Consider the following 57,671-nt stretch of genomic DNA (forward strand, 5'->3'; position numbering starts at 1 on the left):
TAGTATCTCCTCGTAATCCGAGCGGAAATGATGCTGCGGAGTCGGTTAGGTACTCCCCGTTCGGGCTGAGGAGGCCGAAGGCCGTCTCGAAGCCTTGCTGAGTTAAGGAAAGACTTCAAGACCTGAATACTCAAACTGTCATTCCTGTCTTCGCAGGATGACGTACGGTGGTAAATAAAAAAGTGTAGTCTAGCTAGCCTATTAGCTGTATTCGTTATTTCGAGATATATATGATGAAACCAAGAACTTTTCAAGAGATTATTCTGACTTTGCAACAATTTTGGGCATCCCAAGGTTGTGTCATACTGCAGCCACTCGACATAGAAGTGGGGGCGGGGACGTTTCATCCTGCTACTTTTTTACGTGCGATAGGTCCAGAGCCTTGGTCAGCAGCTTATGTTCAGCCTTCAAGGCGGCCGACCGATGGGCGTTACGGTGAAAATCCAAATCGCGTACAGCATTATTATCAGTTTCAAGTGGTATTAAAACCGTCACCGTTGGATATTCAAGAAAAATATCTTGATTCTCTGCGTGCCTTGGGTGTAGATCCTTTGGCAGATGATATCCGTTTTGTCGAGGATAATTGGGAATCACCCACATTAGGCGCTTGGGGTTTAGGATGGGAAGTTTGGCAAAATGGTATGGAAGTTTCGCAATTCACTTATTTTCAGCAAGTCGGAGGCTTGGTTTGCAAACCGGTTACCGGTGAATTGACTTATGGACTTGAGCGAATTGCTATGTATGTTCTAGGCGTAGACAATTTATTCGATTTACCTTGGGCTAAAACGGCTCATGGTCTAGTGACCTATGGTGATGTTTTTCACCAAAATGAAGTAGAAATGTCAACTTATAATTTTGAACATGCGAATGTGGATGTTTTGTTCCAGCAGTTTGATTATTATGAAAGTGAAGCACAGAAATTAGTTGCTTTGAATCTTCCGTTGCCGGCTTATGAAATGGTGATGAAAGCTTCCCATGCATTTAACTTGTTGGATGCGAGACGAGCTATTTCTGTTACTGAACGACAACGTTTTATTTTGAGAGTGCGCCATTTATCCAGAGCGGTAGCGCAAGCTTACTACGATGCGCGCGAAGCGCTAGGTTTTCCAATGCAGAAGGTGTGTGATGGCGAATGATTTTTTGTTTGAATTAGGTTGCGAAGAGCTTCCTTCAGCGGCTGTTTGGCCCTTGGCAGATAGCTTAGCAGCTAATTTAGCTGCGGCCCTCGAAAAAGCACAAATTACTTATGGGGAAGTACGTCGCTTTGCCACACCAAGACGGATGGCTATTTTTATTGCTGATCTTCAAGATGAACAGCCAAGTCAAATTGTTTCACGTCGCGGTCCTGCACTTGTTGCAGCTTATAATGCTGAGGGTCAAGCCACGCCTGCTTTGCTCGGGTTTGCCAAATCTTGTGGTGTTGCTGTCAGTGATTTAACCATCAATAAAACCGATAAAGGTGAATGGTTAGTTCATGAGTCTAAAACTCAAGGCGCAAAGACTAAGGATTTATTGCCAGCCATGATTAACCAAGCCTTAGCGAATTTACCGATTGCTAAACCCATGCGCTGGGGGAATGGCGATGCTGAATTTGCACGTCCAGTCCACTGGGCGGTTTTATTATTTGCTAATCAAGTGATCTCTTGTGAGATTTTAGGGGTCAAGACGGGTGCTGATAGTTTTGGACATCGATTTCACCATCCTCAAGCAATAAAAATTGATCAAGCAAAAAATTATGAAACACTTTTGCGCGACGCCTTTGTTATTGCTGATTTTAGCCAGCGACGCGATGCAATCCTTACTCAAGTTAAGCAGCTTGCTGCAGCCCATGGGGCAGAAGCGGTGATGCCTGATGATTTGGTGGATGAAGTAACTTCCATTGTTGAATGGCCACAAGCATTGATTGCTAGTTTTGAAAAAGAATTTCTAGATGTTCCGCCTGAGGCGCTAATCGCTTCCATGCAAGCCCATCAAAAATGTTTTGCTTTGCGTAATGCTGCAGGGCAATTATTACCGCATTTTATTACGGTAGCGAATATAGCGAGTTCAAATCCGCCGCAAGTGATTGCAGGTAATGAGAAAGTCATGCGTGCTCGTTTAAGTGATGCTGCTTTTTTCTTCCGCCAAGATAAAAAACAGCCTTTAAGCCATCATATTCCCGCCACAGAAAAAGTCGTGTTCCAAGCCCAATTGGGTAGTTTGCAAGACAAAGCAAAACGAGTTAAAGCGCTAATGGAATTTTTAGCGCCCTCTTTGCAGTTGGATAAGCAACAAGCCGGTCGAGCTGCTGAGCTTAGTAAATGTGATTTAATGACGGGAATGGTTGGCGAGTTCCCCGAATTACAAGGATTAATGGGCTACTATTATGCGAAGCATGATGGTGAAGCGGATAGCGTAGCCTTGGCTTTGAGCGAGCAATACATGCCGCGGTTTGCTGGTGACCAATTGCCGAGCTCGAAACTCGGACTTGCCTTATCGCTTGCTGAGCGGATTGATACCTTGGTCGGTATTTTTGCTATTGGTCAAAAACCTTCTGGTGTTAAAGATCCCTTTAAGCTACGACGCCATGCTTTAGCAGTGGTGCGCATGTTAATTGATACGCCTACGCGCCTTGAATTAACGGGGTTAATCGCTAAAGCTTTTGCTGTTTATGGCAATACCCTTGTGGCTGCCAAGCCGCTAGTGGATGAATTAAAACCGTTTGTTTTAGAGCGCTTGCAATCGCATTATCAGGGTTTAGGTCTATCTACAGATCTTATCTTGGCTGCCCGCGCACGACAGGATGATTGGTTATATGATTTAGATAAACGAATTCATGCCCTGGCCAACTTTGTACAAATGTCAGAAGCTGCCGTATTATCCGCAGCTTGCAAGCGGGTAAATAACCTATTGCAACAAGCAGATACTGAAATAAAAATAATAGGTATCGATGAAAGTTTGCTGGAAGAAGGCGCTGAAAAAGCACTTTTTGCTCATCTAAAAGCCGTAGAAGAATGGGTTAAGCCGCTTTATGACAGTGAGGACTATGGTAAAATCCTCACTCAGCTAGCGAGTTTACGAGAGCCTGTGGATGCGTTTTTTGAACATGTAATGGTTATGGTCGATAATCAAGCCGTTAAACGGAATCGCCTAAATTTATTAACTCGTTTACAAAACTTATTGCAGGGTGTTGCTGATATTTCCTTATTGCAATTAAACCTATGAACAAAGTAGTGCTCTTAGATCGAGACGGTGTCATTAATAAGGACTCATTACATTATATTAAGTCCCCGGAAGAATTTATTCCTATCCCTGGCAGCATTGAAGCCATTGCCCGATTGACTGCAGCAGGTTACCGCATCGGAATTGCAACCAATCAGTCTGGTGTTACCAGAGGTTATTATGATGAAGCGAAACTTGCAGCGATTCATCGCAAAATGCTTAGTCTAGTCCATGAAGCAGGAGGCGAGATTGAAGCGATTGAATATTGTATCCATATGCCCGATGAGGGCTGCTCTTGCCGTAAACCGCAACCAGGAATGCTTTTTGCGCTAGAAGAACGATTAAATTGTTCTTTAACGGGTGTTCCTTTTATTGGAGATAGGGTATCGGATATCCAAGCTGCAGAGGCAGCAGGTGCAACCCCGATGATGATTCTTTCTCCTATGACCGATCGAGTAGGCTTACAGGCTTATCGCCATGTACCTGTTTTTGATTCACTTGCAGGTTGTGTTGATTACCTATTGACTCAAAAATGATAGAACAATTAGCGATAGGTTATGAGACGGAAGAACTCCTTGAGCAAGCAAAGCAGTTGCAGCAGCAATTGCAGCTCGAGATTGATAATCAGGCTCCACAACAATTACTGTTGACCAGCGATAGACTAGTCTTAAAAATAGGCGAGTTCTCCGCTTTATATGCTGATTTTTCTAGCAAAACCTGGCAAAAACGCCGAGATGCTGGCAAAAAACAAGGGCTTGTTCGTGCTTGTAAACCTGGACCTGGTGTGCGAATCATCGACACCACCGCAGGTTGGGGGCGAGATGCGGCTGTTCTGGCTAGTTTTGGCGCGGAAGTCCTCATGTTAGAACGGCAACCGCTAATGGCGGTTTTGCTTAAAGATGCTTTAGAGCACCAGGATGAGCATTCAAAAAAAATTTTAAATCTGAAGCTTTGCTCGATTGATGCAGCCAGTTATTTAGAAACCTTAGACCAGGTAGATTACCCTGATGTGATTTATATCGACCCCATGCATCCTCAAAGGCAAAAAGCAGCCTTAGTCAAGAAAGATCTGCAAGTTTTGCAACAACTCATTGGCCCCGATCTTGATACGCTTCCTTTGTTAGAGCTTGCGATGACTAAGGTGTTGAAGAGAGTCGTCGTAAAATGGCCGCAACAGTTATCACCTCTTTTGCCCCCCACATCGACTGTTCCTGGAAAAACAGTAAGGTTTGATATTTACAATAGATGCTAGATTAACGCCAGTTATGGAAAAAAAGATTAGCAATCCAGTCGTTACCTATTACCGTTCCCCCTGAGGAGCCGCAAAAGCGGCGTCTCGAAGGGTGTTAGAGCACAAATCCTTCGAGACGGGCTAAAGCCCTTCTCAGGACGAATGGTTCATGAACTTAGAGGTGCTCTTACCGTTCCCCCTGAGGAGCCGCAAAAGCGGCGTCTCGAAGGGTGTTAGAGCACAAATCCTTCGAGACGGGCTAAAGCCCTCCTCAGGACGATCAGTTCATGAACTTAGAGGTATTCTTACCCATAACTGTGTTTTATTCCATTTTGGGAAATGGGAATTCCAAAGATTCTCTGTTTTTTATTTATCCAAAATAGTAAAATTTTTTTCTTTTTTTAATGAATCAGAATTATGAAAGACAACTATCCAGAGAAAGTAGCTGTTGAAGAAGAAATTCAACAAGCTAGTGTCGAATTATCTGAAGAAGTTTGGATAGCTATTTTAGCAAAGCTTGACCCCGAATCACTGCAAGACAGCGTGCAATGGGTAAGTAAAATGTTTCATCGTCTTGCGAATGATAGTTACATTTGGAAACGCTTATTTCTAATGTTTTTTCCCGACGAGGTACCCGAGCCTTTCCCTGATGATTTCAATTGGCAAAGTGAGTTTCATTATCTTTATAAGAAAGAATATGGCGCTTTAAAACCGGAAGTACGCAAGTTAATTTTTTCAATTATCACAGGCGCCACAGAAGAAGCTTGCAAATCAGTGGTTTCTCTTGAAGACTTACAGGCGGAGCATTTTATCTTAATTAGAATGGCAACACGATTTGATCGGCAAGTTGTTTTAAGACATTTCCATTCTTCACTTAGACAACAACTTGAACTGCAAGAAGAGGGGCAATTACCACTAGGCTGGGCAGTATTGTTTAATCAAAAAGAAGTTGTTCATGCTATCTTGGGGGAGCAACCCCAGCTAATTAATGACTACAAGTTGGAAGAGAAAACAATCACTCAGCTTGCTGCAGAGGTAGGTCATTTAGATTTATTAGAAGAATTTCTCAATCAACCAGGCAATAAACTAAATACAGAAAAGATTTGGGAACTCTACCATTGTATTGCTCGGTCTAAGCAGCTAGCACTATTCGAACGGTTTAGGGATTTTATCGAAAATAATGCACGATTTGCACAGATGACTAAACCAGATACTAGTTACCTCGCAGGCTTATATGGTGCTATTACCATTTTCAAAGCAGCAATTATACCTTTACATCAAGAAAAGGTTGATTGGGAGCGGGAGTTAAATCAACTTCCTCCTGAGCTTTATTTTTCAACTGGGAATACAGTAGATTTCGCTGCGGTGCAGCAGAGAATACAGGAACTAGCTCAGAAATTCGTAGACTTAGATCCTCGTTTATTTCAGGAGTTTTTAGGCATATCACTTGGCTTAGTTTATAAGCGACGAGAAGCTATTTTAAAACTAGCAAAGATAACCAATGACGATAAACTGAAACATTTGATTATTCCATCGGCTACCGAAATGCTGCGAGATGGCTTTAAGATGTCAATAGAATCAGCCTTGAGTGCTGCATCACGCCATGGCCATATCAATATTATAAGATATGCTTTGGATAATAAATTATTTAATATTAATGAGTTATTATTGGGTAGCAAAGAAGATTGTCTTTTATTACACGCAGCTATGTTTAACCAACAGAAACTAGTTCGGTTTTTATTAGATCGTAACGCTAATCTTGAGCTAACACTTGCTGCACTCATCAAATTAAGAGAAAACCCATTAGAACATGATGCAGACATCAAGTCAGGAGAAAGCTCATTAAAACCCAAGGATTTTTCTGAACTAATAGACTTATTTTTAGTGGTTCTTGAAGAAAGAAAAGAACCACTCACCTGTTTTAGATTAATAGACGTCGTTGTTAAGCACAATAAAATTGATCTACTCAAGCACTTGTTTTCTGTAGATCCGGGAGTTATCAATCTCGTCGATAAATCAAATCGTACAGCGCTTTATTCAGCTATTTTAGCCCAAAGTGAGGAGTGTATAAGCTTTTTATTAGCGAATGGTGCTGAAGCCAATGCAGAGATTTTATATGCTGCTATTAGGGTCAACGATATCCCATTAGTGCAAGATTTATTAGCGCGTGCAGGGGAGGATGTATCAGCTCTGGTTAATGCAGTTTATCTTAGAGTACTTACCAAGTCCTGTTTGCCGCGCTTTCAATTGGTTAGATACATGGACCAACTCGATCCAATTATAGATTCATTAAAAAATCCAGAGATGCAAAAACTTTTACTTCCCTATATCGATAAAGAAAAAGCGATCTGTGATATTTTGGCAGAACGGAGCGAACAGGATTTCGAGCAAAGGAGTACTTTAATTAGGCTTAGAAATATAATCGATTTGAATGATAGGCTGCTGGACTTTCCTCCAATTGATAAGAAAAAGCTATTAGCTTTCGTTGAAACAGAGCCAAAGCAAAATACAAATACAATTAGAACCGAGCTACAATACGAAATTAATTCAGGGAAAACCGCGTCTAATAGCGATGATTTAGCAATAGTGGAGCTCCAAGTGAAAGCAATGGGCTACAGAAAAGGTGTGAATGCCGGCAGACGAAAAAGCGCGAATGAAGATTCTTTACCTGCCACTATGAAGTTACCTAGTGAACTAAACAAATTAAAGGTTTATTCGCGATTAGTTGCTGCCTACCGAGATCAGCCAGTAAAAATAAAGAAATTAAGAAGTCAACTGCAAGCTCTTTATTTTGAAGCTTACTTAGAAGGGAAAAGAAATTCATTTGAAGCAAGATCGTCGTCCAAACGAAAGTCTGAACCTAAGCCGCAAGTAGAAAAAAAGGCTAAAAAAAGCAAGCAAACTGCAATTGAACAGAAGCCGGGAGACGAGCAACCCTTAGGTAAGCGAAAAAGAAATTCTGCAGACGAAAAAGAGACTCAAGAAAGGAAAGCCCCTGCATTAGAAAGCGCTCAACCATCCCGTTTGGGAATGTTTGCAAACAAAAAACCAGTTACTGGTAATGACGTGAGTAGAAACAGACCTGCGGTGAGTGCTAGTACAACAAGCGTCAGTAGCTCTGATTCAGAAGAGGGGCAAACAGTCTACTCACCTAGCTTTTTTCTGCGGCCTGAGGACGATTCTCAACGCTCTGCAGAGGTTACTGAAGCTCGAGATCGCTTGCCGCAAGGAGACACTCAAAGTAAAGAGTCTTCTTACCAGCAATAACTTTTTAAAATGAATGAGAATTATGAAAAATAACAATAAATTAAAGGAAAAAGTAACTGTTGAAGAAGAGGTTCAACAAGCAAGCATTGGATTATCTGAAGAAGTTTGGTTAGCTATTTTATCAGAGCTTGATCCCGAGTCACTGATATCTAGCGTGCAATTGGTGAGTAGGCTTTTTCATCGCCTGACGAATGATACTTATATTTGGAAAAACTTATACTATAAATTTTTCCCCGATGAATTACTTGAGCATCCCCCTGTGGGTTTCGATTGGCAAAGCGAGTTTCTCTACCTCTATAAAAAAGAATATGGTGCTTTAAAACCGGAGCTAAGGAAATTAATTTTTCTAATTATCACGGGGGCTACTAAAGAGGCTTGTAAAGCAGTTGTTTCTATCGAAGATTTACAAGCGGCTAATTTTAGCTTAATTAGGACGGCAGTCCAATTTAAGCGGCAAGAGGTTTTAGCTCATTTCCATTCCTTGCTTAGGCAACAACTTGAGCTGAAAGAGGAAGAGGGCTTACCTCTCGCCTGGGCCGTATTGTTTAATCAACAACAGGATGTGCATGCTATTTTAGCGGCGCAACCCGATTTAATTAATTGTAATGCGCTGCAATATTTAACACAGCAGGCTAATGAGAAAGAGAAAGAAGTAGAGGAAGTGAAAACAATCACGATGCTTGCCGCAGAAGCGGGTCATTTGGACTTATTGCAAGCGCTTTTTTCTTATCCAGGAAATGATCTGACTAGGGAAAAACTTCTCGCTCTATGCGATTCTATTGTTCGATTTAAGCAGTTGCCGGTGCTCCTGTGGTTTAAAGATTTTATCGATAGGGATGCACGATTTGTACAGATGGCTAAACCTTATACCAGTTATCTTGCCACTTTGCATGGTGCTAATGCCATCTTCAAAGCATTGATTGATCCTTTATACCAAGACTTGATTTATTGGCAAGAGGAATTAAAAAGGCTCAATTCTCATCCTGTACCTGGTGAGGCTGTCGATCATGATGCGGCGCTGCGGATACTACAACCCTATCTTTCACAATCGGAGCCCGCTCTGCAACAGCAGTTTTATGAGGGGATGCCTACTACATGGTTACAAAAAAACTCCTTAAAAGAAATAAAGCTATTAGGCGATGATGAACTGAAAAAACTGTTTGCTCCATGGGCTTCCGAACTACCACGGAGTGAATTTAATTCACTCATTGAATCAGCACTGCCTGCTGCATGCCAGCATGGTCGTATTATTATCATCAGTTATGTTTTAAATAATGAGTTACATGGGATTAATGAACCAATAAAGGCTGGTAGCGCAGAAACTTTTTTATATTATGCTGCTGCAGCTAAACAACAAAAGCTAGTGCAATTTTTATTAGCCAAGGGTGCAGAGGTCAATGCAGCGCAATTAAAGGCTGCTATTAGTAAAAATGATATTAGGTTAGTACAAGATTTATTAGAGCTTGCAGGCGCTGATGCCCCAAGTCTAGTTAATACTGTCTATCGTGAACTAATGGTGCTCTGCTTATCTCGTTTTTGTATGAGCCTTTTATTGACTAGTCGCTCTGAGTCAATAATTGAGTCATTACAAGATCCACGAATGCAAAAGCTTTTAGTTCCTTACATCGACAAAGAAAAAACGATTTGTACTATTATCGAACAAAGACCAGACCAAGAGAACAGGCTTACTGCAGTCAGGAATTTAATTGATTTTAATGATTGTATGCTACGATTTCCTCGAGTTGATAAAGAAGCCCTTGTGGAGGAACTAAAAACAAGAGAAGAAATACTGGCAGTTGAGTTGCAAATTGAAATTGATTTAGAAAAAGAAAGTCCTAATGAGCGTCTCCCCATTGATGATTTGAAAAGACAAGTTTGGACAATGGGTTTCAGCGCTGGAGTAATTTCTCAAAGAGAAAAAAACGATGGCGGTATCATTCTTAGCTTACCCAAGGAACTCGCAGAGTTAAACGCTTATTCGCGATTAGTGGCTACATTCCAGGATTTAACTCGAATCGATGAATTAAATGCATTCAAAGAGCAATTGCTGGATGTTTATTGTCAAGCTTATTTGGAAGGGAGAGAACAAAAAGCAGATATTCAAGCCGCTGAAGCGCCTCTAGGTAAACGAAAAAGAAATTCTGCAGATGAACAAGAGACTAAAGAGCGAAAAGCACCTGCATTTTCATCGCAAACGGATGAACCATCTCGGGCTCGCATAGGGTTTTTTGCCACCAGAAACAGAAATCTAACAGCCGATATTGAGAATACTAGAACGGAGCACTCGCCTAGCTTCTTTGTGACGCGCCCGTCTGTGGTTATCGATTCTCAACTTTCTAGTGAAGAAACTAATGAAAATCCACAGGCAATGGATCTTGAAGAGCAAAAGTCTTTGCAGGAAGGAAATAATCACAAAATGTAATTTTGTCTATTCTTCGGCAGAAACCCGTCAGCCTGCATTTGCCACATTTTGGCATGATGGCCTTTAATTCAATCAACTCTTCGTGCTTGTGCATCAGTCACTTTTGATTATATTCACAACTGGGAGACCGTGTACCATCATTGCAGTTTGGTAGCCTGTGGATGTATTGCAGCCAACAACAGTGCCATGTTTTGCACAAGAACCTGCTTTAGCATAAGTTTCATTTAACAAGAAAGTCAGCAAGAAAAGAATAAGAATGATTTGACCGATGATATTAATTTTTAAATAAGAATTGAATGGTTTCATTTGCAGAATTCCCTCTCCAAAATGTTAACGTAATAAATATATCATTTTTAGTTAGTCTAGCAATAGCCTAAACTCTCATTTAGTTAGCACAGGGCGGTTTGAAGCAATTAGTTTTTTGCACAATGACTGGTTTTTGCACTGCCAGTTTGCGATTCCACCAGCCCCCACCTAAGGCTTGAAATAAGGCTACCGTATCAACAAATCGATTCGTTTGGTTTTGGACTAGCGTAATAAGGGCTTGTTGATAATTTTGTTCTGCGTTTAGTACTTCAAGGTAACCTACTTCTCCTTCTTTCCATTGTTTCTGAGCAATATAAAGGCTTTTGCGGGTTGCTTCGACTGCTTTTTCGGCTGCTTTTAAATTGAGCGCATCAAATTGAATCGCTTTTAAGGTATTGGCAACCTCTTGAAATGCAGCTAAGACAACAGAGCGATATTGCGCATCAGCTTGTTCAAAAGCGGCAACAGCGGCCCGCTGTCTGTGCTTAAGCAGGCCGGCTGCAAAGATGGTTTGAGCCACGTTTCCAGTGAAAGCATAAAAAAGAGTGTTGGTATTAAATAACATACCCGGGTTTAAGGCTGCTGAACCACTTATCGCCGTTAATAAAATATTAGGAAAACGTTGGGCAATCGCAACGCCAATGAGAGCGCTGGCTGAATGGATTTGGGCTTCGGCTGCGCGAATATCAGGACGTTGCTCTACTAAAGTAGAGGGCAGGCTAAGAGGCAGTTCGCGGGGTAAATGAAGTTTGTTGAGATCAAATTTAATCATCACTTCACTGGGATAGTGTCCGCAAAGTACTGCAATCAAATGATGCTGTTGGGCCAATTGATTTTGTAAAGGGGGTAGGCTAGTTTCTAATTGAGCTAAAGCCGCTTCTTGGGCAGCAACGCCTTGTAAGCCAATTTCCCCGGTATTATGTTGAATGCGCAATAAGCGAAGTTGTTTTTTTCCAATGGTAATACTGCGCAGAATCGCTTGAATTTGTGCATGTAACGACGCTTCTTGGATGGCTGCCATCACAATATTAGAAGTGATGGTTAAGGCTAGCGCTTCTCGCTGAAAAACCGCCGTTGCGACTTGAGCTTCCAGGGATTCTACCTGTCGGCGATTTAAACCAAATACATCCGGTGAGTAAGAAAGAGTCAATTGTGGCGTAATTAGGGTATAAAAAAGTGAATTAGTGGAGACGACTGGTGTTAAGGTGTGCGCTGTTTCTTGGCGGGTTACGTTAAAATTCCCATCCAACCGGGGCCAATAGAAAGCACGTTGTGCTAAAGCCGTTTCTTGAGCGATTTTTAATCCCGCATCAGCGGCTTTGATATCAGGGTTAACGCGCAGTGCTTCCTGAATCAGTTGATTAAGCGTCTCAGAATGGAAAATTGCCCACCATTCCGCAGGGATATCTTTGCCAGTAACAAACGACTGACTTTTTCCCGCCTTAGTTAGTGTTGATGCCGTTTGTGCCGGTATTGGTTCACTCGTATAGCGAGTGACAGTAGGTGGAGGAGGCCGCAGAAAATCAGGCCCGCATCCACTGAGTAAGCTTGCTGTGATAGTTAGTAAGAAAAATATCGATGTGGCTAAACCGGGCTTATTCTTTTTTACTTGCTTAGTGTTAATCATCGTTTTTCCTTAGCTGCTTTTTTTGCTTTGCGCGCAAGGAATCGTTCTTCGCTTAAATAATATAAGGCGGGTAATAAAACTAAGGTCAATGCGGTTGCGGTAATTAAACCACCGACAATAACAGTCGCTAAAGGACGTTGTACATCACTTCCTAGACCGTGAGCCGAAGCGGCTGGAATCATACCCACTGCTGCTACGGTCGCGGTCATTAACACTGGCCGCATACGCTCTTTAGCACCATGGATGACAGCTTCTTTTAAACTACCGATTTCAGGCTGCCGTTGCCAGCGATTAAGATTGGAAATCATTATAATGGCATTTAAAACAGCCACACCAAACAAGGCAATAAAGCCGACTGCACTGGACACATTGAAAGTCATCCCGCGCATAAGAAGAGCAATTAATCCACCAAGCATGGCAAGAGGGACTGCCAAAAGGATTAACCCAGGATGGCGTAAATTTCCAAACTGAGAGAATAAGAGGACAAACATTAAACCAAGTAGCATGGGAATAATAATCGCCAGACGAGCCTGAGCCCTTTGCTGGTTTTCTAATTGCCCGCCCCAAGCTATTTCATAACGGTTATGATCGTATTGTAAGTCCTGGTTAAGCCGTTTTCTTCCTTCCTCAACAAAAGATCCTAAATCGCGTCCACGAAGATTTAAACGAACGGTTAGCTGACGTCTACTCATTTCACGGGTAATGGTCGTTTGTCCTTCAACAAATTTAATTTTGGCTAATTGTGCCAAGGCTACTTGAGCACCATTCGCTGTAGTTAAAAGAAGGTTGCCAATCGCTTGAGGGTTGTTGCGAGTAGAGGGGGGAAATCTTGCAGTGACATCGTAGCTGCGGTCCGCAATATAAATACGCGTTATAGGATTACCACCTATCCCGGTTTGAATGACATCCATGATATCAGAAACATTGATACCTAGACGGGCAATGGCTTGACGATCGACATCAATGCGTAGTTCAGTCATTGGCGGCTCTTGATCGATGATCACGTCTTTGGCCCCGGGTATCGATTTTAAAATTTGCACGGCGTTATTGGCTATCTTGCGTACCCCAATAAGATTATTACCAAAAATTTTTACCACTAAGTCACTATGTGCTCCAGCGACTTTATCCAATACGCCATCAATCATTGGTTGCGAGAACGCGACATGGACCCCTGCTAATTCGACATAGCGTTCAGAAAGATGTTTGATAAGCTCCTGCTTGGTCCAACCTGACTTCCAGGTATTATAGGGATGTAGTGTAATGGCACATTCGATGTGGGAGGGCGTAAATGAATCAGTTCCTTCATCATTGCGACCTACTTGCGAAACGACATGATTCACTTCTGGAAATTCTAAAGTCGCTTTGCGTATTTGATTGGCCATCTCCGTCGCTTTGTCGAGTGAAATTCCAGCAGGTAGAGTAACTCCTAACCATATTGACCCTTCATCCAGATAAGGCAAGAAATCGCGACCGATCGACATCCCTAAAATGGTGACTAGTATAAAAGTGATTGCGAAAAGACTGACAACTAATTTGGTACGACCAATGAGGCGACGTAATAAGGATTCATAACGCGGCATTAACCAAGTGAGAATTCTATTTTTGTATATTTTGACGGGATTATGATAGGACCAATAAGCTAAGCCAGGCACAAGGGTTAGGGCCACTAACAAAGCACCGATTAAGGCAAAACCAACAGCGAAAGCCATGGGTGAAAATAATTTGTACTCGATTTGTTGAAAGGCGAAGAGAACGGAATAAGCAGTGATGATGACAAGAATGCCAAAGAAAATAGGTTGTGTGACTTGCAGGCTGGATTTTAATACATCTTCTTCGGTTAAAACGGCTTCCTCATTTGCTTCTCGGCGGCGCAAAATATTTTCCAAGACCACAATGGCACCATCGACAATAATACCAAAATCAATTGCGCCTAATGAAAGTAGATTGGCGGGGATATTGAAGTTATACATCAGAATAAAAGCAATTAATAATGAGATAGGAATGGTAATCGCAACAATTGCTGCAGCACGAATGCTGCCAAGAAAAAATAGAAGTACCAGCGTAACCAGCGTCATTCCATCAAATAAGGTTTTACCCACCGTATGGACGGTCGCATGAACCAGGTCGCTGCGATTAAGGTAGGGGACAACTTTCACATCTTTGGGTAAGATTTTTTCATTGAGCTCATCTATTGCATCTTGGACGCCTTGCATCACTATCGAGGGGTTTTCCTTTTTAAGTAACTGCACAATGCCTTCAATCACATCAGGGTTATTGTCTTTTCCGACAATTCCTCGGCGCTGTTTATTACCCAAAGTAATTGTGCCGAGATCTTTGAGAAAAATAGGTACGCCATTATTTTGCGCAATTTGGATATTGGCGAAATCTTTAAGGCTGCGAATTAAACCAACTCCTCTTACGACAATGCCTTGCTCACCACGAACCATGATACTTCCGCCGGCATTGGCATTGTTGTTATTGATGGTTTGAATGATTTGCCCGAGTGAAAGGTTATATTTTGATAATTTGAGAGGGTCAAATTCCAGCAAGAATTGCGTGGTAACTCCACCAAAATTGGTGACATCTGTCACTCCTGGCACTTGTTTGAGCTTGGGAATGACTTTCCAGAATTGGAGTTCTGATAATTCACGTAGGGTTCGCGTTTTAGAATCCAAGGTGTAGCGATAGATTTCACCAATCGGCGATGTGAGCGGATCTAGGCCAGGCTGTGCATTATAAGGTAGTGTGACATTATTAATACGCTCCAATAAACGTTGTCGCGACCAATAATCTTCTGAGCCATCCCGAAATACAACAGTAATTAAAGACAGACCAAAGGTACTTCGCGATCGCATTACACTAACCGCGGGTGTTCCCATAATTTCTCGTTCCAAAGGAATGGTAATTTGCTGTTCAACTTCTTCCGCGGCTAGCCCATTAACTTGGGTGATGACCTGTGAAGTGGTTGGTGCAATATCGGGATAGGCTTCGAGTGGAATTTGTTTCCAGCAGTAATAGCCATAAAAGCTAATAAAAATAAAAACAAGAATGACAATGCCGCGACGATGGAAACATTGGGTAACGAAACTTTCAATCATTAAGTATGATTCCCCCTTTAACAACCACACGTTCGCTAGTTTTCAGTCCTGAAAGTACTTCAACTTTCTCGTTAAACTGTGGGCCAAGTTCGAGTAAACGGGGTTCAAATTGCCAAGGGGCCACTTCTACAAAAACAATGCTATCAAATCCTCGTTGGATAATGGTTGTTAAGGGAAGAACGATGCGCTTATGGGGCTGGCTCAGAAAATTCGCTTTACCAAACATATTAGGTTTCAGTAATCCCTGCTTATTGTCAAAGAGCATACGTACACTGACTGTGCGCGTGTCGGGATTGAGCAAAGCACCAAGATATTGGATCTTGGAGCGAAAATGTTGCGGATAAGCATCCAAAATGACATTAACATCTTGTCCTACATAAAGATGTCGCAGATCTTTTTCTTGCGCACTGGCTTTGACATAAACTGTCGATAAATCAGCCACGGTCATGATCGGTGCTGTGATATCGTTCCAAAAACCTCCTATCGCTGCATTGAGATCAACGACACGGCCAGCGAGGGGTGAGCGGACAATTAACTTATTTTCTTTGATATCCATATTTTCTACGTTGAGCGCTTTTAAGCGAGCATTAGCTCGTTCAAGCTCGGAGATTGCTTGGATATTATCACTTTGCGCCTGTTGTAGATCGCGTCGCGCGTTGATATTGGAGGCGCTAAGCCTTTGTTGACGTTTTAAATTGGCTTGGGTAAAAGTTAAGCTGGCTTGTGCTCGAGCAACATCACTGAGGGCTTGTGCGAGATCTGGAGAATCAAGTGTAAATAAAATATCCCCTGCTTTGACGGGGTCACCTAGGCGTTTATTGAGAGTCGTAATTCGTCCTGTGAGAGGCGGCAATACTTTAACCAAAGTTGCTGGATCTGCTTCTACAATAGCTGGAAGAGTAAAAGGAGAAATAACTAATTGCTCTACTACCGGTTTAACAACAATAAATTGTCGTAGGGGCGAGTGCTCAGGAATAACTAAGCGTCCACCGACATGGAGTAAAGGAGGTGTTTGTTCAACTGGCTTATTTTTTTTACTGTAAAGAGTAAGGACTAACCAGAAAACAAGCATTGCAATGATTAGAGCTAACAGGCCCCAAAAAATGCGCTTGAAAATTAAGGATTTGGGTATCAAGTAGATCTACTCCTTAGATCCTGGTTAAGAACTAATTTTATCTGGATTATTTAAGATAAATCAAACTCATCCGCGTAATTTTTTTTTACAAGCTTAGCGCTTTGCAGATTAACGACAATAGGAAATATGCTGAACTTAGGTCAGTCGATGAAGCTTCATCCGAATTTTATATAAGGATTGTTGTCGAGCAAGCTCGCAGATTCACCCTGGGAGATCCAACGAGAGTCGTAATTGTATTGGTGAGAATGAGTGATAAACCATATCCAACACCGTGAAGAGGCAAAATTTTATATTTTTCGCAAATGAGTGGTAATTGAATTCTCGGTGGCTTGCAACCGAGAATTCAATTTGTATAAGAAGGGCGCAGATTAGACTAAAACAAAATTGTCCTCTTCTTCAGGTCTGTCCTCGTTATTGTCATTTGTCAGACTAGCGTTATTAGCCTGAGGCGCAGAAGCCACAGGCGTTTTTGAGACGTTCCAAAAACGGGCAAAGCCCCAAGTTGAACTTGTTGAAATAGTTGGTTCAGGGGTTTCTTCCGGTTGTTTCGCTTCTTTTTCTTCTTCTTCTTGTCCTGTCAAATACCTATAAGTAGGTCGAAGAAATAAGTCACCAAACTGATACGGTTTTTGTTCTTTCACAACAGGAGTCGAAGCACTAGGGCTAACCTCACTCTGCTCTTCTCCTTGAGTTAAATAATTAAAGAAATCCCTGAGAAACCAATCGCCAAACTGATAAGATTCTTCTGAAGGTTGTTTTAACTTTAGAACAGGAAGTGCAGAATTAACTGTATCAATAGAGACTTTAATCAATGCTAGAAGGTCTTCAACGCGCTTAATTTCTTCGGGAGTTAATTTACCTGGATGTTTGGGAGGCAAAATCTTGTTGTGCTTAAGAATTGCCCCTGCAAGCATCTCATAACGAGGCCCTCGTTGAATGATTTGAATAAGTATACTAGCTAAATCCTGTTGTTGAGCCCCGTTTTTCGGGTCGGCAAGATAGCTTTCAACCTCTTTGAAAGCTTCAGAATTCACGAGTACTTCTTGGAGGTATTTTTGATAAAATTCTGAATAAATAGGGTAAATAGTAAAAAATAATTTGATTAACTGAATTCTTTGTTCACGTAATCTTGGTAATTCGCTTGGTTTAAGATCAGTACGAATTGATTCTGTGAGATGTTGATAAATTTTTTGAGAAATTTCTTGTAGCTGAGGAATTAAATCACTTAATTGGGCTAAGATTTTATTGCTTTCGGTTGTTTTGCCCCGTGAAGAAAAATAGTTAGCAAGAACATCTAAGGAATGGCAATAGGTTTTTTCAGTATCAACAAGCTCTTGGATAGGTAGATGTTGAGATAAATCGCGATGAGGCGGCTCTTCTGAAGCGGATTGTTCAACAACTGAAGGCTCATTTATACTTTGAGAGGGGGATACTGAACTGTCTAATTCTTTTTCTTTTTCTTTTTCTTTTTCGACCATTTCTTTTATTTGCTTGTCTGATAACATCAATACTCCAAAAATCAAATAGTAAATAATTTGACCATTCTACTAGCAAAAAATTAAGGAAAGCTTAAGGGGTGTCAAATAATGGGTATTGCGAATTGCCTCAAATTATCTGTTGCCGAAGGAAAGGCCAATTAAGACCATAAATTGCATCGTTGCCTCAAATTAAGTGTTCCTTCGGCAACAGGCCTCATTGAGGCATCAGGATTGAAGGGTAATTGTTAAGCCTTGGCCCACGGCTGTCAACCTAAGGTGATTTTTCCATATGTTATATGGCTCCATTCGGGCTCTAAGGTGTCTCCACGAAATCAGCATCTAAAGAATTCGTGTTCATTTTATTCCCTTCAGCCTGAGGAGCACGCAGGGCGTGCGTCTCGAAGGCCTGTGCCCTGAGGCTCTCGAAGGCTTATCCTAAGGCTCTCGAAGGCCTGTCCTGAGGTTCTTGAAGGCCTGAAAGTTCTCGAAGGAGGGGGGCTTTCGCGGCACTTCGAGACAGCGCTGCGCGCTTCCTCAGTGCGAACGGGATAAGCAAAAGAACAATGAACTAAACAGTCTATTTAGGGTCGTGGGGATACCTCAGAGTCCGAACGGATAAGCTTAGCTTGACGATTATGGGCCAAGGCCCATAATACATTCAAAGACTAAGCAGAAACAGCCGGATCTAATCCCAATTCTTTAGCACAATCGTCGACAAAGGCTTCTCCATGTGTGTGTGTAAGGAAAAATAATGGATTTCTTTTGCCCGTCAACGCAGAGTAAGGCAAGGTAATGAGAAGGCCTAAAAGGATTGCACTTCTATTAAAGAAATGTGTCCAGGCTCCGTCACGATGAGTTTTAAAATGTTCATTCGCAATTAAAAGCTCATCACCGAAAGCTTGCGCTCGCTCACTAGCGAGGGGGCGTTCATCTTTATTTCTCAAGATCAATCTTAAATTGATCACTGCCTTTAATTTAATAATTATTTTATCATAAGCTTGTTTAGCTGAAGCTGATTCAGGTTCTTGAACCTCAGCAAGGGTACCGTCTTCATTTAATCTCAATTCCGGTTGATATTTCTGGGCTTGCTGAAGCAAACGATTCAAATAAGTATCAGTAAGGGGTAATAATTTTGTATGAATCAAGACGGTTTTTTCATCTTCTTCCGAGCTTTGTAATCTTACTATCAAGTCTCTGTCTTTTAGAGCATCCGCATTTTGTTTTTGAAGCCTTTTTATTTCTTCAGCTTGATTCTCTATGGTTTCTTTTAGAGAGCTTAATTTTTCCTCATTTTCACCAATTAAATTCACTAAGTTACGTTGTAGCTGCTTGTTTAGTTCAAGGGCGTCAGCTATCTGTCTGTTTAAACCAAGAAGCTCTTCCTTATGCGTTTCTACTTGTTTTTGAATTTGAGCATCTTTCTCTTCGATAGTAGATTGCTGTTCTTTTCCTTTTTCTAGTAGTCCTTTATTCTGCTCTCTTAGCTCTTCAAGGAGCCTTGCTTGCTCCTCAACATGCCTTTTCAAAGCTTCGAGCTCAGGTGAAGGGGCACCAAGCTTGATCGCTTCTTGCTTGATTAAACTAAAAAAGGTTTCACTGATACAGTCTGGTTTTTCGAGCAAATCAATCTTTCTTTCCTTTAATAAAATCCCTCCAGCGTTAATTAAAGCATCAATGCGGAAACTAAGTTGATTTAGATTAATGTCGATTATTTCGTTGGAAAGTAAACTTTGCTGTGCACGATAATCTTTCCTCAAAGTAATCGCTAAATGATATAAACGCTCAAGATTGATTAAATAAGTATTAGTTGAAGTTTGGTGCGTATCAAAACAAGGTTGTAGAAGCTCTGATTGTTTACTGGAAATATGAGCGGTTATTACCTCAAGCGTTTCCTTAGGAATACTGTCCTTAAAAGGAGCAAGGGCTTCTTCCAGAATATGATAAATATCGTCGATATTCTGAATGCGAGAGGAGTTTATCTTTGATAGGTATCCCTTTATTTCAGTAAGCTCCTTAGGGACTTCACTATCGGGTAGACCAGCCACAAACTTTTGAAAGACTTGGTAAAAATGCTCAGGAGGATTTAATAAATGATCTATTTGAGCTTTTAAATCATCCACCTGTTGGATAATGGATGCATAATGCGTCTCAACAGTGCGTTTAAATCCTTTCTGAATAAAGTCGTCAAATTGATAAATAAGCGATGTATATTCTTCTGAAAAGTCTTTCTGTTCTGCTATTGCTTTTTTTGCTTCTTGTATAATGCGAAATGGTTTTTCGATGATATTGCGTAAAGCCAGATCTTCTTCTTTACTAAGATTATTACGCAAATATCGTTGGCTAAGCGTTTCTATCAAGATACCCAAGCCGTCAAAGAAAATTTTGCGGCCTTCTTCTTTTTCGAGGAGGTTCAGTAAACCAATACAGTCGAAGTTTAAGCTAGAAGCGGAACGGCGAGCGGATTCTTTCTCTTTCTCTTTCATAGAGCCATCGAACATCTTTCCAATGGTTTCGTCCAATGCTTCCGTAATATCAGCTATCATTCCAGCTAAGGAGTCCTCAGCTCTTTTTCCGAAACGTATATAACCGCGCAAATACAAGAGGGCATGTTCTTGATTGATAAAATCTTGATGCAGAGCAGGTACAGCCGCTTCCATGGGCATATGATTATGTCCATGTAAATGAACAAATCGTTGTTTTTCTTTAGCATACTGAGCACCAAGTCGAGCATAGGAGCCGTCTTGGAACCAGGTAAAGGCTTGAATGTTTTTTATCACAGCATTGTAATGCTTTAATAACTCTGCGTTGCGCCCTGATTCATCTTGTCTAAGAAAATCATTTAAAACTCCATCCAGTTCTTTATGCTCAAGCTTCACTGCCTGTTCTGTACCAAATCGATTGCCAGTGCAACGATTCAAGAAAGCAAATAACTTACATAAAACGAGATCTTGGACTGTGGTTGTATCGCGATCTTCTATCGATTCTGGAACGGCTACACCTTGCTGATTATAGCGGTTACCGCTGGCGGTACCATGATGTCCTGGTATTGTCAGCGGTTGCATACCCTTGGGAATAATTGGGCTGAAGCAGCAAGTTCTTTCATGTTGCTTGAGTAGTAATTCGTAATCGTTACATTGGGGTTGTTCATAAAATCTTGGACTAGACCAACGTAGGAATTTCAAATAGTACTTACTACCTCCAGGGACGGGATCAATGAGGAAAGGGTTAAGTGCCAAATTATCTAATCTTGCTAATAATGCCTGACGTTGCTCAGGTGTTTCATTCGCCTCTTTAAACGGTGAGTTGCTACCTGTGATTGCTTTGGCGATACCCGTATTATCTTCTGTTGTAGGAGCTTGACAGAGAATTTGATACAAAGATAAACCCGGCTCTTCTTTTAGTTTCTTTTTAATTCGTGCTAGTTCATTGATTATCATGAGCGCTTCAACCGCACCGCGGCTATGTGCTGGCATTTGCAGGGTTTTCTTACCATTGGCTGCTGCCCGTAATGCCAAGAACACGCCTTGTGCGACACGCTCACCGACTTCACTTCCTAAAGTAGTCGGGCCATTGAGCACATCGACAGAAGGGGAACTATAAGAAAGCGGCTCACCCTTTGCCCCGATTTCTGCCTCGCTCTCTTCATCTAATAATTGAACAATAGCTTGCGCTGAATAGGAAAGTGTTTCTCCTCGTTCATAAGATTTTTGTTCAGCTTCGGAAAGATCAGCCAAGCCTAAGGTCGGCCGCGATGTGAAAACGGTATCCGTTCCTAATAAAAATAGGAAATGGTCTTTTTCTTTAGAGGGTTGCTCATCCAATAATGAAAAAATTTTATTTAAATCAATGGGCTTAGCCATTAGCACTCCAGGATAAATCGCTATAAAGTCTTCCCTGAGGCTTAGGTGTCTTCGATGACTGGGTAAAATGGTTTAAATATGTACGATTATAAGTCGCTAAGCGTTGAGTATCAACATTTTTTTACACAAGTTAATTTATTTTTGTCCATGAAGTTCGTAGGTTGGGCTTTGCCCCCTATGTCATTCCGAGCGTAATGAGGGATCTCCAAACGGCAGCACGATGCCTAAATCCGAAACCCCTCGCTGCAACTCTGGGTGACCTACGCGGGAGAGATAACAAACATCAGGAATGACAATCAATCATGAAATGCCTGAGCATGAAGGCTCCCCTCATTGTATTAAGGAGCTCCTAAGCCTCCCCCAGGTGCAGATGCCGCCGCGGCCGCTGCTGCCTCAGCTTCCCTGGCTTTTTCTTTAAGCTCTTTAAGCTCGGCTTTTAATTGCGTACCATTGGTACCTTTTAGGTCCCTTTCTCTGGTTTCAGCCATTTTGGCGTATTTAGATTTAGCAAAATTAAGACGTGTAGCGTCGTTTGGGTTGTTAAACAGCTTGTCATCAACAGTGTATTTCTTTGTTTTTTCGTCATAATTGCTTTTATATCTGTCCTCGTTATTTACTCTAATATTGATTTTGTCGGGAGGAAAACCGGCTAGCATTGCTGCTTCGACCGCTTTTTTAGCAATTTCTTCAGCGCGTTTAGGGTCAGCCTCATTAATCTCGTAAGTAATAATATCTGAACCCCGAGATTTAAGTTCTTCAGCAATTGAGGTTAGCTTTTCATAAACACTGTGGTCACTGTTATACCAGCGATTAAATTGCACGCTAAGCGCTCCAGTCTCGCTACCCTGAAGTGTGGAGCCCGAAATAGTCACATGGGTTTGTAGCTTACTCGGGTCGATATGTTTTAATCTATCTGAGCCTTTTATACCGGAGTGCATAGAAAGGTTAGGGTTATTCTTTTCCGCCTCTGCTGCTAGTTTATCAATTTCCGCCCTCATCTGGCTATTTGATGAATATCGATGCCCAAGAAAAGTGAGCCGCCAATATTCTTGTTCTGCTTTTTTGAATAATTGGTTTGCGTTATCCTCAAGCGATTTTTTAAATTCACTCAATTTTTCGTCTTGTGTTTTTTTGAGCGCGTCCATCATTTGATTTTTAAGGGTCTCAAGCCCTGAATCGTCGCAACCCAAAGAATTTTTCATCTGCGTTTTAAAATCATCTTTGTCAAAAAGCTTCGATAAATTATCACGTACAAGTGTTTGCTGTGTCTGTATTGGATTAACGGCTGTGTTTTTAGCTTCGAGCAAATAGGAGCCCGCATCGCCGAGGGAATATTTACCTGCAAGCAGAAGATCATTTAAATTAGATAAATCAGTATTAAAATCTTTTTTGGCGTTTTTGTAATCGTCAGATCTTTCTAATGCAGCACTAATTGCTTGTATTGCAGCAGTGGCATCTGGGGTCCCAGCCGCTTTCAGTTTTTCACTCAGTTTAGTCCCATCCGGTGCTTTAACCTCGGAAAAACCATCGACAGAACTGATTTGACCGCTATCATAATCATTGAAACTGTTGGTGCTATTTAAACCACCATTGTCTTTGAGACTGCGAATAAAATGCTGGTAAACCTTCTTTTTTTCTTGGGTTCCAGCGGCACTAAGATTTGTTTCTACTTTAAGAGCCATAGTTCACCATCTAAATATAATTGCATGCATAAAAAAAGTATAACAATAAATCCTTAACTCAAAATTAAGGAATGCAATCACCAAGCTGGGATTGCTGAATCACCAAATAGTTTATTTGCTTTATTTTTTACTTCTGGTGAATTCATTGCTTTAACAAATTCCTCGAGTTGTGGTTTTTTACTGCTGTTACGGCGAATCACAATCAGGTTTGCATAAGGAGAATCTTTTCCTTCTACAAAGATTGCATTCCGAGTAGGGCTAAGTCCCGCAGGAATTGCAAAGGTCGTATTGATCACGGCTGCATCGACATCAGCAAGGATACGAGGGAGTTGTGCTGCATCTAATTCTTTAATCACTAAATGTTTAGGATTGTTAGAAATATCTGCAATAGAGACGCTGTTTTCGTCTTTTAAATCAATTAAGCCTGCTTTTTGCAGCAGCAATAGGGCGCGAGCTTCATTACTTGGATCATTTGGTATGGCAATCGTTGCGTGTTCGGGTAATTGGGCTAAGCTTTTGATTTTGGTTGAATAAATACCTGTGGGATAGACAAAAGTTTTACCGATTGCTTCTAAATCATAGCCATGCGCTTTCATAGCAGCTTGTAAATAAGGTAAATGCTGATAAACATTGGCGTCTAAACTGCCATCTTCTAGTGCTTCATTGGGTAAATTGTAGTCATTAAACTCAATAATCTTGATGTTCAATCCATATTGCTTTTGCGCAACCTCTTTGGCGACTTCAACTATATCAGTCTCAGGACCGGCAATGGTTCCTATCGTCAAGGTATTAGGTGAAGGCTTATTACAAGCCACTAAACTAATGAGTAAAATAAGTACAGAAAAAATACGCATAAAGCTCTCCGAAAATAGTGTTCTAGCGCAATTGGCAAAGTTAATTGCGCGAATAATGGCGTGCTAAGCGATCGCCTCCCATTTGCAACAGTTGAACAATGACAATCAAAATGAAAACAGTCGCCAGCATGATCACCACATTAAAACGTTGGTAGCCATAGCGAATAGCTAAATCACCCAAACCACCACCACCAACAGTACCTGCCATGGCTGAATAATTGACTAAGGTAATTGCCGTCACTGTGATCGCTTGAATTAACGCAGGAAATGCTTCGGGCAGCAAAATATAGCGAATCATTTGCCAAGTATTGGCCCCCATGGAAAAACCTGCCTCAATCAACCCGGAGGGGAGCGTTTGATAGACATTATCCACCAGGCGTGCAAAAAACGGTGTGGCACCTAAAGTCAAAGGAACCATCGCCGCATGTATGCCAATGGAAGTGCCTACTATAAGTCGAGTGAAAGGAATTAAAGCAACCAGCAAAATAATAAAAGGAATCGAGCGGCTAATGTTAATTAGTCCCGAAATAAAACGACTTACCCAAGCATGAGGCTTGATTTTAGTACTTGTAAACAGCAAGGTACCTAACGGGAGCCCTAGGATAATAGCGAATAGGGTACTAGCTGCAACCATGTAGATCGTTTCGCCACTTGCTCTCAGTAAATCATAAAACATCGTCAGTGACATATCCTAAAATCTCCACAGTTAAATTGGCCATTGAGCAGCGTTCGATAAATTGTTTTAATAAAGTCTCATTGGCAGTTAATTCCACCACTAAAACGCCACAGGTAATCGTATCAAAACGGTCAATATTGGCGAGTAAAATATTAATATCTAAATGTAATTCACGGCTAGTTTTACTAATAAAAGGGACAGTCGCTGTTTCTCCTTGGAAAAATAAACGCAATAAAGGCTTATTATTAGGAAAATTGGATAAATTCCCACTGAGGCAGGAGGGGAGTTGTGGGCTAAGTTGGTTATACAACATTGCTTTAGCCACACTTTCTCCTTTAGAAAACACATTGGATAAAGCCGCCGTTTCGACAATTTCGCCATTTTCCATCACCGCCAAGCGGTGGCAGATACGTTTCACTACTTCCATTTCGTGTGTTATCAATACAATGGTTATCCCATAGAGTTGATTAATTTTTTTAAGTAATTCAAGGATGGACTGGGTTGTTTCAGGATCTAAAGCAGAGGTTGCTTCGTCACAAAGTAAAATTTTAGGAGAGCAACTTAAGGCGCGAGCAATGGCTACACGCTGCTTCTGACCACCACTCAGCTGGTCAGGGTACGCGTCTACTTTGTTTGAAAGTTCAACTAAAGGTAATAATTCAGCGATTTTAGTTTTAATACTGTCTTCATTAATCCCTTGTATCCTCATTGGTAGGGCGATATTGTCATAGACCGTTTTGGAATTGAGTAAATTAAAATGTTGGAAAATCATGGCCATTTTATGGCGGGCTTTACGTAAATTAGCCGGACTTAATTCGGTAATCGTTTCATTATCAACGATCACCTCACCCTGATCAGGCTGTTCTAAGAGATTAATACTGCGCAATAAAGTGGATTTACCTGCACCACTCTTGCCAATGATGCCAAATATCTCGCCTTCTTGTACAAATAAATTAACGTCACGCAAGGCAATCGTGTCGTTATAGGATTTTGTTAACCCATTTAATTCAATCATCACATCAACCTAAGGTTTACAGATGCGGGATGCTAAGGAAGTAGGAAGGAGGGTTGCCCACCGCTTTAGCCGTTTTTTCATGTGGATGGGTTCAAGCCAAACCAATGAGCGCCCGCAAGCTGAGTTTCAAATCGGCGCAAACGAGCATGATACTATAAATAATGAGAATCATCTAGGGTATGTTGACAGTTCATTGTTAGTGTCAATCTGTGGCGGTTTGGTTTGTGGTGGTTTTGCCAGCGTTATTTTATACCGTCCGGGCTGAGGTATCCCCTCGAAATTTATATAGATTGCTTAGTTCATTGCTCTTTTTGTTTATACCGTTCGCACTGAGGAAGCGCGCAGCGCTGTCTCGAAGTGCCGCAAAAGAGCCTTCGAGAGCCTCAGGACAGGCCTTCGCGAACCTCAGGGCAGGTCTTCGAGTACCTCAAGCCTTCGAGGCGCACGCCCTGCGTGCTCTTCAGGCTGAACGGAATAAAATCAATACAAATTCTTTAGATACTCATTTCATGGGGATACCTCAGCCCAAACTGTTATCTAATAAAATAGGCAGTAAAGGAATGAATTGTTAACCCATCTTAGTAACTCGAATCAGATTTTCGGTTTTTTGAGCTTATGTAATTTTCCTTTTTTCAAGAAGCAATAACTGAGTCCGAGAACAAGCCCATAGAGTAGGTAGCTGATCAATAAAGGAATGTTCGCTTGAATCCCTGCATAATTCCATTGAGAGAATAAAGGGGCGCCAGCGGTTAAGCTAGGCAATAAGGTCATGGGGCCAGCAATCCACAATAAGATACCAAAGAGAAGTCCTAAAAAACTTGCCGCCCACCAAGAATGAATTAACCACCCTAAAATGAGGGCAAAAATGACACCGGCTATGATGCTGACAATAAAATGGATCATGAGCCCACCCATTTTGGTTGGCAGGTGTATTAGTGTATCCATCAGAATTAAAAAAAAGGCGCACACAACTCCTGCGACAACTCCAGCGACGATACCATTACTGATGCATTTAGCTTCACACATACCACACTCCTTAATGCTTTAATGCTGACTCTTTTAGTTGTGTCAGTGGTATTTCATTGCAAATTAATTAGCAACAAATCCCTGTATTTATTAGATATCTCTGATTTTCTTTAGTATAGACAAAATTAAGAACGATTTCTGTTATCCCTACCTCTGTGCCGTGACTTGTTCGGCGTTGCTACAGATTTTAGTCCGGGCTCAATCCTAATTAGCATAGCTTATATTCTCTTAATACTCTGGTAATACAATTTCTATATAATAATGGATACCTCATTAATTTTTGAGCCCACTATGTCGAAGGAAAAAGCACAAGCGCTATACATGCAGATTTTAGCTGAGCAAGCAAAAGCTCAAGCGCTGGCTAACATGAATAAGCTAGCTTTTGATCCGCAAGGACGCATCCTAGTCGATGTTGAATGGCCATTTGAAAAAATTCAAGAAGAATTTCGCACCCAGTTCGAGGAAGAAATTAATGATCAAACGGAGCTGGAAGAGGTTCTTGGTCAAAAAATTAGCCTTGTCACTACTGTGAGCTTGGACATTAGTGTTGATGAGGCTTTAAAACAGAAGTTTTATGAAACAGTAGAACTAGCATTGAAAAAGGCAGGCAGCCCAAAGGATAAGGCTGAAAAACTTGCTACTCAATTTAAGTCGCTGCCTAAAGGTAGCATTATTGCCCTGCAACAAGAGCTGCATTTCCATCTAGCTCTCGTTTCTCGCGTCTATCAGAAAGCGCAGAAAGCGGATAAATTGAATAATAAAGAACAGGAAATGCAAGCAGCTCATCAAGCAGCGATGCTCAGGATTAACAAGTTGGTGATGGGTTCTTTAGCCCAAGGGTTGTTAGAGTCTTCATCTAAACGTGGCGGCAAGATTAATACCGCTCAATTAAATAAAGCGCTCGATAAAGCAAGAAAAGCTATTTTGCCTGAAGCGCATCTTATTTTGCTCGAAGAAATTGCAAGGCATACAGGCCAAATTATTAGTAAGGCTGATCTTGAAACAGCATCGATTAAAAAAATTGCCGAACAAACAACTGCAACACCCAATGATATTCTCCATACTACTAAAAAAGGTTTAGTTGTTTTAATCGAAGGGTCTGAGAATACTGCCCATAAACGCGTCATAGGAAAACAATTCGCCCATCGACGAATTATTTCTCATGAGATGAACTCGAATAATGTGGTGGTAGCTAATCAAAATCCTCGCCTGCAAATTCGTACGCCATCACCTGTAGTTAAGGAAGATTTGCAGAATGAAGAGGAATATATTCAAGATGCTAGTGAAAAATTAGGACAAATTATCAAAGACTATTCGCTAAAAGGGCAATTAACTGCTGATGATACTAAGCCCAAGGCTTATGTTTATAATAGCTATACGGCAATTAATGACCGATTAGATGATCTCACTTCTAAAAATCGACAAACTAAGAGTGCAATTCACATTTTGCAAGGAGCACATCGTTATAATGCTCTTCAATTAGAAAAAAATGCTGAGGATGCTGTTTTTTGCTTGGTGCAAAACATCTCCGTGAATGGCTTTGGGGATACTTTAGGTTACGACAGGGGTAATGCTTTAGTCCAAGAATCGACGTTGATGGCTGAATTAGCTATGTTACATACGATTTCAGATATCATTAGCGATGAAAGTTTAAAGGTCATTAGGAAAAAGGATAAGCCCGGATTAGAAAGCTTTGAGACTAATGAACAGAAAGGAAAAATAAAGAAGGTTTTTGAGCTTTATAAAGAGTTCCTCAGCCGCCCTGATCGTGAACCTTTCTTTGCTGATTCGCCGGAAGGAAGAAAGGCTATTCTATTAATCAAGGAACTTAAAGCTGATTGGCGAAATGAAATCAATTTTTCTTCTATAGACAATATTGCGGAAAATGCTAAGCTCGGCTTAAAAAATATCATGGCTAATAATCTTCATTGGCGCCATGAGAATGCCAAAATTGTACAAGTTTTATCCGTTTTTTCTGAAAAAGTCTCTTTGGGTGGATGCAAGAGTGGTAATGAACGTGCCCAAGCCATCAATGGCCGTGTCGCGCTTTTGGATGATTTACTGAATAAAGATGAAAAAGATATGCCGGAAATGGACGTTCTTTATTATTTAGCTACAACGGCACAAAGTGGCAGTCCAATTGCGGTAAATAATATCGCTGCCCTAAAAAAATCAGTGGATGCACTTTACAATGAAAGGGGCCTGCAATCAGCCATGTCGCTGGTAAGCCTCGTTGATCAAGGCGGACCTGCAAAGGTAGAAGCAAAACCTGAAGGTCTCTATGTCTCAAGAAATTTTGCAGAAGAAAAGATTGATACTATCGATAATCTTTCCCAAAAAAATTCAAGCCGTTTTCAGGCTCACAAAAAATTAACAGGCATGATGTTTGATGCAATAGATGGCAATCTTCAAAACTGGTGGGCTCGTATGAAGTCAACTCGCTTAGGGGTTGTAGGGGCAGTAGTAGGTATCGTTACCGTTTTTCCTGCAGCTATCACGGCTTACAACACTTACAAGGATAATAAAGATAAGGTTGCTGCGGTTAACTGTTCAAGAGAAGAGGCAGTAAAGCAATATACACCTAGCATTCCAATGGTTTCACGAGGTTTAGCCGGGTTGGGGTGTAGTGGAAATGCCGCGAATTTTGATGATGACAGGTGCGGGGAAAATACTAAGGGTAAAGCAAAGGATAATGAGATGGGTAATAAAAAGGGTCTTGGATCTACTCTAACTCTTGTTGTAGAACCTGATGAAGATTCTGAAGGGCCTGAATACCATTAGATTCAAGCCAGAATCAATATTAAGAGCGCTTACAACTACTCGCCTAATTCCTCGCGGTTTTTAAAATGCTCAAGAGCCTCGGGGTTGGCGAGGGAGTCAAGATTATTAACCTTGTTCCCATGAACAATTTCTCTGACAGCAACTTCCACAATCTTGCCACTGATTGTTCTTGGAATATCGCCAACTTGTAAGATTTTTGCTGGGACGTGACGAGGAGAAGCATTGTGGCGTATAGTATGGCGAATGGTCTCTTTTAAAGATTCATCCAGTTTCCTTCCTTCTCTCAATTTAACGAACAGCACCACACGGACATCATCTTGCCACGCCTGACCAATGACAATGCTCTCTAAAATTTCCGGGATTTTTTCCACTTGGCGATAGATTTCAGCGGTGCCGATGCGCACACCACCGGGATTTAATACGGCATCCGAACGCCCATAGATAATAAGTCCATTGTGTTTGGTTATTTCAGCAAAATCGCCATGTGCCCATATTTTGTCAAAACGTTCAAAATAAGCATGTTTATACTTTGTTTTATCAGGATCATTCCAGAAACTCACTGGCATGGAAGGGAAGGGCTTCGTACAAACCAGTTCACCCCGCTCTTCACGGATAGCATGCCTTTGCTCATCAAAAATTTCTACGGCCATGCCTAAGCCAAGACATTGAAGTTCGCCCCGGTAGACTGGAAGAATTGGATTACCTAAAGCAAAACAGGAGACAATGTCTGTTCCCCCCGAAATAGAGCTAAGCTGGACATCCGGTTTGACGTTTTGATAAACGAAATCATAATTCCTTGGCAATAAAGGCGAGCCCGTAGAAAGAATTGCTCGCAGTGTTTTCAATGAAAATTGTTTTCTGGGTATAATTCCTTCTTTTTCCACGGAAGAAATGAATTTAGCGCTCGTGCCAAAAACAGTGATTTTCTCGTCATCTATTAATTGAAAAAGACGATCGGCTTTTGGGTAGGTAGGGGCTCCTTCGTACAGCGTGAGTGTAGCGCCCAAAGCTAAAACAGACACCATCCAATTCCACATCATCCAGCCGCAAGTAGTGTAGAAACAGAGGTTATCTTTGTCGGTTAGATCGCTGTGTAAACCCAGTTCTTTCAAATGCTGCAATAAAGTGCCCCCCGCCCCATGGACAATGCATTTGGGTTTGCCGGTAGTTCCTGATGAGAAAAGGATATAGACAGGATGGGCAAAGGGTAGGGGGGTAAATTGGCATTCTTTATTGGGCTCAAGAAAATCATCCCAAACTACAGCATGTTTCAGTGGACTAAGATCGGGGTTAGTAAAAATAATAGGGCAGATCACAATTTTGGTTAGCGAAGGAATTGCTTTGCTCAATTCTATTATTTTGTCGCTGCCATCGTGTTTTTTACCCATGTACTGATGACCATCACAAATGAATAGTACCTTGGGTTCAATTTGACCTAAGCGATCCAGTGCGGCATGTGGGCCAAAATCAGGCGAACAAGAGGACCAAATCGCCCCAATTGAAGTGGTGGCTAACATGGCAATAATGGTAGAAGGAACATTGGGCATCAGCGCAGCCACGCGATCACCCGTGACTACTCCCGCTTTTCTTAAACCTTCGGCACAGCTGGCAACCAATTCATACAGCTTTTTATAGCTGATAACTTCACGATCCCCATTTTCATTTACAGAAATCAGTGCCGGATGGTCATCGCGGCGAGATAATAATTTTTCGGCAAAATTAAAGGTGGCGCCACTAAACCAGCGTGCATCCATCATATGTTCATAGTGATTGAGTATTTCTTTGGCGGGGCTGTTATAGCTAAGACCAAAAAAATCAATGAGGGTTTGCCAAAAAAGAGCGGGGTCGCTAATCGACCAATGATGTAATTCTTGATAATTTTTGAATTGTAGTGGGGGGTATTTTTGTTCTGCAAAACGCATGAATTGCCACATTTTTGTTTTTTCTGGCTGTTTGGGTTCCCATACTACTGATTTCATTGGTTACGATCCTTGAACAGATTGAAAGTAAACTAATTTAATAGTTAATCCTGTGCTTTTATAACAGTCAAGAATCATTCTATTTTGATGTTGTGTCAATCTATTTTCTAAATTATCTGTGCAGGATTTTTGTTAACTCTATGATTTTTTGTATCCTTGTGTTTTGTTGCCGCCACGGCCTGGGATGACATAGAACAGGGTTGGCAATAGAACAGGGATGACAATAAAATTCCGTCTGGGCTGAGGAGGCCGTAGGCCGTCTCGAAGCCTTGGGAATGTGAGGCTTCGAGACGGCCTACGGCCTCCTCAGCCCGAACGGATGATACCGAACGGATGATACCGAACGGATGATACCGAACGGATGATACCGAACGGATGTTATCAAACTGATGTTATTAGATTTTAATTTTACTACAAGGCTGCTGCTGCGTAATACAATGAATTCCGCCACCACCGGCAAACACATCCAAAGCATCAATCTGAGTAATCTGATAGTCGGGGAAAAGCTGGCAAAAGAGCTCGTAAGCTGCTTTATCATATTTTGTATGGCCAAAGGCTGGCATGACAATGCCTTGATTGGCTAAATAAAAATTAATATAAGACAGGGTTAAGCGTTCATAGTCCATATAGGTAGCTGGAGGTTGTTCGACAGTAAAGACCTCAAACGGTCTACCTTTAGCATCAGTCGCCGTTTTTAAGGTTTCTAAATTCTCATGGAGAATAGGATAATTTTCATCCTCTTTGTCATGGGTAATCAAGCATAGGACTTTTCCAGGTGCGATAAAACAGGCGATTTCGTCAATATGGCCATCGGTTTCATCACCGATTAATCCTTTGTTTAACCAGATAATTTTTTCAGCACCTAAATAATCACGGAGATAAGTTTCAATTTCAGGCTGAGCTAATTGCGGATTACGATTAGCATTTAACAGGCATTCTTTACTAGTGAGCACAGTGCCTTCACCATCGACATGAAAGGAACCTCCTTCCATGACCAATGGTGCTTTAAAATGCCGAGCATGGGTTTCGCGGATAATTGCACTGGCAATTTGATTGTCCAAAGCACAATCGGGGTAATTTCCTCCCCAGGCGTTATGAATCCAGTCAACGCCAGCTAGTTCGTTTTGTGCATTCAATAGGAAGGTCGCGCCGGTGTCACGTGTCCAGGAATCATTAATAGGCAGCGGGAGTAAGCGAATTTTTTCGTCACAAACTGCTCTTGCCGACTCTTCGTCTCCTGGGTTGACAATCATGGTGACGGGTTCATATTGAGCAATAGCCTTGGCTACTCGGGCGTAGGCTTTACGTGCACGTTCAATACCAATGAGTGCCCAAGTTTCTTGATGGCAAGGCCAGGCCATCCAACAACCGGCATGCGGATGCCATTCGGGGGGCATGGAAAATCCTTCTTGTTTAGGTGTTAACATAATTATCCTTTCGTTTTGCTGTCGAGGTAAGTTTGCTGAGTAAAAATGCTCCGTAATTCGTTTAAATAGGTCTGAATTTTTTCGTTGGGTAAATCGGCACTAATTAACTGTTTCTCGTAAGATAAAAGCAATTTTTTAGTGTCATAATGCGCATAATTCAGGACATTCGTCACCGTATCGCCGCTAGCTAGATCATTAATTTCAAACTTGCCATCCCCTAATAATTTCACATCCAACGAATTAGTATCGCCAAAAAGGTTATGCAAATTACCCAAGATTTCCTGATAAGCACCGACTAGAAAAAAGGCAAGGTGATAGGGTTTGCTCTCATCATAAGGGGGCAGCATCAAAGTGGTATTGATACAAGATTTTCCGGGATATCTTTTTATGGTGCCGTCTGAGTCGCAGGTTAAGTCTTGCAGAATGCTGTGCATACTGGGTTTTTGAACTAATTGCGAAATAGGGGCAACCGGGAAAATCTGGCCAATGGCCCAAGCATCGGGCAGGGACTGGAAAAAAGAGAGATTGCAAAATATTTTAGCAGCCATGCGTTCGTTAATGAGCTCCATTAATTCCTTATCGCTGTGGTTATTCTCGTCCAACAGTTGCTGAACCTCAAAACAAATTGTGGTAAATAATTGCTCGACTTTTGCTTTTTCCTGCAAGCTGATAACACTATGTTTAAAGAGGGAATAGGCTTCTTCTAAGGCATGGCTAGCGTAGTTGTAAATCTCAGAAGGTAAATTTTGTGAGATCGTTTGATAGGTATTCCAAATGTCATGAATCACATGCGAATCAGTTTCTTCGGGACGAGGAAGCCTATCCGTTTTTTTAATTAATTCAACGTCAGTGATATTGGTGACTAAAACGGCATGATGCGCAGTCAGGGCGCGACCTGATTCTGAAATAAGATTAGGTTCAGGCATATTCGCTTCGACACAAAGAGGGCGAAGTGCTAAAAGAATATTGGTTGCGTATTCTTTAACGGTGTAATTCATCGAGCAATCTGAAGTGGAGTGTGTGCCTTCATAATCGACTCCGAGCCCCCCGCCGACATCAATAGTTGTAATGGGCGCCTCTAGGCGTCGTAGTTCGACATAATAACGAGCGACCTCCAACATGCAATGGCGAATATCGTGAATATTGGCAATTTGCGAACCCAAATGGCAGTGCATTAATTGAAAGCAATCTAAGGAGTTATTGGCCTTTAGTTGATTGATGACATCAAGCACTTGTTCTGCATTCAAACCAAATTTTGATTTATTGCCCCCTGTATTTTCCCATTTACCAGCCCCTTTCGTCATCAAGCGGATACGTAGTCCAATCTTGGGTTTTATCCCTAAGCGTGCCGATTCTTTGAGAATAATTTCAAGCTCGGAACGTTTTTCGATAACAATAAAAACCTCATGTCCCATTTGTTGCGCAATCAGTGCAGTGCGAATATAGCAACTGTCTTTATATCCATTACAGACGATAGTGGATGGATTTTGACCTAGCAAGCCAATAACAGCCATTAATTCGGGTTTAGATCCCGCTTCTAACCCAATCGGATGGTCCGGCGCTTTTAAAATTTCTCTGACTACGCAATATTCTTGGTTAACTTTAATCGGATAAACCAGTTTGTAGGTTCCTTGGTAGTCATTTTCCTTAATCGCTTCTGCAAAAGCTTGTGTTAATTTGATTACTCTGTCATGGAGAATGTCGGTAAAGCGAATTAGCAGAGGTAATTGCAAGCCAGCACGACTGGCTGCGTTAACAATGGCTTGTAATTCTACGCCTTTATCATCGGGTTTTTTACTAACAGCAATATTTCCCTGTGGATTGATGTTGAAATAGCCTTCACCCCAGTTTTCTATGTTGTATAAATTATCATCAGATAACGCATTAACTATCATTAGATCATCCCATAATGGATTGACGCGGTTTAATTAATTCCTGATAAGTTTCAGGTTCTCTTTGAGCAGCAAATGGGAATAAGCGACCCCATAATGCTCGTTGGCTAAAATCTAGGTCAGTCACTAAGACAGCAGGTTCATGGCGTGGCGCTTGGACTAAAATTTCACCAAAAGGATTGGAAATAAAACTACTTCCGTAGAATTCAAGGCCATTTTCACAACCAATGCGATTGACGGCAACCATGAAGGTATTTGCCATAATTCCCTGGGCAACCATCACTTTTTGCCACATAGGTTGACTATCAAATCCGGGTGCAGTCGGTTCTGCGCCAATGGCGGTAGGATAAACGATAATTTCAGTATCTTTTAAACCATAAATTCGTGATAACTCAGGAAACCATTGATCATAGCAAGTGGGCATAGCAAAGCGATGACCAGCTAAATTATGAACAGGATAATTAGAATCCCCTGGTTTAAAATAGTAGTCTTCATGATATTTCTCGCCGCTCGGAATATGTTGTTTGCGAGTAACGGCAACTAATTGACCTGTCTCATCAAAGGCAACAGCCGTGTTATAGCCTGCATTTTCAAACAGAGAGGCAGTGATAACCACCTTAGCTGATTGGGCGATTGCTGAAACAAAACGCGCGGTCGGCCCGGTGGCTAGATCTTCTTTATAAGGAGTAGGGTCTACATCGGAGCGTGTGCAGAAATAAGGCGAGAGAGTCAGTTCTTGTAAACAAACAATTTGAGCGCCTTGTTTAGCTGCGGTAAAAATCCCCGAAGCTAGACGATCTTGGTGTGTTTGAGGATTTTCACTCCATTTTTCTTGGACTAAACCTATTCTTAATACGTTCTTTTTCATCTATCGTCTCAGTTAATTAATAATCATTCTTAAACCAGGGAAAAAACATTGGCGCTCATAGCGGAGGAGGCTTAGAGTTTTTCTAGATTGAAGGAAAGTGAATTATACCCCGAAAATCTTAGGTGTTACGTCCGACTGGCGCTAAATTTGGTAAAATAGTCTATATGAAAGGCAGTTGCAATAGAAATTTTGATTCAAATTGAGGGTGTTTCGTATTGGATTGTTGGGCTAGGGCCGATGGTCGTACTCAAACAATTAACCGCTCGGGCTGAATCCTTCGAGAGCCTCAGGACAGGCCTTCGAGACGCACGCGATGCGTGCTCCTCAGGCTGAACGGGATAAAATGAATACAAATTCATAGGATACTTATTTCGTGGCTACCTCAGAACCTAAACGTAGCATGGGTCAAGGCCTGGACTTTGCTTAACCCTGATTAGCCAACAACGCATTAGCCACCTTCGATTGATTCTTTTTCCCCAGGGCTTTACAAATCATATCGCCAGCAGCAACAACCTTGAAAATATCCACGCCAGTTTCTATTCCCAAACCATGCATCAGATAGAGAACATCCTCTGTAGCCACATTACCCGTTGCCCCTCGGGCATAGGGACAACCACCAAGTCCTGCAACTGAGCTATCAAAACGGCTGATACCGCATTCTAAGGAAGTAAAAATATTAGCTATTGCTTGTCCATAGGTATCATGAAAATGCATCCCTAATTGGGAAACTGGTAGGAGTTCTGAAATTTCGTCAATGACCGCTTTAGTTTGTTTAGGCGTACCTACACCGATAGTATCACCCAGACAGATTTCATCCACCTTAAATGTGAGCAATTGACGAGCGACGGAGGCCACTTGTTGGGGGGTAATTTTTCCTTCATAAGGACAGCCAAGTGCACAGGAAATATAGGCCCTGATTTTTATTTTATGGGTGTTAGCTAAGGAAAATACAGGCTCAAAACGGGCGATGCTTTCAGCAATTGAACAATTGATATTGCGCTGATTAAAGGTTTCGCTCGCTGCAGTAAATACCGCAATTTCTTTTACGCCTACCTCTAAGGCTTTTAGCATACCGCGTTCGTTAGGGACTAAGGCCGAGTAATGAATAGAGGCGAGTTTATTGATTGTGGTAAATACTGCTTCATTATCGGCGAGTTGAGGAATTGCTTTTGCGGAAACAAAGCTCGTGACTTCGATGTTCCCTAAGCCACTCTCATTCAGCAAATTGATTAACTCCACTTTAGTCTCGGTAGGTACGAAGGATGATTCATTTTGTAAACCATCGCGTGGGCCCACCTCAACAATTGTGACTTTTTGTGGATAGTTCATGGTTATCCCTAAACCGAATTTAATCTTTTAAGGCCAATAGTTCAGCCCCTTCATTCACTTGTGAGCCTACTTCATAATAGAGCTCAGCAAGTACACCATCTCTGGGAGCGTGAATAGTATGCTCCATTTTCATTGCTTCCAAAACAATTAAACTTTCACCTTCTTTGACGTTGTCTCCTTTATTTTTCAAAATGGCAACTACTGTAGCTGGCATGGGGGCGGTAAGCTGTCCTTTTTTGGCGCTGCCTTGCGCACCAAAATTTTGCCAATTGAAACGTTCAATGAGAAAGGGGCCTTGTTCTGTATATAAACAAAGACTCTGCGGTTGATCAACAAACAAAACCTGATGTGTTTGTTGACCGTCGTTTAAATAGAGGTGCTCGCCATCAATTCGGGCGGTTAAAGAAAATTCTTCTTCATTTTTTTGTAATTTGAAACTATTTAAATCAATGGGTGTAATTTTTAGATTTAGCTCTTGTTCCTCAAGCAAATAACGCCAATACCAATGACTTGATAAATGCATTTGCCAAGCAAAACTTTGTTGCAAAAGAGGATCAGAAAGATTTTGGGTGAGGGCAAGATAATCATAGCTTGCTGCCATTAAAAGCGCTAAATTTTCATCAGGCTTGGGAAACTGAATCGTTTCTTGGCTTAAGAAATCAGTACTTAACTCAGCCTTGCTAAAACGTGGATGCTCACAAATAGCGAGTAAGAAAGGAATATTGCTTTTTACGCCGCCGATCGCAAAATGCTTTAATGCTTGCTTTAACCGTTGCAAGGCTTGCTCACGTGTTTCACCCCAGGCGATTAACTTGGCAATCATGGGATCGTAAAATTTAGAAATATTGGACTGAGTAGAGATGCCGCTATCAATGCGAATTCCAGCGCCTGCAGGTTCTTTCAAGAAATTAATTTTACCAATTGAAGGAATAAACCCTTGATTGGGATCTTCGGCATAAATACGGCATTCAATGGCATGGCCATGGGCAAGAATATTAGTTTGGGCTACTGGAATGGGCTCGTTCGCTGCTATTTTTAATTGCCAGGCCACTAAATCAAAGCCAGTTATCATTTCGGTTACCGGATGTTCAACTTGTAGGCGTGTGTTCATTTCCATGAAATAAAAATGCTCATTAGCATCCACCAAAAACTCGACGGTACCTGCACCGCGGTAATCAATTGAACGCGCTACTTCGCAAGCTGCTTCAGCCAATTTTTGGCGCAGGGCTTCTGATAAATTAGGCGCTGGTGCTTCTTCAATAATTTTTTGATGACGTCTTTGAATTGAACAATCACGCTCAAAAATATGAACGATTTGCCCGTGATTATCGGCCATGATTTGTACTTCAACATGGCGAGGGTCGGTGATTAATTTTTCGATGAGCATGGTGTCATCGGCAAAACTGGCCATGGATTCTCGTCTAGCACTGGCTAAGGCCTGAGAAAACTCTGCTTCATCATAGACCGCACGCATCCCTTTTCCACCACCGCCGCAGGCCGCTTTTAACAATACGGGAAAGCCAATCTGACGTGCTTCTTTTAGCAAACGCTCATCTGATTGTTCTATGCCATGGTATCCGGGGGTGAGGGGCACGTTGGTTTTTTCAAGCATTTGCTTGGCTAATTGTTTGGAACCCATCGCTTCCATTGTCGCGGCTGAAGGGCCAATGAAAACGATGCCTGCTTCAGCACAGGCTTTGGCAAAAAGCGGGTTTTCGGATAAAAAACCATAACCCGGGTGTATCGCTTCTGCACCACTGGATTTTGCTGCAGCAATAATCGCCTCAATGTTCAAATAACTTGATTTTGCAGGCGCATCACCCACCCAATAGGCGCTTTCGGCTTGCTTTACATGTTGGCTATTTTTATCCGCACTTGAATAAATGGCTACACTGTGAATCCCCAGTTGCTTTGCAGTTCTGATAATGCGGCAAGCAATTTCACCGCGGTTGGCGATAAGAATTTTATTAAACATGGAAATCCTTAGTTCCAGTTAGGTGTTTCTTTATTAAGAAAGGCATGTAATCCTTGCTGACCTTCGGCAGAGACGCGTTTTTTTGCAATCAGCGCAGCAGTGCGCAGCATGATTACTTCATCGATGGCTTTACCGGACACTTCATCAACCAAGGTTTTACACGCACTAACCGCTTGCGGAGCAAGTTTAGCGATTTGTTTGGCATAATTGAAGGTGAAAGGCCAAAGTTCTTCTTCGGGTACACAATGTTGCACGAGTTGTAAGCGTTTAGCTTCTTCGCCATCAAAGGTTTCTGCCGTCATAAATAAATGTTTCGTGGCGCGCTCACCGATTGCTTTGACAACATAGGGACTGATGACTGCTGGAATTAATCCGAGTTTCACTTCAGAAAAACAAAAGCGGGCTGTCGTTGAGGCAATCGCAAGATCACAGGCGGCAGCAAGACCAGCGCCGCCGCCAAAGGCAGCGCCTTGCACCATCGCAATGGTTGGCTTAGGACTTTGATTGAGCGTGTACATCACGCGGGCCAGCACCAGGGCATCATTGATATTTTCTTCTTCACTAAATTCTGCCATGCGCTGCATCCAGCCGAGATCAGCGCCGGCGGAAAAATGTCTGCCGTTTGATTTGAGTATAATCACGCGCACTTCTGTGTTCGCGATGGCTTCATCAAGCGTTTGTTGCAGAGCAGCCAATAAATGGTCATCAAAGGCATTATGTTTATTCACACGATTTAAAGTGATAATAAAAATACGGTCCTGTAATTCGCTTAATAAATCACTCATTGTTTCCCCTTATTACATGCGAAAGACACCAAAATGAGTTGCTTCGATTGGTGCGTTTAAGGCGGCTGATAAGCTTAATCCCAAGATCTTACGCGTATCTTCAGGCGCGATAACCCCATCATCCCATAATCTGGCGCTGGCATAATAGGGGTTGCCTTGCCTTTCGTATTGCGCACGTAATTCGGCTTTAAATGTTTCTTCTTCTTCCGCTGGCCAGATTTTATCGTGTTTACTGTATTTATCACGATTCACTTGGGCGAGCACATTGGCGGCTTGTTCACCCCCCATCACTGAAATACGTGCGTTTGGCCATGACCATAAAAACCGTGGATCGTAAGCGCGTCCGCACATGGCATAATTACCCGCACCAAAACTACCCCCAACAATCACGGTAAATTTAGGAACTTGCGCATTCGCCACAGCGGTTACCATTTTCGCACCGTGTTTAGCGATACCAGCTGTTTCGTATTTACTACCCACCATAAACCCAGTGATGTTTTGTAAAAAAATAAGCGGGATTTTACGTTGGCAGCATAGTTCAATAAAGTGAGTACCTTTTAGTGCGCTTTCACCAAATAAGATGCCATTGTTGGCAATAATTCCTACAGGATAACCAAAAAGGTGAGCGAAGCCGCAAACGAGCGTCGTGCCATAAAGTGCTTTGAACTCATCAAATTCTGAGGCATCGACGATGCGTGCAATCACTTCGCGAATATCAAAGGGTTTACGGGGATCGGTAGGGATTATGCCATTGAGTTCTTTGACCTCATAAGTCGGTTCGCGGCTTGGGATACGTGTCAATGTTTGAGGCTTTTGGCGATTTAAATGGCTGACAGCAATTCGCGCTAAATGCAGCGCATGGGTATCATTTTCAGCATAATGATCCGCGACGCCAGATTGTCGACAATGCACCTCGGCTCCGCCTAAATCCTCCGCGCTAATCACCTCACCGGTCGCTGCTTTCACTAACGGTGGGCCGCCTAAGAAAATGGTTGCTTGGTTTTTCACCATGATCGATTCATCAGCCATCGCAGGCACGTAAGCACCGCCAGCAGTACATGAACCCATAACCACAGCAATTTGCGGTATATTTTCCGCGGAAAGAGTGGCTTGATTATAAAAAATTCGGCCGAAATGATCGCGATCGGGAAAAACTTCGTCCTGTCTTGGAAGAAAAGCACCGCCGGAATCAACGAGATAGATGCAAGGTAAATAATTCGCTTTGGCTATTTCTTGGGCGCGCAAATGTTTTTTAACCGTAAGTGGGTAATAGGTTCCGCCTTTTACCGTCGCATCGTTAACGACAATCATGCACTCTCTGCCAGAAACTTGGCCAATCCCAGTAATAATTCCTGCGGCTGGGACGGGATCTTCATAAACTTGATAAGCTGCAAGTTGCGAGAGTTCGAGAAAAGGACTGCCAGAATCGAGTAATTGCTGTAATCGTTCGCGGGGGAGTAATTTCCCATGCTTTAAATGTCTCTGACGTGCTTTTTCATCGCCGCCTTCAGCGATTTTTCTAATGATAGCTTGTAAGCCTTCAAGCAAATCTTGCATATGAGCTTGATTTTCTTTGAATTCATTACTAGCGGGATTTAACTGACTGATGAGTTTAGCCATGGATAACCCTTAAAAACGTATCAATACATTACTTAATACAATGACAAGCCACAAACACCAAGTTAATTCAATAAAATAAGGCATTTCCTTTCCCTTGACTAGGCGATAACTAAGGGCAGGGATGGCCGCGATAATTAGCGGTATAGCGACTAGAAGAATCACTTTTCGGAACACTAAACCTAAACCACTTTGGCTAAAAATGGGCGTTAATTTGATATTAATGAAGGCGTAGAGCATATCGATATAGACGATGAGCATGTGAGCAAATCGAGCAAAAACGACAACCACAATACTGAGTAATAAGTAGATAAGACTTTGTCTAAGCATGTACATCCCTTAGTTGTTGAAATTTAAATTAGTTTATATGGTCAATTGCGGTTTTTTGCCATTTTAATTTATCTAGATAGGTAGGTTGGGCCAAGAGGGCCGTAGTCGTTAGACTCCGTTCGGGCTGAGGAGGCCGGTAAGCCGTCTCGAAGCCTCGCTGGTTCTGATGTGAGACTTCAAGACGGCGGCAAGTGCCTCCTCAGTCCGAACGGGTTATTTACCTACACCATTTCAATCGCAATGGCAGTGGCTTCGCCTCCACCAATACACAAAGAAGCAACACCGCGTGATTTTTGTTTTTGCTTCAATGCATGCATTAATGTAACAATAATTCGCGCACCCGAAGCACCAATTGGGTGACCTAAAGCACAGGCGCCGCCGTGAATATTTACTTTGTCCTGATCAAGTTCAAGCTGAGTAATGGCAGCCATTGCAACTACAGCAAAGGCTTCATTAATTTCATACAAATCCACTTCAGAGGGATGCCAACCTGCTTTATCGAGTACTTTTCGCATTGCATCCACTGGGGCAGTAGTAAACCATTGCGGGGCTTGAGCATGGCTTGCGTGAGCGATGATGCGGGCCAAAGGTAATAATCCTCTCTTTTTCGCATTAGCGGCTGTCATAAGAATTAGACTCGCTGCACCATCAGAAATGGAACTTGAATTGGCGGCAGTCACTGTACCATCTGCTTTAAAAGCAGGACGCAATTGGCTGATTTTAGCGAGCTTATTGGCGTCAGGACTTTCGTCTTGTTTGACGATGATCTCGCCTTTACGATCAGCGATAACTACCGGAGCAATTTCATCAGCAAAGGCATTATCTTGCTGTGCTTGTAGCGCACGAGTTAAGGAGCGTGTTGCATACTCATCTTGTTGCTGACGAGAAAATTGGAAGTGGCTAGCCGTTGCTTCTGCAAAACAACCCATTAATTGGCCACGCTCGTAAGCATCTTCTAAACCATCTAAAAACATATGATCTTTAAGCTCGCCATGTCCTAAACGATAACCAGCACGTGCCTTGGCTAATAAATAAGGCGCATTACTCATGCTTTCCATGCCACTGGCAAGAATCACATTAGCAGAGCCTACTTTGAGTAGGTCATGGGCTAACATCACCGCTTTCATCCCTGATCCGCACATTTTATTAATCGTTGTGGCATTCGCAGAATTGGGGATCCCTGCTTTGATAGCAGCTTGTCTGGCGGGTGCTTGGCCAATACCGGCTTGCAATACGCAGCCACTGATGACTTCATCAATATCTGCAGGAGAAATTTTTGCTTGGGCAATTGCTGCTTGATGCGCAACAGCACCTAATTCTGGGGCAGATAAAGCAGATAAAGCACCCATCATGTTTCCCATGGGGGTTCTTTTAGCTGCAACAATTACAATGTCATTCGGTTCCATGTTCATTCTCCCTTAAGCAGTTTCTTTAAAAAGTTCACGTCCAATTAACATTCGTCTAATTTCAGAGGTACCTGCTCCAATTTCATAGAGCTTTGCATCACGTAACAGGCGACCTGTTGGATATTCGTTGATATATCCATTGCCGCCTAAAATTTGAATGGCTTGTAGCGCCATTTGTGTTGCTCTTTCGGCAGTATATAAAATTACTCCGGCGGCATCTTTACGACTGACTTTAGCTTGGTCGCATGCGCGGGCGACTGCGTAGAGATAAGCACGTGAAGCACTTAATTCAGTGTACATATCGGCCAATTTACCCTGGATGAATTGGAATTCACCAATGGCTTGATTAAATTGTTTGCGTTCATGGACGTAGGGTAAGACCACATCCATGCAAGCTTGCATAATACCAATAGGTCCTGCGGCAAGTACGGTGCGTTCGTAATCAAGGCCGCTCATTAGGACCTTGACGCCTTTGTTGATTTCGCCAAGGACATTTTCGGCAGGTACTTCGCAATCTTCAAAGACAAGTTCGCAAGTATTTGAACCGCGCATACCGAGTTTATCTAGTTTTTGGGCCGTATGGAAACCAGGCAATCCTTTCTCAATGAGAAAAGCAGTAATTCCTTTGCTTTCAGCTTGCTTGTCTGTTTTGGCATAGACAACGAGCACATCCGCATCGGGACCATTGGTGATCCACATTTTGGTGCCATTGAGTATAAATTTGTTCCCTTTAGCTTGAGCCTGCAGCTGCATACTGACCACATCAGAACCGGAGTTAGACTCGCTCATTGCTAGCGCGCCGATGTATTCTCCACTAATAAGTTTAGGCAAATAACGTTGTTTTTGCTCGGGGCTGCCGTTTAGATAGATTTGATTGACGCAGAGATTGGAATGAGCACCATAGCTTAAGCCCACTGAAGCTGAAGCACGTGATATTTCTTCCATTGCCAATACATGGGCGAGATAACCCATATTCGCTCCGCCGTATTCTTCACCCACAGTAATACCTAGCAGTCCCATCTCACCTAATTTTCGCCATAATTGATTCGGGAAAGCATTGTCAGTATCAATTTGGGCGGCGAGAGGTGCAATTTCTTTTTGGGCAAAATGGTAAACGCTGTCGCGCAACATGTCATAAGTTTCACCCAAATGCTGTTGTAAACCAGTGTGCATAGATGACTTCCTGTTACTAAAGCAAATAGGCTAGACTATACCCAATCGAATTGAACTTGCAACAGTAATTTCTTTGCTTGGCTAATAATTGAAGTTGAAAGGAGTAAAACATGCGTAAACTCGTACTCTGGGGGCACCATGCTGATGAATATCAGGAAATGTTTGATTTATCCAAAGAGGATATGAACGCTCGAATTGTAGAGTATGGTTGTGGACCTTCTGCAGTGAACGCCGAATTAACAGCAACGACGAAAAATATTATAAGCTGCGATCCGCTGTTTAATTTGGACAAAGATACGCTTTACACCAAAGTCACTTTGGTTTTTGCGGACATGGTTTCAAGGGTGCTAAAAGACCAGGAAAAATTTGATTTTAGCCGTTATGGTAGTCCTCAATTATTAGTCGATGAGAGGCAGGAAGGAATCGCTAAATTTTTTGCTGATTATGAAAAAGGTAAAAAAGAGAAACGTTATATTGCTGTCAGTGAATATGCGCTACCTTTTGCTGATTTTTCTTTTGATTTGGCCCTAAGTTCTCATTATTTATTTGCTGATTTAGATGATCAGGATGTTGATTTTCATTTGCAGGTCATCAAAGAATTAGCCAGAATTGCAAAAGAGGTGCGTATCTTTCCTCTGATTGACCGTTATAACCAACCTTCACCTTTTTTAGGACCAGTGCTGCTTGGGTTACAACAAGATAATTTTGGCACAGAAGTCAGGGAAGTCGCTTATCATTTGCAGCCTAGTGGCAATGCCATGCTCCGTGTTTGGGCGCAGCAATGCCAAGTTTAAGAAATGCTTGATTCAAGAACTGTTGCCATTGTCTAAAAGTATCTCTCGGTCTAGACCCATTTAAGATTTTCAAAAGGAAGTGCAAAACAGAGTAACATGTACTTTGTTTTGTCATTGTGGTAAATTATTATCTTTTTTTGTAAAAGAGCAACTGATGAGAGATAGAAGCGAAGAGGGGCATGGCGGCGAAGCAAAGGCAAACAGTGAGGGCTCAAAACTGTGGAATTTATCTGCAAATCAGCGTGAACTTGAACTAGGTGAATTGCGTCTTCTCATGTTATCTGATTTGACAAGCAGTGATCTCGAATCTAATCATTTTGAACGTATTCAAGCAGTGGCAAAAAAACAATGGATTTTGGATTATTATTTTACTATTGTTAAATATGATCAACAGACTAATCTTCCAATATTACACTGGGCTGCGGTATGCAATCAAATTGAAACGGTTAAATCTTATTTAAATGGAACTGAGGAAGAAGACAGTAGTTCTGCTGATCAGATCGATTGTCAAAGCCGTACCCTATCGATGATTGCTGTCGAGTTTGGCCACTTAGAGCTTTTTGAAACCCTTCTATACCATAAAAACCATAACCTGCTTCAAAGCGATATCCATGGGGATACTGTCTTGGATTACATGGTTAAAAAAAATCGCTTAGACTTTATTCAAAGGTTACTTCAATACCTTGAGTTTCATCAAACGCAGCAAAGTGATCCTAAAAAGTCAGAAGAGGAACGACTTCAGTCCAAGGAAATTGTCCGACAAGGAGTTTATGCTTTTATGCAGGGATTAGCTTCAGCTGCTATAGAGAAAGACCTTGAAATGTTTAAAGTTCTTTTTTTACAGTATCAAGAGTTATTGCAAAAAACAGCTTTAGAAGCTGCTGACACAACAGAATTTAATCAAATCGCTTATTATGCAGCTTATTATGATCATATAGCCCTTCTAGATTATTTATTAGAAGAGCAACTGATTACGGTGCCGCCGCAGTTCGACCGCTCTAATCCAATAGTTTTCGCTCAGTTTATCGAACAATTAAAATACCAGTATCTTATTCAAACAGTTAAAACAATAGAAAAAAATTTTGAACCTGCGAAGCAAAATTTATTAACAAAGACTGATTGGCAAAATTTTGCCAATGACTTAAATGAACTCTGGCAGCTAGTGGATCAAAGTTTGCTAGATGAATCGTTAAAATTAGCTATACTTGAGCACTTACAACGAGCAATAGGAAGTCTATCTGAAGGTTTTCAAGATCCAAATGCTGCTGCTTATGCTCTTGACGCCTTGTGGAATGCTGGTTATCAGTTAGAAATGGCAGTGGATATCTTAGAAGGGCGCCGCCCCTGTGCTATTAACGACTACAGTTTGCAAAAAGTTCCTCCTTTACCTGAGGAAGTTTTATTTTCAATTCTAACTTATGTGGATCCGGCATCTCTTATTAAAATGCAACAGGCTAATCGGGGGTTAAATCGGTTAGCAAATGATGATTATATATGGAAAAATTTATTCGAAACCTTTTTCCCTGAAGAAAAGCCCAACTTAGCACTTGTAGATTATAGCTGGAAAACTGCTTTCAAAACTCATTACCTCGAGCAATATGGGGTAACCACTCCCTTAATAAGAAAAAGTATTACGCTTATTTTAAGAGCTGATCTCGATACTCTTAAAACGCTTAATATATCCAGAAATGATTTACTAGCTAATGATTTTCTCTTACTTAAAACAGCGGCTCGAGTAAGAAATCAAGCTATTTTAGATCATTTCTATGCCATTGCAGTTAAAGAAATAAACTTAGAACTCGAGCAACTTAGGCAAGAACCGCTGGTTAATGAGGAGCAAATAAAACAAAAAGATGATAGTGTTATTTATTGGCAGGTCTTGTGTGATCAATTGACCACAGACAGTCCTACCTCGAGGCGCAATTATCGAACTATTTGCCACCTCCCTTTTTCAGGCGTTTCACTGTTCACGCTCGCCGCCGAAATAGGTCATGTAGAGCTTTTTAAAGGGCTTCTCAAAGACAATTTATTTCTTAACACATCGAGTACTGAATACTATTGGATTGCCCTTTCCGTTGGAAAAGGAGGGTGTATTGATATTTTTCGATCATTTATTGAACATAATTATTACCGAAGCCTAGATAGGAGTTTCGCTCAGAAGCTAATATCAGAAATACTTTTTTCTGCTGTACGCGGTGGCCGAATTGGCCTTATAAACTATATGCTTGAATCGCAAGAGATTGATTTACAGCAGGTATTCTCTGCTATCTTCTGGGCGGGTAATCTATCCTTATTTGAAAAGTTATCCTCAAACAGGGCAAATGACAGCGCGGTGGCAACTGCCTATAGGATTAGCGCTAATGAGTTTATAACCTCTTTAGGGGCGAGCACGCATAGTCGAACTTTGTTCGACAATCCTTGTATAGAGCTTTTGGTCCAAGATCCCTCTGTTGACGTTAGTTTAGATATCTTTATTTCTGCTCTGAGAGAGAAAAAGACAGCCATTGTACAAAAGATACTGGAGCGTCCTAATAGAGATATCTATTTGTCTTATATCGTCGAGCGTTTCACTTCGCTTATTAGAGATTCCGTGCTACCAAATAGTTTACTGCCCTACATTGATTTAGAGGAAGTGATTTATAAAATGATAGACCAGGGTGATACCCTCTTGGACATAAGGAATATCATCCATCTAAACGATGAGGTGCTAAAGCGGCCTCGAATTAATAAATCAAATTTAATTGACCATGCGAGTAAACTCTCTCAAACCCAAATTCAAAATAATACAACCAGAAATCGCAGTAAAATTATAAAAGGACTAAAAGCTGAAATTGGGTTAGGAAAAGAATTAGAAGCAACAGAGACAAACTATGATCGCCCTCGATTTACAGCATTAGAAATACAATTTAAAGCTGCAGGACAAAAAAGAGGGTGGTGTTATTATACTAACCAGCAAAAACAGGGACAGGAACCTCAGCTTCCTAAAAGGATACAACTCACCCCGGACGAGATTAATTTAGAGGCCTATGCGGGTTTGAAACACAAACAAAAAAGAAATATTAAGAAAATTTATGAGGAGGCTTATAAAAAAGGCTTCTCTGAAGCTAAGGCTCAGCAGGAAGAAGCTGAGAAAGCTAAGCAAGAAGAAGCTGAAAAACGAGCCTTACGCAAAAGGAAATCAAAAAAGGCTCCTCAAGACCATTCTGGATTCAAAAACGAAACTAAACGCAGAAGAAAAGAAACCTCAGAAGGAAGGGCGTCACCTGGCCGAAATGGCATGTTTGCCAGCAGAGCTAACGCAGCGCCAAGCGCTAGCACCCCCGTAGCTAGCGCGGCTAGATCTGAGGAAAAGGAAAATGAAACTTCGACTAATACCTCGACTCATTCTACAAATTCTTCGAGGCCGCCATTACCTTTTTTTAGCACCCCTCGGACGGCATCTCGACCCAGTTTAGCAGCTTCCACTGCTAAAAAGGTTGATGATTTAGAAAACAGGAATGCTGAAGAAAGAGATGAGCCTTCTTTATAGTAAGCTCAAGGGTCGGTCGGGCCTGGGCCCGACCTACGTCCTGATTTAAACCTTATGCAGCAGGAGCTGCACCCACTACGGCATCCATAAAATCGTCTTCGATTGCTTTATATCCCAGAGGTTCGCTGGAAGGCTGTTTTGCTGTTGTGGATTGAGTATCTGGCCAGATCACGCCCAGAGTCTTCGCTTGTTCTTCAAAAAGCCGCACGCAGTTTGCGCGTTGATATTCAGAAGTGGGAGTGAATTGAAGGAATTGATTGATTTGCTTTGTAATCAAATCACATAAGGGTTTATGAAGTAAGACCACAAAACGTTCTTTGGTTAGATAAAGCGAACCAATTAACGCTTGCTTAGTAAAGGGTTTACTGTGTAAATCTTGATAAAGATTATTCATTTCGTGGACCAACTTTTTGTTGGTTTTTCCCTTTCCAAAGAAAGCAAACATTGGGCTTAGCAATTGGGGGTGCAAATTTCGCGATAAGCGCCATTCAATATGAGAAATGAATTCTAAAATATTCAGTTTTTCTATTTCCCCCACTTTTGTTTTCAGCACATCTATTTTTTTAGTCAGAAATTTGAGTTGTTGCTCATTGTGAACTTGTTTGTTCAAAAGATTTCTAAAAATAGTGAGATGCATCTCGATAAAACTTGCGGTTATTTGCCTAACCACTGGGGTAATTTCTTCCGAAGGGTTCCGTAATGAATATAATTCAAGCCTAGATTGGTTGATTAACGAAGAAAGATAGCCGTCTAAGGTGTCCATTTTTAACAATAAGGTATCTTGCAAAGTCGTTGATAACTCGGAAGAGGTAAAGGTTTTAAGGAGGCCGTAGTAACTCAGTAAATCAATCCCTTCTTTTTCCTCAATAGATTGTCTAAGGGCAATCACAGAAGGTAATAATAGCGAATTATTCAGAAGTAGATTTTCTATGCTTGTATGAAGTGCTTCGAGCTCAAGCTTTAACGCTTCGAGCCTTTCTTGAATATCCGGTGCATTCTCTTCAGTAGATAAATTTGCTCTATCTAACTCGAGTGCTTCTCTAATTCCCTTTGCAGTATCTGACATAACATATTCCTTATGTTAGCTCAAATAAGTCCGAGTAACTTTTAAACTAAGAGCGCCATTTTGCGACGCTTTATCCTAACGACAAGAAATGCTTTAAAACTCGTAAAATCGGTTTCTAACCTCTGTTATCTCATTTTATTGCTAAATCCTACATCAGTGTTTAAGTTAATCCTGGCTATTGTTGGCTAATTTAAAGACCTCCAATCCTGCATTCATTGCAAATTTTATACTTTTAGGATGTATTAAATCACAGTTTTTACAAAATTTTGCAAAAACTAGAGTGATAATGTCTTATGCAACGATCTTTTTGATCATTTGTCAATATCTTATTCGCAATTTATAGTTTTTTTACTTAATTCCTCTTCGAATTTTGCTTGCTTATCAGTAAACTCTGTCGTTCATCTTTTTGGGGTAATGGCAGGAGTTTGTTATGTATTCACTAGTTCGTCCTTTACTGTTTAGGCTGGATGAAGAAAAAGCGCATAGTCTTTCCTTATCGATCTTAGATTGGATGCCTAAATTCTGCTTTAAACAACCTGTCGGCCAAGATTTAACTGCCATGGGTTTAAGATTTCCTCATCCTATTGGCTTAGCGGCTGGCTTAGATAAAAATGGAGACCACCTTGACGCTTTAAGCAAAATTGGATTTTCTTTTATAGAATTAGGTACGGTCACTCCCTACCCACAGATAGGCAACCCTAAACCACGCCTTTTCCGCTTACCTCAAGCGGCTGCAATTATCAACCGCATGGGCTTTAATAATTTGGGTGTTGATGCGTTGATTCGCAATGTGAGCAAAGCAAATTATCGTGGCATTTTGGGAATTAATATCGGTAAAAATAAAGATACGCCGTTAACAAGGGCAGCAGACGATTATGTGCATTGTTTAAAGAAAGTTTATGAATATGCGTCCTATATCACTATCAATATTTCTTCTCCCAATACGCCAGATTTACGTTTATTACAGCAAGGAAAATTTTTTCGCGATCTGCTTAGTCAATTATGTGAAGAGCAAAAACGCCTATCAGATAATCATCAACGTGCAGTGCCTTTAGTGATAAAACTCTCTCCCGATGAATCCGATGAAACCTTGAAACAAATGGCTGAAGTGATTGTCGAGTTAGGGATTGCAGGCATTATCGCAACGAATACGACTTGTGCACGCGATAGCGTCTCTTCTTTACCTCACGGAACCGAGCAGGGTGGCTTAAGTGGCCGTCCTTTGGCGCAGCGTTCGACGCAATGTTTGCGGATACTCAAGCAGGTGGTAGGGAATGAGGTGACTCTAATTGGTGTAGGAGGTATAGATAGCCCGATGGCCGCTCAAGAGAAAATAAAGGCCGGTGCCCAGTTGCTGCAAGTTTATAGCGGTTTGATTTATCGAGGACCAGGCTTGGTTGCTGAGTTGTGCCAAAGTTTACAACAGTGACAAATAAAGGTGCTGTCGTGGCAGACAGGCCAAAGCAGTCTTTAAAGATCGGTCAATTTTCACTAGAGAACTTGGCGTGTAGCTATATTTAGCGTTACAATTCAGCCCACCTTATGCCAACCTAAATCGCATACTAATGAATAAGAAGCCTCTTGGCAAAACTGGCCCGCTGTATCGGCGGCTGCTGTCTTATGTTAAACCGTTTTGGCCTGTCCTGTTACTGGGTATTTTTGCTAATATTCTTTACTCCATCATTGATGCTGGTTTTACCTACATGATGCGGCCTTTCCTTGATAAAGGGTTTATCCATATTGATCTGGATTTCGTTAAAAAAATTCCTTTTATCGTATTAATAGGGATCACAGTGCGCGGATTAGTCAGTTCCTTGGGTAGTTATTGTATGACCTGGGTAGCCCGTTCAGTGGTCAAAGTGCTGCGCCAGCGCGTTTTTTCTCATATTGTTAAATTACCTGCCGATTATTACGACGAAGCGACTTCTGGACAGCTGCTTTCTAAAATTCTTTACGATGTGGAGCAAGTAGCGCAAGTGAGTGCTGATGCTTTAACTGATTTTGTGCAAAACACCTGCTTAGTCATCGGTTTGCTCACTGTCATGTTTGTGATTTGCTGGCAGTTATCGCTTATGTTTCTATTAACGATTCCTTTTGTTGGCTTCATAGTGGCTTACACCAATAAACGGGTGCGCCGTATTAGTCATAAAGTACAAAAATCGATGGGTGAGGTGACTGAAATTGCTGGTGAAGTGATAGACGGATATCGCGTCGTGCGTATTTTTGGTGGCGAGCAACATGAGATTGAGAAATTCGATCGAGCCACCGAGATTTCCCGAAAAAATGACATGAAAGTAGCTGTCTCAAAAGCGATTAACGTTTCGGGAGTGCAATTTGTTATTGCTGTGGGAATCGCGGTCATTATTTTAGCGGCTATTCAGTTAGCAACCGTCATTACCATTACAGCAGGTTCCTTTCTTGCCATTATCGCGGCGATGCTGCAGCTCATTAAACCGATGAAAACTTTAACCACCTTGAATGCCCAGATTCAACGTGGTTTAGCCGGTGCCGAGAGTGTATTTGATTTGCTTGATAAGCCCGTCGAAAGCAAAAAAGGTAAGCAACTCACGAAGAAAGCAAAAGGCGCTATCGCCTTTGAGCAGGTTAGCTATGCGTATCGACAAGGCCAAGCTGTATTGCATGAGGTGAGTTTTAACATCGCAGCCGGTGAAACAGTCGCTTTAGTAGGCCATTCTGGCAGCGGTAAGACGACCGTTGCCAGCTTGTTACCTCGATTTTATGAACTCAAAAAAGGCCGTATTACTTTAGATGGTGAACCAATTAGTGAAATGGCTTTAGACAGTTTGCGAAAGCAAATTGCCTTAGTGAGTCAGAATGTCACCCTATTTAACGATAGTTTGGCAAATAATATTGCTTATGGCCGTTTTGATGTCAGCCGCGAACAAATCGAGCAAGCGGCGAGCTTTGCTTTTGCAGATGAATTCATAAGACGATTACCTGATGGCTATGACACGCGTGTGGGTGAAAATGGTGTTCTCTTGTCCGGTGGCCAGAGACAGCGTATCGCAATTGCGCGAGCTATTTTAAAAGATGCGCCGATTCTCATTCTGGATGAAGCAACCTCTGCCTTGGACAGCGAATCAGAACGCTATATTCAAGCGGCTTTGGAGCAAATCATGCAAACGCGGACCACTTTAGTCATTGCTCATCGCTTGTCTACAATTAAAAGAGCTAATAAAATTATTGTGATGAATCAAGGGCATGTTGTTGAGCAGGGTACGCATCAACAATTACTGAACGTAGATGGACATTATGCTCAATTGTATCGAGTTCAGAAATTAGGTGTCGACCACGAAGAAGTTATTGCATGAGCTTATTCAATATCGATAAATTATGGTATAAAAAACACCCTTTACGCTGGGTGCTTTGGCCCTTTGCCCTAGTTTATGCGGTTATTACTAAACTTCGTCGTATTTATTTACAACGGTTTCATCAACTACAATTTCCAGTCCCTATCATTGTAGTAGGTAACTTGACCGTAGGCGGTGTGGGAAAAACACCTTTGGTTATTGCTTTAGCAAAGCAACTACAAGCGAAGGGTTTGCGTGTTGGAATTGTTAGTCGGGGTTATGGGGCGTCGCTTAAGCAATTTCCCCACGAGGTTTCTCTTAATGATGCAGCGAATTGGGTTGGCGATGAGCCTTTGTTAATAGCAAAAAAAACAGGCTGTCCCGTGGTTATTGCGCCTAAGCGCGTGCAGGCAGTGCAGTATTTGTTGGATAAGCACCAAAGTCAAATTATCCTCAGTGACGATGGCTTGCAGCACTATGCTATGGGACGAGCGATTGAGATTGTGGTGATCGATGGCTTGCGTCAATTAGGAAATGGGTTATGCTTGCCGGCAGGACCATTGCGCGAAAGTGCCGGACGTTTGCAAAAAAGCGATTTCATTGTGGTAAACGATGGTGAATGGCCAAATGCACATCGGATGAGTTTACAACCGGGCAAGTTAACGCAGCTTGTAACGGGGCGAGAAATTTTGGCTCAGAGTTTGCCGTCGCCAGTAGCGGCTGTTGCAGCAATAGGTCATCCGCAACGTTTTTTTAATAGCTTGCAAAATATGGGATTAGCAATAATAAAATATCCTTTTCCGGATCATCATCATTTCCAGGCAAAGGAATTACAGTTCGTAGCAAAAGCCGTAGTAATGACAGAAAAGGATGCGGTTAAATGCCAATCTTTTGCAGCTGACTCTTGGTATTTTTTACCTGTAGAGGCAAAATTAAGCAACGCATTTTGGCAAGCGCTATGGTCACATGAACAACTACAGGGTTACATTTGAAATGAGACAAATAGGATTGCGCAAGTTAATTGGAAGCTTTGTTTTTCTCACAGCAAGTATTTGTGCTGCGGAATCAGCTAACCCAATAAAAATTGATTCGCAAACGGTTGAAAATAATCTAGCGATAAACAATGCTTCGGAAGCTTATTGGGTATTCTCCGGTATAGTGACTAACGAAAGCGGTGAGCACTACAATTATTATTTCCAAATGCAACGTAAAAACACGCAATTTTATGCTGCAGCTACCCTCATTGATAATCAAAGCAAAGAAGTACTCTTGTTTGAAGAAAGTAACGCGGTGGTTGAAAAGCCTGATGCTAAAAATTGGCGAGTCGGTAAAGCTTTTATGCAGTTTAATCCGATCAATAATAGCTGGGTTTTTGGTGTGAAAACTAATGCAAACAAAGGATTTAATTTTAAAGTTGATATGTTAGGTCAAGCGATTAGTACACCAGTTAGCCAAGATTTGCGCTCTGGGGTTGAGTTACTTATTAATCAAACAGGTCGTTTAAATGGCCATTTACAAACAGGCGATGGTGCAAAAGATCAATTTGTTACCGCAGCTAAAGCCTGGTTTAAGCAAGTGAGGGTAAGTAAACCTCAAGAAAGTTTACATCCATTGACCGGTGTTTTATGCCAATTTAATGACGGATCTGGTTTTTATGCCGTCAATTTACAGGAACCTGATGCTTTAAGAGGAGCTATAGCGGGTTGGCGTGATGGGCAGGGTGCAGCTACCACTATGTCTCAGTTTGTGTCTGTTAAAGAAACAAAACAAGAAGGAATTTGGCGCATTGGGATTCCTTCGCCAAAAATACGTCTCATTTTCCAGGATGCCTTGGCTAGAGAAAAAAGAACCCATCAACTGATTGCCGGTGTTACTGAAGGTGAAATGCCTGGATTTTGCACGATAACTAAAGATGAGATCGGCTAGTTTATCGTTAATAGCTTAGCTCGTTTGTATAGAGTTTAGCGTTTTGAAATGCACAACATATTCTTGAGCCCATTGCCAGGCTTGGCCTTGGTCGAATGAAATTTGAAATGATTTCACCGCTTTGGCATCCAATTCATCCGCTTGCTCATATAATAAGGCAAATTCAACGGTATTTTCTATCAATGGTGATAAAAGAAAGCCTGATTTTGCCATATTCCTAATAAAGCGGTATTGCTTTTTCATGCCATTTTGAAGCTCGAAACTGATTTGTAAGGGAACAGGTTTGAAGAAAAGAATAGCTAACTGTCCTCCCAGCGTTGATTTAATATCAATTTCAGCAAACAAAGGGTGCGTCGTCTTAGGAAGTTCTACGTTCTCCCCTATAAAATGCCGTTCACTGACTAATAATTGCGTAGGGTTTTCGACAATCGAGTTCTTTTTTTGTAAGAATAAGAAATCATTTTTAAAACCAATAGGTTGATAATTGGCAATTAATAAGGGCCAGCTCGATCCGTCTTCTAGAGAGGGGATTCTTTCATCAATCGGTTCTATTCTAAAAATAATATGATCCGGCCTGTTGCCCCCCAATAAATGCCTTCTATTTTTTTCCGCAAAATTGGCAGAAAACACAGAATAGCTTTGAAAGATAGGACGGGGTGACCAGGTATTGGGGGAAGCAATCAAATAGGATTGATTAGAAGAATAGATGTCTGTAGTTCCTGATAAGGAAGGAAAAGGTTCACGTTGTTGCAGAAAATTCATTGCGAGCTCAAAATCCTGCTTAAAACTATTGGGGGACTTAATTCGATGTTCAAGGCCAAACCAGGCTGCTGTGTAAGTGGATTTGAAATTATTAGCAATTGAAATATGCGTGTAATGGCTGTTGATATAAGACCAAGTATTCAGCGAAAAGAGAATAAGAAAGAGCGTTAACTTAGAATTAAACAGGAAAGGAAGGGTCAAAGCAGCAATGAGAATAGAGGAGCTTGCGATGAATGCATGTCCATAGTGACGAGTGAAGCCTGTTTTAAAAGAAAGGAATAAGAAGATAAAAAAAATTCCTAAAATGAATAAGCGAGCGTTCGTTGGGAGTTGTTTCCTCGAGGCAATAAAGAGAAAAATGAGCGCAGAATTCACAAGATATAAAATAATTTCATTAGGAATACCGCCGACTGACATGGCTTCCGTGAAACTAGAAGCGAGAGCAATAGTACTTGTTAAATAGGCCAATAAATGACTCGTGGATTGTCCTGCGGTGAGCCAAAATAGTTCTAATGAGACAAGGGGTGAAAGAAGGCAAATAAGGGCAAATTGATTTTTTTTATTGATTAAAAAATACCCTGCGCAAAGAAGGGCAGTGAATACACATAAGATAAGTAGGGAGCCTTTAATTAAAGGGAATAAACCAAAAGGAGCAAAGAACAAAGCCAAATAGACACTGTGTGTTAAACCCACTGGTTTTTCACAAGCATTTATTTTGAAACAAGCTAAAGCTACCAGTAAGGGGTAAGAGAACAATAAGGAATCCCGCACATAAATCATAGTTACCAGTAGGCCGCAAAAGAGCAGAGTCCAATGCCATTTAATTCCTCTCATTAAAAAGAGAAAACAAATCCAATAGGAAAGAGCCAAATAAAAACTACCACTCATCATCATCAAATCAGTGCTTGGGTGATAAGCTTTGGTATAGATTGCAGAATAAGGACCGAGAGTAAAAACGATGTCTTTACCAAAAGCCAGGCCCTGAGCCAATGCTTGATTCAAGCCGAGAGCCCAGGAGGGATCAAGACCTGGGGCTGGCATTTTGGGTGAAAAGGGCACAAAAACGCTGACGATGATCACTAAGAGAAATGATTTTAAGAAAATCTCACTTAGGGCGTTGAGCTTCAAGCGAGCAAAGGGCTTGATTTCCTTATTCAATGCGCTGTCCTATTATAAGATAGAGTTCGTCATTGTACTGCAGGTAGGCACCATAGGTGAAATGTGAGGAAAAAATGAATTTACGGGATTTGCATTATTTTGTAGTTTTGGCTGAGGTCATGCATTTTGGTGAAGCAGCAAAACGCTGCCATGTGAGCCAACCGACACTCAGTATGCAGATTAAAAAGCTTGAAGATGAATTAGGATTGACTTTGTTTGAGCGGAATAACAAACAAGTGATGTTGACCGAGCAAGGAAAGGCTTTAGTGGGTCGGGTGCGGGAAATTTTAGCGCAGGTGGCAGAAATTAAAGAAATGGCTCGTGCGGCTGCCGATCCCTTTGCTGGCGAGCTGCGTTTAGGGGCAATTCCTACATTGGCACCCTATTTATTGCCTCATGTGATGCCAAAAATTCAAACGAGTTTTCCTAAATTACGTGTCTGGCTAGTTGAAGACAAAACGCATCATTTAATCGATAAATTAACTTCTGGCCAATTAGATGCTGCATTGATGGCGATACCGGTTGAGGGCGAATTTGATAAACAAATTCTTTTTGAAGAGCCTTTTTATTTTGCGGCTGCCGCTCATTCAGGGATAAAAAACAAAACCGAAATACAGATCAAAGAATTAGTTGATCAACCTGTTATGCTTTTGGAAGAGGGGCATTGTTTACGTGAACAAGCGAT

At 41.6% G+C, this 57,671-nt stretch carries 39 protein-coding genes (1 of these 39 running past the window's edge); 15 read left to right on the plus strand and 24 right to left on the minus strand.

Annotated elements, in window-relative coordinates; translation table 11 throughout:
* The first annotated feature begins 230 nt into the window (after positions 1-230).
* The 6 genes from glyQ to Lnau_RS02215 all read left to right on the plus strand — a co-directional run bounded on the left by glyQ (position 231) and on the right by Lnau_RS02215 (position 10,121).
* Positions 231-1,136: a glycine--tRNA ligase subunit alpha gene (glyQ, locus tag Lnau_RS02190; RefSeq protein ID WP_058503520.1), complete on the plus strand. Its 906-nt coding sequence runs from the start codon at positions 231-233 to the stop codon at positions 1,134-1,136.
* A complete protein-coding gene (gene glyS, locus Lnau_RS02195) occupies positions 1,126-3,204 on the plus strand; it encodes a glycine--tRNA ligase subunit beta (RefSeq protein WP_058503521.1) in 2,079 nt (692 codons plus the stop codon). Before glyQ ends, glyS begins: the two co-directional genes overlap by 11 nt.
* Positions 3,201-3,737, plus strand: coding sequence for a D-glycero-beta-D-manno-heptose 1,7-bisphosphate 7-phosphatase (gene gmhB, locus Lnau_RS02200; RefSeq protein ID WP_058503522.1), 537 nt, complete (start codon positions 3,201-3,203; stop codon positions 3,735-3,737). Before glyS ends, gmhB begins: the two co-directional genes overlap by 4 nt.
* Positions 3,734-4,453 (plus strand): class I SAM-dependent methyltransferase, encoded by a 720-nt coding sequence (locus tag Lnau_RS02205; protein WP_058503523.1) that lies wholly within the window; start codon positions 3,734-3,736, stop codon positions 4,451-4,453. The genes gmhB and Lnau_RS02205 overlap by 4 nt, the downstream gene beginning before the upstream one ends.
* 396 nt (positions 4,454-4,849) lie before the next feature.
* Positions 4,850-7,699, plus strand: coding sequence for an ankyrin repeat domain-containing F-box protein (locus Lnau_RS02210; protein ID WP_058503524.1), 2,850 nt, complete (start codon positions 4,850-4,852; stop codon positions 7,697-7,699).
* Between the two features lie 22 nt (positions 7,700-7,721).
* Positions 7,722-10,121, plus strand: coding sequence for an F-box-like domain-containing protein (locus Lnau_RS02215; RefSeq protein WP_058503525.1), 2,400 nt, complete (start codon positions 7,722-7,724; stop codon positions 10,119-10,121).
* 93 nt (positions 10,122-10,214) lie between these two features.
* On the opposite strand, the gene Lnau_RS02220 is transcribed toward Lnau_RS02215, so the two are convergent.
* The 10 genes from Lnau_RS02220 to Lnau_RS02265 form a co-directional block, all read right to left on the minus strand.
* The gene (locus Lnau_RS02220; protein ID WP_058503526.1) at positions 10,215-10,427 is read right to left on the minus strand and encodes a hypothetical protein; all 213 of its coding nucleotides are present in this window, start codon (positions 10,425-10,427) and stop codon (positions 10,215-10,217) included.
* 79 nt (positions 10,428-10,506) lie between these two features.
* Complete coding sequence (locus Lnau_RS02225; RefSeq protein ID WP_058503527.1) at positions 10,507-12,054, minus strand: efflux transporter outer membrane subunit; 1,548 nt, start codon at positions 12,052-12,054, stop codon at positions 10,507-10,509.
* Entirely contained in the window at positions 12,051-15,152 is a 3,102-nt protein-coding gene (locus Lnau_RS02230; RefSeq protein ID WP_058503528.1) for an efflux RND transporter permease subunit, read from the minus strand. Before Lnau_RS02230 ends, Lnau_RS02225 begins: the two co-directional genes overlap by 4 nt.
* Positions 15,145-16,287 carry an efflux RND transporter periplasmic adaptor subunit gene (locus tag Lnau_RS02235; protein ID WP_058503529.1) on the minus strand — a complete coding sequence of 381 codons (1,143 nt, stop codon included), beginning with the start codon at positions 16,285-16,287 and terminating at the stop codon, positions 15,145-15,147. The genes Lnau_RS02230 and Lnau_RS02235 overlap by 8 nt, the downstream gene beginning before the upstream one ends.
* A 368-nt stretch (positions 16,288-16,655) precedes the next feature.
* On the minus strand, positions 16,656-17,792 hold the full coding sequence (locus Lnau_RS02240) for a RhoGEF domain-containing protein (RefSeq protein ID WP_058503530.1): 1,137 nt from the start codon (positions 17,790-17,792) through the stop codon (positions 16,656-16,658).
* A 638-nt stretch (positions 17,793-18,430) separates the two neighbouring features.
* A complete protein-coding gene (locus tag Lnau_RS02245; RefSeq protein ID WP_058503531.1) occupies positions 18,431-21,625 on the minus strand; it encodes a hypothetical protein in 3,195 nt (1,064 codons plus the stop codon).
* A 338-nt stretch (positions 21,626-21,963) separates the two neighbouring features.
* Positions 21,964-23,307 carry a hypothetical protein gene (locus Lnau_RS02250; protein ID WP_058503532.1) on the minus strand — a complete coding sequence of 448 codons (1,344 nt, stop codon included), beginning with the start codon at positions 23,305-23,307 and terminating at the stop codon, positions 21,964-21,966.
* A 77-nt stretch (positions 23,308-23,384) separates the two neighbouring features.
* Positions 23,385-24,161: a MetQ/NlpA family ABC transporter substrate-binding protein gene (locus tag Lnau_RS02255; protein ID WP_058503533.1), complete on the minus strand. Its 777-nt coding sequence runs from the start codon at positions 24,159-24,161 to the stop codon at positions 23,385-23,387.
* Positions 24,162-24,201: 40 nt separating this feature from the next.
* Positions 24,202-24,849: a methionine ABC transporter permease gene (locus Lnau_RS02260; RefSeq protein WP_058503534.1), complete on the minus strand. Its 648-nt coding sequence runs from the start codon at positions 24,847-24,849 to the stop codon at positions 24,202-24,204.
* Positions 24,827-25,852: a methionine ABC transporter ATP-binding protein gene (locus Lnau_RS02265; protein ID WP_058503535.1), complete on the minus strand. Its 1,026-nt coding sequence runs from the start codon at positions 25,850-25,852 to the stop codon at positions 24,827-24,829. The genes Lnau_RS02260 and Lnau_RS02265 overlap by 23 nt, the downstream gene beginning before the upstream one ends.
* Positions 25,853-25,874: 22 nt before the next feature.
* On the opposite strand from Lnau_RS02265, the gene Lnau_RS02270 reads away from it, so the two are divergent.
* Positions 25,875-26,117 (plus strand): hypothetical protein, encoded by a 243-nt coding sequence (locus Lnau_RS02270; RefSeq protein ID WP_133134952.1) that lies wholly within the window; start codon positions 25,875-25,877, stop codon positions 26,115-26,117.
* A 326-nt stretch (positions 26,118-26,443) separates the two neighbouring features.
* On the opposite strand, the gene Lnau_RS02280 is transcribed toward Lnau_RS02270, so the two are convergent.
* Complete coding sequence (locus tag Lnau_RS02280) at positions 26,444-26,878, minus strand: hypothetical protein (protein ID WP_058503538.1); 435 nt, start codon at positions 26,876-26,878, stop codon at positions 26,444-26,446.
* Positions 26,879-27,169: 291 nt separating this feature from the next.
* On the opposite strand from Lnau_RS02280, the gene Lnau_RS02285 reads away from it, so the two are divergent.
* The gene (locus tag Lnau_RS02285) at positions 27,170-29,659 is read left to right on the plus strand and encodes a hypothetical protein (RefSeq protein WP_058503539.1); all 2,490 of its coding nucleotides are present in this window, start codon (positions 27,170-27,172) and stop codon (positions 29,657-29,659) included.
* A gap of 35 nt (positions 29,660-29,694) precedes the next feature.
* Here the strand turns inward: Lnau_RS02285 and Lnau_RS02290 are convergent, their stop codons facing one another.
* The 11 genes from Lnau_RS02290 to Lnau_RS02340 form a co-directional block, all read right to left on the minus strand.
* A complete protein-coding gene (locus tag Lnau_RS02290) occupies positions 29,695-31,638 on the minus strand; it encodes an acetoacetate--CoA ligase (RefSeq protein ID WP_058503540.1) in 1,944 nt (647 codons plus the stop codon).
* Positions 31,639-32,033: 395 nt separating this feature from the next.
* Positions 32,034-33,065, minus strand: a complete 1,032-nt coding sequence (locus Lnau_RS02295; RefSeq protein ID WP_058503541.1) for an agmatine deiminase family protein — start codon at positions 33,063-33,065, stop codon at positions 32,034-32,036.
* A 2-nt stretch (positions 33,066-33,067) separates the two neighbouring features.
* Positions 33,068-34,960, minus strand: coding sequence for a biosynthetic arginine decarboxylase (gene speA, locus Lnau_RS02300; RefSeq protein WP_058503542.1), 1,893 nt, complete (start codon positions 34,958-34,960; stop codon positions 33,068-33,070).
* 4 nt (positions 34,961-34,964) lie between these two features.
* A complete protein-coding gene (locus tag Lnau_RS02305) occupies positions 34,965-35,825 on the minus strand; it encodes a carbon-nitrogen hydrolase (protein WP_058503543.1) in 861 nt (286 codons plus the stop codon).
* Between the two features lie 423 nt (positions 35,826-36,248).
* Positions 36,249-37,154, minus strand: a complete 906-nt coding sequence (locus Lnau_RS02310) for a hydroxymethylglutaryl-CoA lyase (protein WP_058503544.1) — start codon at positions 37,152-37,154, stop codon at positions 36,249-36,251.
* A 19-nt stretch (positions 37,155-37,173) separates the two neighbouring features.
* Positions 37,174-39,129, minus strand: a complete 1,956-nt coding sequence (locus Lnau_RS02315; RefSeq protein WP_058503545.1) for an acetyl/propionyl/methylcrotonyl-CoA carboxylase subunit alpha — start codon at positions 39,127-39,129, stop codon at positions 37,174-37,176.
* Positions 39,130-39,137: 8 nt separating this feature from the next.
* Positions 39,138-39,914: an enoyl-CoA hydratase-related protein gene (locus tag Lnau_RS02320; RefSeq protein WP_058503546.1), complete on the minus strand. Its 777-nt coding sequence runs from the start codon at positions 39,912-39,914 to the stop codon at positions 39,138-39,140.
* Positions 39,915-39,926: 12 nt separating this feature from the next.
* A complete protein-coding gene (locus Lnau_RS02325) occupies positions 39,927-41,534 on the minus strand; it encodes a carboxyl transferase domain-containing protein (protein ID WP_058503547.1) in 1,608 nt (535 codons plus the stop codon).
* Between the two features lie 9 nt (positions 41,535-41,543).
* The gene (locus Lnau_RS02330; protein ID WP_058503548.1) at positions 41,544-41,861 is read right to left on the minus strand and encodes a hypothetical protein; all 318 of its coding nucleotides are present in this window, start codon (positions 41,859-41,861) and stop codon (positions 41,544-41,546) included.
* 221 nt (positions 41,862-42,082) lie between these two features.
* Positions 42,083-43,267 carry a thiolase family protein gene (locus tag Lnau_RS02335; RefSeq protein ID WP_058503549.1) on the minus strand — a complete coding sequence of 395 codons (1,185 nt, stop codon included), beginning with the start codon at positions 43,265-43,267 and terminating at the stop codon, positions 42,083-42,085.
* A gap of 12 nt (positions 43,268-43,279) precedes the next feature.
* Positions 43,280-44,440: an isovaleryl-CoA dehydrogenase gene (locus tag Lnau_RS02340; RefSeq protein WP_058503550.1), complete on the minus strand. Its 1,161-nt coding sequence runs from the start codon at positions 44,438-44,440 to the stop codon at positions 43,280-43,282.
* A gap of 110 nt (positions 44,441-44,550) precedes the next feature.
* On the opposite strand from Lnau_RS02340, the gene Lnau_RS02345 reads away from it, so the two are divergent.
* Positions 44,551-45,234 carry a class I SAM-dependent methyltransferase gene (locus Lnau_RS02345; protein WP_058503551.1) on the plus strand — a complete coding sequence of 228 codons (684 nt, stop codon included), beginning with the start codon at positions 44,551-44,553 and terminating at the stop codon, positions 45,232-45,234.
* Between the two features lie 154 nt (positions 45,235-45,388).
* A complete protein-coding gene (locus tag Lnau_RS02350; RefSeq protein WP_058503552.1) occupies positions 45,389-48,763 on the plus strand; it encodes an ankyrin repeat domain-containing protein in 3,375 nt (1,124 codons plus the stop codon).
* A 52-nt stretch (positions 48,764-48,815) separates the two neighbouring features.
* Here Lnau_RS02350 and Lnau_RS02355 read toward each other — a convergent pair whose 3' ends face one another.
* A complete protein-coding gene (locus Lnau_RS02355) occupies positions 48,816-49,829 on the minus strand; it encodes a hypothetical protein (protein ID WP_058503553.1) in 1,014 nt (337 codons plus the stop codon).
* 430 nt (positions 49,830-50,259) lie between these two features.
* Between Lnau_RS02355 and Lnau_RS02360 the strand changes: the two genes are divergently transcribed.
* The 4 genes from Lnau_RS02360 (at position 50,260) to Lnau_RS02375 (ending at position 55,066) form a co-directional block, all read left to right on the plus strand.
* Positions 50,260-51,258: a quinone-dependent dihydroorotate dehydrogenase gene (locus Lnau_RS02360; protein ID WP_058503554.1), complete on the plus strand. Its 999-nt coding sequence runs from the start codon at positions 50,260-50,262 to the stop codon at positions 51,256-51,258.
* Between the two features lie 136 nt (positions 51,259-51,394).
* Positions 51,395-53,161, plus strand: coding sequence for a lipid A export permease/ATP-binding protein MsbA (msbA, locus tag Lnau_RS02365; protein ID WP_058503555.1), 1,767 nt, complete (start codon positions 51,395-51,397; stop codon positions 53,159-53,161).
* Positions 53,158-54,132 carry a tetraacyldisaccharide 4'-kinase gene (gene lpxK, locus Lnau_RS02370; RefSeq protein WP_058503556.1) on the plus strand — a complete coding sequence of 325 codons (975 nt, stop codon included), beginning with the start codon at positions 53,158-53,160 and terminating at the stop codon, positions 54,130-54,132. The genes msbA and lpxK overlap by 4 nt, the downstream gene beginning before the upstream one ends.
* A 1-nt stretch (position 54,133) precedes the next feature.
* Positions 54,134-55,066: a hypothetical protein gene (locus Lnau_RS02375; protein WP_065240231.1), complete on the plus strand. Its 933-nt coding sequence runs from the start codon at positions 54,134-54,136 to the stop codon at positions 55,064-55,066.
* Between the two features lie 15 nt (positions 55,067-55,081).
* Here Lnau_RS02375 and Lnau_RS02380 read toward each other — a convergent pair whose 3' ends face one another.
* Positions 55,082-56,986: a hypothetical protein gene (locus Lnau_RS02380; protein WP_058503557.1), complete on the minus strand. Its 1,905-nt coding sequence runs from the start codon at positions 56,984-56,986 to the stop codon at positions 55,082-55,084.
* A gap of 74 nt (positions 56,987-57,060) precedes the next feature.
* On the opposite strand from Lnau_RS02380, the gene Lnau_RS02385 reads away from it, so the two are divergent.
* Positions 57,061-57,671 carry the 5' portion of a LysR substrate-binding domain-containing protein gene (locus tag Lnau_RS02385; RefSeq protein ID WP_058503558.1) on the plus strand. The gene runs 301 nt beyond the window's last position, so the window shows 611 of its 912 coding nt (coding positions 1-611); it begins with the start codon at positions 57,061-57,063; its stop codon lies beyond the right edge, outside the window.

The sequence above is a fragment of the Legionella nautarum genome, assembly GCF_001467895.1.
Lineage (GTDB): Bacteria > Pseudomonadota > Gammaproteobacteria > Legionellales > Legionellaceae > Tatlockia > Tatlockia nautarum.

Bases quoted from the DNA above. Each gene is read 5' to 3' on its own strand.
- Lnau_RS02220 (WP_058503526.1), bottom strand. From the start codon at position 10,427: ATGAAACCATTCAATTCTTATTTAAAAATTAATATCATCGGTCAAATC.
- Lnau_RS02305 (WP_058503543.1), bottom strand. From the start codon at position 35,825: ATGAAAAAGAACGTATTAAGAATAGGTTTAGTCCAAGAAAAATGGAGT.
- Lnau_RS02230 (WP_058503528.1), bottom strand. From the start codon at position 15,152: ATGATTGAAAGTTTCGTTACCCAATGTTTCCATCGTCGCGGCATTGTC.
- Lnau_RS02270 (WP_133134952.1), top strand. From the start codon at position 25,875: ATGCGGGATGCTAAGGAAGTAGGAAGGAGGGTTGCCCACCGCTTTAGC.
- gmhB (WP_058503522.1), top strand. From the start codon at position 3,201: ATGAACAAAGTAGTGCTCTTAGATCGAGACGGTGTCATTAATAAGGAC.
- Lnau_RS02285 (WP_058503539.1), top strand. From the start codon at position 27,170: ATGTCGAAGGAAAAAGCACAAGCGCTATACATGCAGATTTTAGCTGAG.
- Lnau_RS02325 (WP_058503547.1), bottom strand. From the start codon at position 41,534: ATGGCTAAACTCATCAGTCAGTTAAATCCCGCTAGTAATGAATTCAAA.
- Lnau_RS02360 (WP_058503554.1), top strand. From the start codon at position 50,260: ATGTATTCACTAGTTCGTCCTTTACTGTTTAGGCTGGATGAAGAAAAA.
- Lnau_RS02245 (WP_058503531.1), bottom strand. From the start codon at position 21,625: ATGGCTAAGCCCATTGATTTAAATAAAATTTTTTCATTATTGGATGAG.
- Lnau_RS02225 (WP_058503527.1), bottom strand. From the start codon at position 12,054: ATGATTAACACTAAGCAAGTAAAAAAGAATAAGCCCGGTTTAGCCACA.
- Lnau_RS02265 (WP_058503535.1), bottom strand. From the start codon at position 25,852: ATGATTGAATTAAATGGGTTAACAAAATCCTATAACGACACGATTGCC.
- Lnau_RS02240 (WP_058503530.1), bottom strand. From the start codon at position 17,792: ATGTTATCAGACAAGCAAATAAAAGAAATGGTCGAAAAAGAAAAAGAA.
- Lnau_RS02250 (WP_058503532.1), bottom strand. From the start codon at position 23,307: ATGGCTCTTAAAGTAGAAACAAATCTTAGTGCCGCTGGAACCCAAGAA.
- Lnau_RS02255 (WP_058503533.1), bottom strand. From the start codon at position 24,161: ATGCGTATTTTTTCTGTACTTATTTTACTCATTAGTTTAGTGGCTTGT.
- Lnau_RS02215 (WP_058503525.1), top strand. From the start codon at position 7,722: ATGAAAAATAACAATAAATTAAAGGAAAAAGTAACTGTTGAAGAAGAG.
- Lnau_RS02345 (WP_058503551.1), top strand. From the start codon at position 44,551: ATGCGTAAACTCGTACTCTGGGGGCACCATGCTGATGAATATCAGGAA.
- Lnau_RS02315 (WP_058503545.1), bottom strand. From the start codon at position 39,129: ATGTTTAATAAAATTCTTATCGCCAACCGCGGTGAAATTGCTTGCCGC.
- Lnau_RS02335 (WP_058503549.1), bottom strand. From the start codon at position 43,267: ATGGAACCGAATGACATTGTAATTGTTGCAGCTAAAAGAACCCCCATG.
- glyS (WP_058503521.1), top strand. From the start codon at position 1,126: ATGGCGAATGATTTTTTGTTTGAATTAGGTTGCGAAGAGCTTCCTTCA.
- Lnau_RS02350 (WP_058503552.1), top strand. From the start codon at position 45,389: ATGAGAGATAGAAGCGAAGAGGGGCATGGCGGCGAAGCAAAGGCAAAC.
- Lnau_RS02280 (WP_058503538.1), bottom strand. From the start codon at position 26,878: ATGTGTGAAGCTAAATGCATCAGTAATGGTATCGTCGCTGGAGTTGTC.
- lpxK (WP_058503556.1), top strand. From the start codon at position 53,158: ATGAGCTTATTCAATATCGATAAATTATGGTATAAAAAACACCCTTTA.
- Lnau_RS02320 (WP_058503546.1), bottom strand. From the start codon at position 39,914: ATGAGTGATTTATTAAGCGAATTACAGGACCGTATTTTTATTATCACT.
- Lnau_RS02330 (WP_058503548.1), bottom strand. From the start codon at position 41,861: ATGCTTAGACAAAGTCTTATCTACTTATTACTCAGTATTGTGGTTGTC.
- Lnau_RS02290 (WP_058503540.1), bottom strand. From the start codon at position 31,638: ATGAAATCAGTAGTATGGGAACCCAAACAGCCAGAAAAAACAAAAATG.
- Lnau_RS02375 (WP_065240231.1), top strand. From the start codon at position 54,134: ATGAGACAAATAGGATTGCGCAAGTTAATTGGAAGCTTTGTTTTTCTC.
- Lnau_RS02205 (WP_058503523.1), top strand. From the start codon at position 3,734: ATGATAGAACAATTAGCGATAGGTTATGAGACGGAAGAACTCCTTGAG.
- Lnau_RS02310 (WP_058503544.1), bottom strand. From the start codon at position 37,154: ATGAACTATCCACAAAAAGTCACAATTGTTGAGGTGGGCCCACGCGAT.
- Lnau_RS02295 (WP_058503541.1), bottom strand. From the start codon at position 33,065: ATGTTAACACCTAAACAAGAAGGATTTTCCATGCCCCCCGAATGGCAT.
- Lnau_RS02260 (WP_058503534.1), bottom strand. From the start codon at position 24,849: ATGTCACTGACGATGTTTTATGATTTACTGAGAGCAAGTGGCGAAACG.
- Lnau_RS02355 (WP_058503553.1), bottom strand. From the start codon at position 49,829: ATGTCAGATACTGCAAAGGGAATTAGAGAAGCACTCGAGTTAGATAGA.
- Lnau_RS02340 (WP_058503550.1), bottom strand. From the start codon at position 44,440: ATGCACACTGGTTTACAACAGCATTTGGGTGAAACTTATGACATGTTG.
- speA (WP_058503542.1), bottom strand. From the start codon at position 34,960: ATGATAGTTAATGCGTTATCTGATGATAATTTATACAACATAGAAAAC.
- msbA (WP_058503555.1), top strand. From the start codon at position 51,395: ATGAATAAGAAGCCTCTTGGCAAAACTGGCCCGCTGTATCGGCGGCTG.
- Lnau_RS02210 (WP_058503524.1), top strand. From the start codon at position 4,850: ATGAAAGACAACTATCCAGAGAAAGTAGCTGTTGAAGAAGAAATTCAA.
- glyQ (WP_058503520.1), top strand. From the start codon at position 231: ATGATGAAACCAAGAACTTTTCAAGAGATTATTCTGACTTTGCAACAA.